At 62.0% G+C, this 56,736-nt stretch carries 50 protein-coding genes and 1 pseudogene (2 of these 51 cut by a window edge); 18 read left to right on the forward strand and 33 right to left on the reverse strand.

What is annotated here, in order from left to right:
- The 8 genes from HDC30_RS01490 to HDC30_RS01525 all read right to left on the reverse strand — a co-directional run.
- Positions 1 to 609, reverse strand: partial view of a microcin C ABC transporter permease YejB gene (locus tag HDC30_RS01490; RefSeq protein ID WP_027613698.1) — the 5' portion only. 456 nt of this gene lie to the left of the window's left edge; only the first 609 of its 1,065 coding nucleotides appear in the window; the start codon lies at positions 607 to 609; its stop codon lies beyond the left edge, outside the window.
- A complete protein-coding gene (locus tag HDC30_RS01495) occupies positions 596 to 2,446 on the reverse strand; it encodes an extracellular solute-binding protein (protein WP_183780186.1) in 1,851 nt (616 codons plus the stop codon). The genes HDC30_RS01490 and HDC30_RS01495 overlap by 14 nt, the downstream gene beginning before the upstream one ends.
- 225 nt (positions 2,447 to 2,671) lie before the next feature.
- Positions 2,672 to 5,314, reverse strand: coding sequence for a TonB-dependent receptor (locus HDC30_RS01500; protein WP_183780189.1), 2,643 nt, complete (start codon positions 5,312 to 5,314; stop codon positions 2,672 to 2,674).
- Positions 5,315 to 5,430: 116 nt separating this feature from the next.
- Positions 5,431 to 5,934, reverse strand: a complete 504-nt coding sequence (locus tag HDC30_RS01505; RefSeq protein WP_027613695.1) for an RES family NAD+ phosphorylase — start codon at positions 5,932 to 5,934, stop codon at positions 5,431 to 5,433.
- A complete protein-coding gene (locus tag HDC30_RS01510; protein ID WP_183780192.1) occupies positions 5,931 to 6,407 on the reverse strand; it encodes an MbcA/ParS/Xre antitoxin family protein in 477 nt (158 codons plus the stop codon). Before HDC30_RS01510 ends, HDC30_RS01505 begins: the two co-directional genes overlap by 4 nt.
- 269 nt (positions 6,408 to 6,676) lie before the next feature.
- The gene (locus HDC30_RS01515) at positions 6,677 to 9,598 is read right to left on the reverse strand and encodes a TonB-dependent receptor (RefSeq protein WP_183780195.1); all 2,922 of its coding nucleotides are present in this window, start codon (positions 9,596 to 9,598) and stop codon (positions 6,677 to 6,679) included.
- A 90-nt stretch (positions 9,599 to 9,688) separates the two neighbouring features.
- Entirely contained in the window at positions 9,689 to 10,636 is a 948-nt protein-coding gene (locus HDC30_RS01520) for a FecR domain-containing protein (protein ID WP_183780198.1), read from the reverse strand.
- Positions 10,633 to 11,142: a sigma-70 family RNA polymerase sigma factor gene (locus HDC30_RS01525; protein WP_027613691.1), complete on the reverse strand. Its 510-nt coding sequence runs from the start codon at positions 11,140 to 11,142 to the stop codon at positions 10,633 to 10,635. Before HDC30_RS01525 ends, HDC30_RS01520 begins: the two co-directional genes overlap by 4 nt.
- Positions 11,143 to 11,437: 295 nt before the next feature.
- Here HDC30_RS01525 and HDC30_RS01530 point away from each other — a divergent pair, with 295 nt between their 5' ends.
- The 4 genes from HDC30_RS01530 to HDC30_RS01545 all read left to right on the forward strand — a co-directional run bounded on the left by HDC30_RS01530 (position 11,438) and on the right by HDC30_RS01545 (position 16,785).
- On the forward strand, positions 11,438 to 13,156 hold the full coding sequence (locus HDC30_RS01530) for a hydrogenase maturation protein (protein WP_183780201.1): 1,719 nt from the start codon (positions 11,438 to 11,440) through the stop codon (positions 13,154 to 13,156).
- Positions 13,157 to 13,596: 440 nt separating this feature from the next.
- A complete protein-coding gene (locus HDC30_RS01535; protein ID WP_183780204.1) occupies positions 13,597 to 14,460 on the forward strand; it encodes a LysR family transcriptional regulator in 864 nt (287 codons plus the stop codon).
- A gap of 112 nt (positions 14,461 to 14,572) precedes the next feature.
- Entirely contained in the window at positions 14,573 to 15,718 is a 1,146-nt protein-coding gene (locus tag HDC30_RS01540; RefSeq protein ID WP_097087258.1) for an SRPBCC family protein, read from the forward strand.
- The gene (locus HDC30_RS01545) at positions 15,715 to 16,785 is read left to right on the forward strand and encodes an SMP-30/gluconolactonase/LRE family protein (protein WP_183780207.1); all 1,071 of its coding nucleotides are present in this window, start codon (positions 15,715 to 15,717) and stop codon (positions 16,783 to 16,785) included. Before HDC30_RS01540 ends, HDC30_RS01545 begins: the two co-directional genes overlap by 4 nt.
- Positions 16,786 to 17,043: 258 nt before the next feature.
- Here the strand turns inward: HDC30_RS01545 and HDC30_RS01550 are convergent, their stop codons facing one another.
- Together HDC30_RS01550 and HDC30_RS01555 are read right to left on the reverse strand one after the other, a co-directional pair.
- Positions 17,044 to 17,208 (reverse strand): hypothetical protein, encoded by a 165-nt coding sequence (locus HDC30_RS01550; protein ID WP_166495921.1) that lies wholly within the window; start codon positions 17,206 to 17,208, stop codon positions 17,044 to 17,046.
- Positions 17,209 to 17,316: 108 nt separating this feature from the next.
- Positions 17,317 to 17,559, reverse strand: coding sequence for a DUF465 domain-containing protein (locus HDC30_RS01555; protein WP_183780210.1), 243 nt, complete (start codon positions 17,557 to 17,559; stop codon positions 17,317 to 17,319).
- Between the two features lie 204 nt (positions 17,560 to 17,763).
- Between HDC30_RS01555 and HDC30_RS01560 the strand changes: the two genes are divergently transcribed.
- Entirely contained in the window at positions 17,764 to 18,285 is a 522-nt protein-coding gene (locus HDC30_RS01560; protein WP_097087254.1) for a DUF4142 domain-containing protein, read from the forward strand.
- A 62-nt stretch (positions 18,286 to 18,347) separates the two neighbouring features.
- Here the strand turns inward: HDC30_RS01560 and HDC30_RS01565 are convergent, their stop codons facing one another.
- A complete protein-coding gene (locus HDC30_RS01565; RefSeq protein ID WP_134786542.1) occupies positions 18,348 to 18,617 on the reverse strand; it encodes a hypothetical protein in 270 nt (89 codons plus the stop codon).
- 250 nt (positions 18,618 to 18,867) lie between these two features.
- Between HDC30_RS01565 and HDC30_RS01570 the strand changes: the two genes are divergently transcribed.
- Genes HDC30_RS01570 through HDC30_RS01595 form a run of 6 tightly spaced genes read left to right on the forward strand, consistent with a single transcriptional unit; the run spans position 18,868 to position 24,295 of the window.
- A complete protein-coding gene (locus HDC30_RS01570) occupies positions 18,868 to 19,719 on the forward strand; it encodes an STAS domain-containing protein (protein ID WP_096796830.1) in 852 nt (283 codons plus the stop codon).
- Between the two features lie 4 nt (positions 19,720 to 19,723).
- Positions 19,724 to 20,086, forward strand: a complete 363-nt coding sequence (locus HDC30_RS01575; RefSeq protein WP_007912539.1) for an STAS domain-containing protein — start codon at positions 19,724 to 19,726, stop codon at positions 20,084 to 20,086.
- Positions 20,083 to 20,487, forward strand: coding sequence for an anti-sigma regulatory factor (locus HDC30_RS01580; RefSeq protein WP_003225570.1), 405 nt, complete (start codon positions 20,083 to 20,085; stop codon positions 20,485 to 20,487). Before HDC30_RS01575 ends, HDC30_RS01580 begins: the two co-directional genes overlap by 4 nt.
- Positions 20,484 to 21,494, forward strand: a complete 1,011-nt coding sequence (locus HDC30_RS01585; RefSeq protein WP_027613680.1) for an ATP-binding protein — start codon at positions 20,484 to 20,486, stop codon at positions 21,492 to 21,494. Before HDC30_RS01580 ends, HDC30_RS01585 begins: the two co-directional genes overlap by 4 nt.
- The gene (locus HDC30_RS01590) at positions 21,487 to 22,362 is read left to right on the forward strand and encodes a sensor histidine kinase KdpD (RefSeq protein WP_183780213.1); all 876 of its coding nucleotides are present in this window, start codon (positions 21,487 to 21,489) and stop codon (positions 22,360 to 22,362) included. Before HDC30_RS01585 ends, HDC30_RS01590 begins: the two co-directional genes overlap by 8 nt.
- A complete protein-coding gene (locus HDC30_RS01595; RefSeq protein ID WP_183780216.1) occupies positions 22,352 to 24,295 on the forward strand; it encodes a response regulator in 1,944 nt (647 codons plus the stop codon). The genes HDC30_RS01590 and HDC30_RS01595 overlap by 11 nt, the downstream gene beginning before the upstream one ends.
- A 196-nt stretch (positions 24,296 to 24,491) precedes the next feature.
- Here the strand turns inward: HDC30_RS01595 and HDC30_RS01600 are convergent, their stop codons facing one another.
- The 3 genes from HDC30_RS01600 to HDC30_RS01610 form a co-directional block, all read right to left on the reverse strand.
- A complete protein-coding gene (locus HDC30_RS01600; RefSeq protein WP_183780218.1) occupies positions 24,492 to 27,125 on the reverse strand; it encodes an excinuclease ABC subunit UvrA in 2,634 nt (877 codons plus the stop codon).
- Between the two features lie 169 nt (positions 27,126 to 27,294).
- Positions 27,295 to 29,406, reverse strand: coding sequence for a PAS domain-containing sensor histidine kinase (locus HDC30_RS01605; protein WP_183780237.1), 2,112 nt, complete (start codon positions 29,404 to 29,406; stop codon positions 27,295 to 27,297).
- A gap of 133 nt (positions 29,407 to 29,539) precedes the next feature.
- On the reverse strand, positions 29,540 to 30,229 hold the full coding sequence (locus HDC30_RS01610; protein WP_027613675.1) for a GntR family transcriptional regulator: 690 nt from the start codon (positions 30,227 to 30,229) through the stop codon (positions 29,540 to 29,542).
- 91 nt (positions 30,230 to 30,320) lie between these two features.
- Between HDC30_RS01610 and HDC30_RS01615 the strand changes: the two are divergent.
- Positions 30,321 to 30,428 (forward strand): annotated as a pseudogene (locus tag HDC30_RS01615) (flavin reductase family protein); the annotation flags it as partial.
- A gap of 166 nt (positions 30,429 to 30,594) precedes the next feature.
- Here HDC30_RS01615 and HDC30_RS01620 read toward each other — a convergent pair.
- From HDC30_RS01620 to HDC30_RS01655, 8 genes are all read right to left on the reverse strand, one after another.
- Positions 30,595 to 31,254 (reverse strand): DUF799 domain-containing protein, encoded by a 660-nt coding sequence (locus tag HDC30_RS01620; RefSeq protein WP_183780240.1) that lies wholly within the window; start codon positions 31,252 to 31,254, stop codon positions 30,595 to 30,597.
- Complete coding sequence (locus tag HDC30_RS01625) at positions 31,251 to 31,619, reverse strand: DUF4810 domain-containing protein (protein WP_007969675.1); 369 nt, start codon at positions 31,617 to 31,619, stop codon at positions 31,251 to 31,253. Before HDC30_RS01625 ends, HDC30_RS01620 begins: the two co-directional genes overlap by 4 nt.
- A gap of 28 nt (positions 31,620 to 31,647) precedes the next feature.
- Positions 31,648 to 32,334: a CsgG/HfaB family protein gene (locus tag HDC30_RS01630; RefSeq protein ID WP_177439976.1), complete on the reverse strand. Its 687-nt coding sequence runs from the start codon at positions 32,332 to 32,334 to the stop codon at positions 31,648 to 31,650.
- A 287-nt stretch (positions 32,335 to 32,621) separates the two neighbouring features.
- Positions 32,622 to 35,720, reverse strand: coding sequence for an error-prone DNA polymerase (locus tag HDC30_RS01635; RefSeq protein ID WP_311658530.1), 3,099 nt, complete (start codon positions 35,718 to 35,720; stop codon positions 32,622 to 32,624).
- On the reverse strand, positions 35,696 to 37,111 hold the full coding sequence (locus tag HDC30_RS01640; protein ID WP_183780246.1) for a DNA polymerase Y family protein: 1,416 nt from the start codon (positions 37,109 to 37,111) through the stop codon (positions 35,696 to 35,698). Before HDC30_RS01640 ends, HDC30_RS01635 begins: the two co-directional genes overlap by 25 nt.
- Before the next feature lie 7 nt (positions 37,112 to 37,118).
- The gene (gene imuA / locus HDC30_RS01645; RefSeq protein WP_007968686.1) at positions 37,119 to 37,736 is read right to left on the reverse strand and encodes a translesion DNA synthesis-associated protein ImuA; all 618 of its coding nucleotides are present in this window, start codon (positions 37,734 to 37,736) and stop codon (positions 37,119 to 37,121) included.
- On the reverse strand, positions 37,736 to 38,353 hold the full coding sequence (gene lexA, locus HDC30_RS01650) for a transcriptional repressor LexA (protein WP_183780249.1): 618 nt from the start codon (positions 38,351 to 38,353) through the stop codon (positions 37,736 to 37,738). Before lexA ends, imuA begins: the two co-directional genes overlap by 1 nt.
- Positions 38,354 to 38,461: 108 nt before the next feature.
- Entirely contained in the window at positions 38,462 to 39,379 is a 918-nt protein-coding gene (locus HDC30_RS01655) for a LysR family transcriptional regulator (RefSeq protein ID WP_183780253.1), read from the reverse strand.
- Positions 39,380 to 39,482: 103 nt separating this feature from the next.
- On the opposite strand from HDC30_RS01655, the gene HDC30_RS01660 reads away from it, so the two are divergent.
- The 3 genes from HDC30_RS01660 to HDC30_RS01670 all read left to right on the forward strand — a co-directional run bounded on the left by HDC30_RS01660 (position 39,483) and on the right by HDC30_RS01670 (position 44,044).
- Positions 39,483 to 41,225 (forward strand): amidohydrolase, encoded by a 1,743-nt coding sequence (locus HDC30_RS01660; protein WP_183780256.1) that lies wholly within the window; start codon positions 39,483 to 39,485, stop codon positions 41,223 to 41,225.
- Positions 41,226 to 41,413: 188 nt separating this feature from the next.
- On the forward strand, positions 41,414 to 42,151 hold the full coding sequence (locus HDC30_RS01665; protein ID WP_183780259.1) for a TorF family putative porin: 738 nt from the start codon (positions 41,414 to 41,416) through the stop codon (positions 42,149 to 42,151).
- A gap of 234 nt (positions 42,152 to 42,385) precedes the next feature.
- Positions 42,386 to 44,044 (forward strand): phosphoethanolamine transferase, encoded by a 1,659-nt coding sequence (locus HDC30_RS01670; protein WP_183780262.1) that lies wholly within the window; start codon positions 42,386 to 42,388, stop codon positions 44,042 to 44,044.
- A 131-nt stretch (positions 44,045 to 44,175) separates the two neighbouring features.
- Here HDC30_RS01670 and HDC30_RS01675 read toward each other — a convergent pair whose 3' ends face one another.
- The 11 genes from HDC30_RS01675 to HDC30_RS01725 all read right to left on the reverse strand — a co-directional run bounded on the left by HDC30_RS01675 (position 44,176) and on the right by HDC30_RS01725 (position 54,974).
- Complete coding sequence (locus HDC30_RS01675; RefSeq protein ID WP_183780265.1) at positions 44,176 to 44,454, reverse strand: DUF971 domain-containing protein; 279 nt, start codon at positions 44,452 to 44,454, stop codon at positions 44,176 to 44,178.
- Positions 44,451 to 45,413 (reverse strand): HEAT repeat domain-containing protein, encoded by a 963-nt coding sequence (locus tag HDC30_RS01680; RefSeq protein WP_096796818.1) that lies wholly within the window; start codon positions 45,411 to 45,413, stop codon positions 44,451 to 44,453. The genes HDC30_RS01675 and HDC30_RS01680 overlap by 4 nt, the downstream gene beginning before the upstream one ends.
- The gene (locus HDC30_RS01685) at positions 45,410 to 46,258 is read right to left on the reverse strand and encodes an ABC transporter ATP-binding protein (protein ID WP_183780268.1); all 849 of its coding nucleotides are present in this window, start codon (positions 46,256 to 46,258) and stop codon (positions 45,410 to 45,412) included. Before HDC30_RS01685 ends, HDC30_RS01680 begins: the two co-directional genes overlap by 4 nt.
- Positions 46,258 to 47,040, reverse strand: a complete 783-nt coding sequence (locus HDC30_RS01690; RefSeq protein WP_115989635.1) for an ABC transporter permease — start codon at positions 47,038 to 47,040, stop codon at positions 46,258 to 46,260. The genes HDC30_RS01685 and HDC30_RS01690 overlap by 1 nt, the downstream gene beginning before the upstream one ends.
- Positions 47,041 to 47,177: 137 nt before the next feature.
- The gene (locus HDC30_RS01695) at positions 47,178 to 48,602 is read right to left on the reverse strand and encodes an ABC transporter substrate-binding protein (RefSeq protein ID WP_183780271.1); all 1,425 of its coding nucleotides are present in this window, start codon (positions 48,600 to 48,602) and stop codon (positions 47,178 to 47,180) included.
- 209 nt (positions 48,603 to 48,811) lie between these two features.
- Positions 48,812 to 49,057 carry a ferredoxin family protein gene (locus tag HDC30_RS01700; protein WP_003225615.1) on the reverse strand — a complete coding sequence of 82 codons (246 nt, stop codon included), beginning with the start codon at positions 49,055 to 49,057 and terminating at the stop codon, positions 48,812 to 48,814.
- A gap of 26 nt (positions 49,058 to 49,083) precedes the next feature.
- Complete coding sequence (locus HDC30_RS01705; protein ID WP_183780274.1) at positions 49,084 to 50,814, reverse strand: fumarate reductase/succinate dehydrogenase flavoprotein subunit; 1,731 nt, start codon at positions 50,812 to 50,814, stop codon at positions 49,084 to 49,086.
- A gap of 1 nt (position 50,815) precedes the next feature.
- Positions 50,816 to 51,562 (reverse strand): GntR family transcriptional regulator, encoded by a 747-nt coding sequence (locus HDC30_RS01710; protein WP_183780277.1) that lies wholly within the window; start codon positions 51,560 to 51,562, stop codon positions 50,816 to 50,818.
- 263 nt (positions 51,563 to 51,825) lie between these two features.
- Positions 51,826 to 52,794: a Gfo/Idh/MocA family protein gene (locus HDC30_RS01715; RefSeq protein ID WP_183780280.1), complete on the reverse strand. Its 969-nt coding sequence runs from the start codon at positions 52,792 to 52,794 to the stop codon at positions 51,826 to 51,828.
- A 25-nt stretch (positions 52,795 to 52,819) separates the two neighbouring features.
- Entirely contained in the window at positions 52,820 to 53,707 is an 888-nt protein-coding gene (locus HDC30_RS01720) for a Dyp-type peroxidase (RefSeq protein WP_183780283.1), read from the reverse strand.
- A gap of 229 nt (positions 53,708 to 53,936) precedes the next feature.
- Positions 53,937 to 54,974: an AraC family transcriptional regulator gene (locus HDC30_RS01725; protein WP_027613655.1), complete on the reverse strand. Its 1,038-nt coding sequence runs from the start codon at positions 54,972 to 54,974 to the stop codon at positions 53,937 to 53,939.
- A gap of 210 nt (positions 54,975 to 55,184) precedes the next feature.
- Here HDC30_RS01725 and HDC30_RS01730 point away from each other — a divergent pair, with 210 nt between their 5' ends.
- From HDC30_RS01730 to HDC30_RS01740, 3 genes are all read left to right on the forward strand, one after another.
- Positions 55,185 to 56,132, forward strand: a complete 948-nt coding sequence (locus HDC30_RS01730; RefSeq protein WP_183780286.1) for a transporter — start codon at positions 55,185 to 55,187, stop codon at positions 56,130 to 56,132.
- 253 nt (positions 56,133 to 56,385) lie between these two features.
- Positions 56,386 to 56,580, forward strand: coding sequence for a stability determinant (locus tag HDC30_RS01735; RefSeq protein WP_095136765.1), 195 nt, complete (start codon positions 56,386 to 56,388; stop codon positions 56,578 to 56,580).
- A protein-coding gene (locus HDC30_RS01740; RefSeq protein ID WP_183781301.1) for a type II toxin-antitoxin system RelE/ParE family toxin crosses the window boundary here: on the forward strand, positions 56,513 to 56,736 show its 5' portion. The gene runs 118 nt beyond the window's last position; 224 of the gene's 342 nt are visible here — the first part of the coding sequence; the start codon lies at positions 56,513 to 56,515; its stop codon lies beyond the right edge, outside the window. Before HDC30_RS01735 ends, HDC30_RS01740 begins: the two co-directional genes overlap by 68 nt.

Here is a 56,736-nt window from a genome sequence, read left to right on the forward strand (position 1 = left end):
CAGCTCGGCGAAGTTGTCGGAGACCAGTCCGCGCACCGGAAACCAGTCCAACGCGGAGCCGCCGGCAAACACGATGATCAACAACAGCGCAAACAGAAACCCCGGCATCGCATAGCCGATGATGATCGCCACGCTGCTCCAGACATCGAACGCCGAACCGTTGTGCACGGCCTTGCGGATGCCCAGCGGAATCGACACCAGGTAAGTGATCAACGTGGCCCACAAGCCCAGTGACAAGGTCACTGGCAGCTTCTGCCAGATCAGTTCGGTGACGCTGGCGCCACGGAAAAAGCTCTGGCCGAAATCCAGTTGCGCGTAGCTTTTGAGCATCAGCCACAGGCGCTCACCGGCCGGTTTATCGAAGCCGTACTGACGCTCGATGTCGGCCACCAGTTTCGGGTCGAGCCCCCGGGTGGCGCGGGATTCGCCACCGATGGTTTCAACATGACCACCGCCCACCGCCGCGCCGACACCAATGCCCTGCAACCGGGCAATCGCCTGTTCCACCGGGCCACCCGGCGCGGCCTGCACGATGACGAAGTTGACCAGCAGAATGGCGAGCAACGTCGGCACGATCAGCAGCAGACGCCGCAGGCTATAACCCAACATGGGCGTACTCCTTTTGCTGTTGCTGCATCTGCGTGGCGGTCAGCGCGGTCGGGCTGATTTCCCACCAGGTATCGAGTCCGGCGTCATACAACGGCGCCGTCGCCGGACGACCAAAACGGTTCCACCACACCGTGGAGATCCCCGGCGGGTAATAATTGGGAATCCAGTAATACCCCCACTGCAACACCCGATCCAGGGCATGGGCATGGCGCAGCAGGCTTTCGCGGTTGTCGGCCTGCACCAGCCCTTCGAGCAAGGCATCGACCGCAGGATCACGCAGCACCATGTAGTTGTTCGAGCCGGGATCGTCGGCGCCGTCTGAGCCGAAGTAATTGAACATCTCGCGCCCCGGCGCCTGACTCACCGGGTAGCCGACCACGATCATGTCGTAGTCGCGATTGCGCACGCGGTTGGTGTATTGCGCGGTGTCGACCTGGCGAATATCGAAGCCGATGCCGATCTGCGCCAGGTTGCGCTTGAACGGCAGCAGCAGTCGTTCAAAGCCCTTCTGGCCATTGAGAAAAGTGAACTGCAGCGCCTCGCCTTTGGCATTCACCAACTGATCGCCACGGAGTTTCCAGCCGGCGGCTTCCAGCAGCTTCAAGGCCTGCAACTGCTCGGCGCGGATGTTGCCGCTGCCGTCGGTTTTCGGCGCTTCGAAGACCTCGGTGAACACCTCGTCGGGGATCTTGCCGCGCCATGGTTCGAGAATTTTCAGTTCCTCGGCGTCCGGCAACTCGGTGGCGGCCAATGCGCTGTGCGAAAAATAACTGCGCTGTCGCAGGTACATGCTGCGCATCATTTGCCGATTGCTCCATTCGAAATCCCAGAGCATGGCGATCGCCTGCCGCACCCGACGATCCTGAAACATCGGTTTTTGCAGGTTGAACACGAAACCCTGCGAACCTTGCGCAGCACCCGGCGCCAGATGTTCGCGAAGCAATTTGCCTTGCTCCAGCGCCGCCCCGGCATAGCCGATGGTGTAACTGGTCGCGGAAAACTCGCGGTTGTAATCGAAGCCACCGGCCTTGAGCACTTGCCGGGAAACATCGGTGTCGGCGAAGAACTCCACGCTCAAGTGATCGAAGTTATAGAGGCCGCGAGTGATCGGCAGGTCCTTGGCCCACCAGTCGGCAACGCGCTGAAATTTCACGCTGCGCCCGGCATCCACCGCGCTGATCCGGTACGGGCCGCTGCCCGGCGGGATCTCGAAACCGGCGCCCTCGGCGAAGTTGCGCGTACGCCACCAATGTTCGGGCAGCACCGGCAGCGTCGCCAGATCCAGCGGCAAGGTACGGCTGTCGTTGTTCTTGAAGTTGAAGCGCACTTGCGTTGGCGACTCCACCACGACGTCGGCGACGTCACGAAACTGCTGGCGATATTTGAGGCTGCCCTGAGTGGTGAACAGTTCGAAGGTGTAACGCACGTCTTCGGCAGTGATTGGCGTGCCGTCGTCGAACCGGGCCTTGGGATTGAGGTAGAAGCGCAACCAGCGACGATCCGCATCCAGTTCCATCTGCTGCGCCACCAGGCCGTAGACGCTATAGGGTTCATCCTTGCTGCGATAGGCCAGCGGCGCGTAGAGCCAGCCGTCGATGTCGGCGACGCCGGTGCCTTTGTCGATGTACGGAATCAGGTGATCGAACGGACCGCTTTCCAGTGAGGAGCGGCGCAGTGTCCCGCCCTTGGGGGCGTTGGGGTTGGCGTAGGCCAGGTGTTGAAAGTCCGGGGCGTATTTGGGGGTTTCGCCGTAGACCGTTAACGCGGGTTGCGGGGCGGCCCAACTGAATGGGCTTGAGAGCGCAAAAGCGCTGAGCAGAATGAGCCTGGATAGCATTGGCAGATCCTTTTTTGCACGGTGCTGTTTATGGCCTCATCGCTGGCAAGCCAGCTCCCACATGTTTTGCGGTGTTCACAAATCCCTGTGGGAGCTGGCTTGCCAGCGATGAGGCCCGAACAATCACCAAACATCCTGCCTACCTGTGATGTGCAACAGGCCGGCGATTTTTATAGGGCAGGCTTAGATCAATAAGTGACTAAAACCCGCCGCCTCTGGGCATTCTCAGAACTTGTAATTGACCCGCGTGTACAACGTCCGCCCGAACGGGTCGCCGTATTTCGGGTCGTAGCCGCTCTGGAAGGTGTAGGTCTGGTTGCTGAACGGTGGCTCGCGGTCGAACAGGTTCTTCGCGCCGAGGGTCACGCTGAGGGTTTTGCGCCAGGTGTAGGTGCCGGCCAGATCCCAGACGTTGTACGAGCCGACGTAATCGTGGGTCTCGCGGTCGGAGTCGTGGTAACCGCTGGTGTAGCGGTTGGTCAGGGCGATACCGTAGGGGCCGTAATTCCAGCTGCCGGTCAGGCTGTGGCGCCAGCGGGCCACGGCGCCGGCCGAGGAAAAGTCGCCCCCACGGAAATCGCCGAGCTTGTCGATGTAGTCGCCCTTGAGCTGCTGTTGGTACTCGTAACGGCTGACATAGGTGCCTTGCAGGCCGATGCCGAAATTGCCGTACGGGGTGCTCGGCAAGCGGTAGTCGAAACTGACATCGATACCATTGGTCTTGATCTTGCCGAGGTTGGCCAGCCCGGTGACGATGTGATCAATGGAGCCGTCCGGCTTGCGCACCAGGCGCTCGGGGTACAGCTCCGGGTTCTCGAACACCGCCGATTCCGGGAATTCGGCGATCTGGTTGGCGATGTTGATCCACCAGAAATCCAGCCCGGTGCTCAGACGCTCGAATGGTTGATAGACGAAACCGAGGGTGACGTTGCGCGCGGTTTCCGGACTGAGGTCCGTATTGCCACCGGTGCGGCTGTAAAACTGCTGGGCGCAGTCGCGGTTGGCGATGCCGCCGTTACTCGGGTTGCCACCGGCACACAGTCGCGGGTCGTTGTAGTTGGCGACGGTGAACGTGGTGAAGTTCGGGTTGTACAGCTCATACAACGACGGTGCGCGAAAACCTTCACTGTAGGCGCCGCGCACCACCAGTTGCTTGAACGGCTGGAAGCGGAACGAGTACTTCGGGTTGGTGGTGCTGCCGAAGTCGCTGTACTTGTCGTGGCGCACGGCGGCGGACAATTCCAGGCTGTCGAGCACCGGCACGTTGACCTCGGCGTATTGCGCCGAGACGCTGCGATCCCCGGTGACGCTGGCATTCGGGTCGACACCTAGGCTCTGCACATCGGCGGCGAACTGGGCGAAGTCCTGATGGAAATCTTCCTTGCGGTATTCGCCACCCAGCGCCAGTGCCGAAGGGCCGGCGCCGAACCAGTCACCGATCTCGCGGCTGACACGCCCGTCAATCGCCTTCACGCGGCCGACCGCCGTGCCGTAATCGCCGTCTACGGAATTGGCGGCCAGCAGTGCCTGCCCGGCAGCAGTCTGCGCACCGAACGGGTTGATGATGCCATTGGCAATGCCGGCGCTGACGGCGCGGTCGTTGACGTAGCCGGCCTCGATGCTATTGACCACTTTGTTCTGGTTGTACGACGCACCGACGTTGTAGTCCCAACCCACCACGCTGCCGTCAAAGCTCAACAGCAAACGCTGGCCGGTGTTGTCGTCTTCGTGCTGGCGCGCGCCAACGGCGGTTTCGCGCCAGTTCACATCCACCGGTTGCGTCGGGTCGAGGGCGAAACCGTTGGGGCCGGGAGTAATGCCGTTACCGGGATAGAACGTCGTGCCGGGATTGACCTGATTGCCCATCAGCGTACCGGGGCCGATCTGCGTGCGGTTTTCGTTACGTGCCCAGAAGTATTCGAGGCTGACGTTGTGATCATCCGCGAGCTTGCCGGTGGCTTTGGCGAAAGCCGAGGTCTTCTCGGTTTCCGGCACCAGATCGAGGTAGTTCCACAGGCTCTGGCGGCAGATGCCATTGCGCGCCAGCAACCCCGGTGCATTGCAAGCGGAACTGGCCAGTGGATTGGTGGCGTTGCTGCCCTGACTCCAGTTGGCCGGCGATGCGGTGCCGGAGGTGTAATCGAGGCCGCGTCCCGGCTGATAGTTGTAGGTGTAACCACGGTCTTCGGCAGCCAGTCGTTGCTGCTTGTCATGACTGACCACGCCGAACACGTTGAAACGGTCATCCTGCAAATCGCCGAAGCCCCAACTGCCGCTGAAGTTACGACTTTCCCCACCGCCGGCATGGGTCGGCGTGTCGTAGTTGGTGCTCAGTTGGCCTTCGGTGAGGCTGGTCTTGGTGATGAAGTTGATCACCCCGCCGATCGCATCGGTGCCGTATAACGCCGAAGCGCCGTCACGCAGGACTTCGACGCGATCAATGGCGGCGAACGGAATGGTGTTCAGGTCAACCCCGGAGCCATTGATCGCATTGGTCGCGTTGTTACTCAGCCGCCGGCCATTGAGCAGTACCAGCGTCTTGTTCGGGCCGATGCCGCGCAAATCGGCATACGACGCCCCGCCGCTGCTCGAACCCACCGAACGACCGGAGCCGACCGAGGACTGGTTGGCGGAAATCCGGCTGACCAGCTCTTCAGTGGTGCTCACCCCCTGCTCGCGCAATTCTTCAACTCGCAGAATGGTGACGGGTACTGCAGTTTCCGCATCGACCCGGCGAATCGCCGTGCCGGTAACTTCGACCCGTTGCAACTGGGTTGTCGGCTCTTCGGCAGCGACCGCCGGCAAGGTATTGATCGCCAGCAGCAAGGCCAGGCTCAAACGGGATCTAACGGGTGAAAAATGGATCATGAACAGCCATCCCTGCGTTTTGGTTTATGCAGGGATGTGCAATGGACAGCAGGGTTTTATAGAGCCCGATTTAGACCGTTGGGTGATGAGGTTATGCAAAAAATGGCAGGTGTGGATCAAGCCAGCTCCATCTCCCTCAGCAATCTTGTATCCAGCCCAAACCGTTCTTGGGAAACCATCCTGAACTGTCCCTCCGCCAATTCGCAACTCACCAGCAGATTCCACGAGTGCCGGGTTGCCGCCGAAGGGATAAGTACAAACGGATGCTCTGCCAACAACGCATCGGCGAACAGTTGTTGATTGGGGGAAGGCTTGGCGGGGCTCAACCAATAAGGATTCGGCACATCCTCCGGCTGGACGATTTTCACTTTTGCTTCGCTGACGACCTCAAAACACGTGAGCACATAAGGTTCACTGTCCAGCGCATCAAAGCTGTGATTGGCTGCCACCTCCAGAATGGCCGACGACGGATCGACTGATGCATAAACGACTCGCCGCCCAGGTATGTTCCATCGGCCACCATTGAGATTCGAACCCATCCCGCTGTCCCACGTCCCGCCATAAACCTCGGGGTCCAGCCGCCAGGCATACCAGTGCTCGTCCCAGGGCAAGGGATTCATGTGTAAACCCCGTATATCAGTTGCCCCAGATACTGCTCCACCATCTGAAACCCCAGTGAATGCCGAATAAACTCCACCGGTACGCGACCGTTCAGGTAGGTGCTGGGCTTGCGCAGCCACTCCTCGGCCCGTGACTGCCTCCCGAAGGCGCGAGTGGCCTTTTCCAGCACCAAGGCATATTGGTAGGCGACGACACTCTGCTGCGGGTCAAGCCGTACCGTTTTACCTTCCTTCAGTAGTCGGCGTACGGTGCCGACCGACTTGCCGGTGATGCGTTTGACCATGTCGCCTTGCAGATAAAGCTCAGAGGTTGAAAGCATGTTGACGACATCGTTCAGCTCAAAACCTTCGTCGGTCAGGTCAACGATCAGAAAGGCATCGTCACCTATGTTCCGGCCATTCACGAGCAAGTCGACAGGTCTGCCCTCGGCCCTCTTCACCCCCGTCAGCCGGGGTACCTTGACGCTGGGCATCGTGACCTCCTCCATGGGGCATCTGGCACGATCGGTGCGCCAGTGAAGGCGATGGGAATAAGCAGGCGTTTCGTATTCGAGGTGGGGAGTTCGCATAATCCATCCGTTATCAGAGGCCTGAGCGTCCAAGCCGTTTACGACTTCAATGTCATGTCCGATGCTATAGATCGCGCTTCCGACGACCAACCTGAGAATGTCGTCGGAAATATCCCCGTTTCTGCGAAATCCAGACCTGTTTCCGTAGGACATTACCCACGAATACCGCGTGCTCAACTGCCGAAGTGATAACTCACATCCAGCCACCACTGCCGCCCGTACGAGTCATAGTTGCCGGTCGGGTAATACGGCCAGCCGGCGGAGTCATCGTGCTTGATCTGGTTGAGCACGTTGTTCACGGTCAGCCCGACGCTGGCGCGGTCATTGAGTTTGTATCGCGCACTGGCGTTGAACACCGTCCACGGCGACAGGCGCCCGTCACCCGCGCCGTTGGTCACGGAGCCGTAACGAATGCCCATCAGCGTCGCCGTGGCCTTCTGGTAATCCCAGGTCAGGCTGGCGTTGACCTTGCTGCGCCAGTCGTAGTTGGTGCGCGAGGTGCGCCAGTCCTGAGTCGGTGCTTCGTCCGACTCCTTGTAGTAATGCGATAGCACCAGGGTGTAGCCCAGCGCCGAACTGAACGCCCCGTACTGACCGGCGCCCCAGCGGATGTTGCTCTTGAAGTCCAGACCGCTGACCCGCTCGCTGGCGGCGTTAATCGCATTGACCCGCACTCGTTGCAACTGATTCGGATCGATGGCGGCATTCCCCGGATTGCGGTCGATGCGCGCCAGGGTCGACTGGCAGTTGGCCGAGTTGATGTCCTGGGTGCCGTTGCGGCATTCGTTCTCTTGCTGCAACAGGCGATTTTCGTCGACGGTGGTCAGCAGGTCGTCGATCTCGACCCGCCAGAAATCGGTGGAGAAATCGAAATTGCGCGACGGCGACCAGACAAACCCATAGGTCCAGGATTTGCCGCGCTCGGACTCAAGATCCGGGGTGCCGCTCTGGGTGTAGTCGACCCGCCCGCGATCACACGCACCCTGCACGCCCTGGCTGCAACCGTAGTAGTCGATCTGCGCCGGGTAGTAACCGTTGCTGTCGGACTGGTAGATGTAGTTCAGGTCCGGCGCGCGGAAACTGGTGCCGTAACTGCCGCGCAGCAAAAGACTGGTGATCGGGCGCCATTCGAGGCCGAGGTTATAGGTTTTCTGCTGCTCGCTGCGGCCGCTGAATTTGTATTGGTCCCAACGCCCGGCGGCGGTGGCCAGCACGGTGTCGGTGACCGGAATACTGAACTCGCCGCCCGCCGCGTAGCGCTTGCGCGAACCGCCGGAGCTTTGCGCCGGGCTCACGCCATAAAAGGTGCCGTTATTCAGAGCGTCATCCGGGTCGACGCGATATTCCTGCTTGCCCGCTTCCAGCACGCCGGCGAATCCGACCGGGCCGGCCGGCAGGTCAAACAAGTCGCCATTGATCGAGGCGTTGTAGCTGGTGGAAACCGACTTGCTGCGCTGGGTCAGGTTGCTGCGAAACTGCTCCCACTCTTGTGGCGTCAGCGGGCGATCGAGGCGCGAGGCGTCCGGGGCGAACACCGGATAACCGCCACTCACGCCCAATTGCGGGCCGAGGTAGAAATCCTGAATCGATGACAGCGGCGTGTAGCGCGTGGTTCGGACGCTGCGGTACTCCGAGCGGTTGGCCGCCAGATCATAGCTCCAGCCGGTGTCGGCGATCTTGTCCGAGAGGCCGAGGGTGCCGGTCCATGAAGTGTCGGTCCACTTGCTGTTGTTGCTGGTGCGACCACCGATTTCCTCTTCACCATAACGGCGATACCAGCGCTCGAGATTGCCGCTGTTCTGGTTGATGAAGTCCGGCGAAGTAAAAGTTGGGCCACGGGTGTTGTTCTGGATGTGATCGAGGCCATACATCAAGTCGGCAAACACCTGACCGCTGTCGCTGAAGTGCCAGGTGCCGCGGGTGTAGCCGTCGTAGTTTTCCTTTTGCGTCTGGATCGTCCAGTAATCGTTGTACATCTGATCGGTGCGGCAACGACCCGCGTTGTTCAGCAGCTTGTTATCGAAAGTGCCTTGATAGGCGCCGCAACCGGGGCCGAGGTAGCGGTTGTTGCTCAGGTCGCGACGGTAACCGACATCCGCCAGCGGGCCGCTCTGCATGAAGCCGCGATCGTCGGCCCAGATCGGATCGCGGTTGGTCAGCTCCAGGCCGAACAAGCCGTCGAAGTCACCCCAACTGCCACCGCCGCTGATTTGCAGGCGCTGATTGTCGCCACCGCCGCGCTCGCTGGTGCCGCCCTTGAGATTGACGTCGATGCCATTGATCTGCTTCTTGAGGATGATGTTGACCACCCCGGCAATTGCGTCCGAACCGTAGATCGCCGAGGCGCCGCTGCTGAGAATTTCGATACGTTCGATGACTGCCGAGGGAATGTTCGCCAGGTTGGTGAAGTTGACCTTGCCATCGTATGGCGTCGGGTAATCGGCGACGCGCCGGCCGTTGATCAGCACCAGCGTGTGATTGGGGCCGAGGCCACGCAGGTTGATTGCGCTGGCTGCTGGCTGCCAGGTGTTGCCGTAGTCCTCGCCCTGGGTCATGCCGGTGTTTTGCGTCTGCGTTGCCAAGGCGTCGTAGACGTTCTTGTAGCCGCGCGCTTCCATTTCTTCATGGGTGATGACGTTGACCGGGGTCGCGCCATCACTCTGCGCACGGGCGATTCGCGAGCCGGTGACGGTGACTTTTTCCATGCGGTAATCGGCGCTGGTGGCTGGGGCCACAGCGCTGACTTTGGCCGCCACCGGCGTACTCGCCGCGCCTTCACGCACGCTCAGGCCCTGGGCACTTTGCTCGACGTGCAAGCCGCTGCCGCGCAATGCCTTCTCGACGGCCTGACGCCCGCCCAACGCACCGCGTACCGCACTGCTGCGCTTGCCTTGCACCAGATTCTGGCTGAAGGAAATCGGTACGCCGGTCTGGCGTGAGATGTCCAGCAAGACCTCATCCAACGGGCCGCTGGCGATGTCGAAGGTGTAGACCTGGGCCGCAGAATCCTGCGCATACACCGCGATCGGCCCCAGCCCCATCGCCAGTGCGGCGGCGAGGGTCAGGCGCGGTAATTGTTGTTTGAATGAAATCATCAAGGGCTTCCCTGTTGAAGGCGTCTGCAGGGAATGAGCAGCGGGCCGGCGCTTTTTATAGGGCGGCGATTAGGCCAAGAAGTTATGACGCTATAACCGCGCGCCGATGCTGACCCAATAGGGGTTGTGCCAAGTGACGCGGATCGGCAGCGAGCGCTCCAGCAGTTGCAGGGTGCGGTCGCTATCGTCCAGCGGATAGAGGCCGCTCAGGCGCAGATCGGCCACCTCGGGACTCAGGTGCAGAATGCCCCGGCGATAGCGGCGCAGGTTGTCGATCACTTCGCTCAGCGGTTGGTCGCGCACTTCCAGTCGACCTTGCACCCAGGCGCTTTCCTGACCGGTGCTGCGCTCCAGAGCCAGAATGTCCTGAGCGTTGAACAGCAGGCTCTCCCCCGCCTCCACCACCTGCCGCGCACCGCCGGCGGTGATCACTTCGACCTGCGAGTGCAGCATCACCAGTCGGGTGAAATCATCGTTTTGTTGCACGAGGAATTTCGTCCCCAACGCACGCATCCGACCGTGCTCGGTCTCGACCACGAATGGCCGCGCGGGATCCTTGACGACATCCACCAACAACTCGCCCGTACGCAATGCCAACAAGCGCTGAATCGCATCGAATTGCGTCACTACGCGCGTCCGCGCATTCAGGCTCAGCGCACTGCCATCCTCCAGGGTGAAATCGCGCCGCTCGCCGGTGCCGGTCGCCAACTCCTCCGATTCCGGCAGCCAGCCATAGCGGCGCCCGAGCAACCCGGCCAGCACCGCGATGCCGAGTACACTCAAGCTGCCACTGACAAAGCGTCGCCGACTCGATGGCGCATTCAGGCTGTGCAGCAGACTGTTGCGTGGCAGCCCGCGCAAGGTCGGGTTGCGCAGCAGGTTCAGGCCACCGCCCATTTGTTCGATGATCCGCTGATGGCGCGGATCAGCCGCGCGCCACGCTTCGAACGCCGCACGCTCGCCAGCGCTGGCCTCGCCGGACTGCAACAGCGCCATCCACTGCGCCGCCTCATCGATCACCGCTTCGTCCGGCCTCATGCCTGCATCGCCTGATAGCAACGCTTGAAGGCCTCGACCATGTACTGCTGCACCCGGCTGGTGGAAACCCCCAGCCGTTCGCCGATTTCGCTGTAGGTCAAACCGTCGAGCTGATGGTAGAGAAACGCGGCTTTGGCCTTGGCCGACAAGCCATTGAGCAAGCGATCGACTGCCAGCAATGCCTCGATCACCAACGCGCGTTCTTCCGGTGATGGATGCACCGGTTCCGGCGCCAGCGCCAGGCTTTCCAGATAAGCGCGCTCCAGATCCTGGCGGCGCCAGCCTTCATAGACCAGCCGCCGGGCGATGGTGGTCAGCAGCGCCCGCGGCTCGCGAATGGCGCTCGGGTCCGGCAGGGCCAGCACCCGTAAAAAAGTTTCCGAGGCGATGTCCTGTGCGCTGTGCGGGCAACCCAGCGTGCGGCCAACGGCAGCGCACAGCCAGCGATAGTCCTTTTGGAACATGTGCCCAATCATCCGGTAATGCGGGTTCTGAACATCACCCATGCCTTGCTCCCTGAAACGGGTCCCACCCGCTGCGAAAAACCATCGTTCTGCCGGGATCGTCCGGCTCTTGATCAGGCGCGACTGTGCAATAGCGTTGCGGACATTTGAAGTAATTAAAAATCAGGATAAGCAAACCTTTGAGAATAAGGCGCTCCGTCGCCGCAGAAATATTGACTGACACAACGTTGACCCTGATCAGTTGCCAGCGCGCAGCCACTCTCTAATCTGCGCGCTTCATCGAACGCCAAGGACGGCTCACCGGGAGCCCGCGGCTATCCCTTCAAGGAAGAAAACCATGCGATCACTGAAGATTATTCTGCTGTCATCGGCCTTCAACGGCCTGACTCAACGCGCCTGGCTGGAACTGCGTCAGGCCGGGCACTCGCCCAGCGTCGTGGTGTTTACCGACGAGGCGTCGGTGTGCGAACAGATCGAACACAGCGGCGCCGATCTGGTGATCTGCCCGTTCCTCAAGGATCGCGTACCGCAGGCGCTGTGGAGCAATGCGCGGCGCCCGGTGGTGATCATCCACCCAGGCATCGTCGGCGATCGTGGCGCCAGCGCGCTGGACTGGGCGATCACCAATGAACTGACGCGCTGGGGCGTGACCGCCCTGCAAGCGGTAGAAGAAATGGACGCCGGCCCGGTCTGGGCCACCTGCGAATTCAATCTGCCGTCGGGCTTGCGCAAGTCCGAGCTGTACAACGGGCGGGTCAGCGATGCGGCGATTCGCTGCATTCGCGAAGTGGTCGACAAGTTCATCGACGGCGTGCAACCCGTCGCGCTGGACTACACCGATCCCAAAGTCCGTGGCCGCCTGCAACCGAACATGAAGCAGGCCGATCGCACCTTCAGCTGGCACGACTGCTCGCGGTTCATCAAACGCTGCATCGACGCCGCTGACGGCCAGCCCGGGGTCTTGGCAAGCCTGGCCGGCGGGCAGTATTACGTGTACGACGCGCACCTCGATCAGCGCACTGGCATTCCCGGCAAAATCCTCGCGGTGCATGACGACGCGGTGCTGGTGGCGACCGGCGATCACAGCCTGTGGATCGGCTCGCTGCGGCGCAAGCCGCTACCCGGCGAGGAGACCTTCAAGCAACCGGCGCGGCATGTGCTGGCCGGGCAACTGAAGGGTGTGCCGACCCTCGACTGGTCGATCGCCAGCGAGCCGTTCAACGACGAGGCGTATCAGCCGATCCGCTACCGCGAATCCGGGCATGTCGGGGAGCTGACGTTCGAGTTCTACAACGGTGCGATGAGCACCGAACAGTGCCAGCGCATGGTCGAGGCGCTACGCTGGGCCAAGTCTCGGGACACTCGGGTGCTGTTGATCAAGGGCGGACGCGGCAGCTTTTCCAACGGTGTGCACCTGAACGTGATCCAGGCGGCGCAGGACCCGGGCGCTGAAGCCTGGGCGAATATTCAGGCAATCGACGATGTCTGCGCCGAACTGCTCAGCGCGCGGCAACTGGTGGTCAGCGGCGTGACCGGCAATGCCGGGGCTGGCGGCGTGATGCTCGCACTGGCTGCTGACATCGTGTTTGCCCGCGCGGACATCGTGCTCAATCCGCATTACAAGAGCATGGGCCTGTATGGCTCGGAATACTGGACCTACAGCCTGCCGCGCGCCGTCGGCCCGGCGATGGCCGAGCAACTGACCCAGGCCTGCCTGCCGGTCAGTGCCACGCAGGCGCTGCAGCTGGGCATGGTCCAGGAAATCGGCCCGCGCTGCCCGGATGAGTTTTCCTTGTGGTTGCTGCAACGGGCCAACGCGGCACTGACCGACCCGACCTACGCTGCCGTGCGCGAGCGCAAGTTGCGGGTTGATCAGGTGCTGATCCAGCAATGTCGGGAAAGCGAACTGCAAGAGATGCAGGAAGACATGCTCTACAACCGCAATCAGTTTGCCGAGAAGTGCAGCCACTTCGTCTACAAGCGCAAGGCCTGCGGCACGCCGGCGCGATTGGTCGAGGAATGGGCGCGGGTGCGCAAGGTTGAGTTGGCGGGTTGAGCTTCACCGCCACTACGGCCTCATCGCTGGCAAGCCAGACTCCCACAGGTTACTGCGGCGCTCACAGAACTTGTGAACGACATAAAACCTGTGGGAGCTGGCTTGCCAGCGATGGCGGTGGGTCAGGCATTGCTGTTTTAACAGGTAGACCGCCATCGCGAGCAGGCTCACTCCTACAGGGTTCTGTGTCGTTCGCGAAATCGATGGCCGCCGCCCAATCCTGTGGGAGCTGGCTTGCCAGCGATGGCGGTGGGTCAGGCAATGCTGGTTTGGCAGCCAGACACCATTCGCGAGCAGGCTCGCTCCCACAGGATTTCGGGTCGTTCGCGAAATCGATGGGCCAGCGCAGGACCCTGTAGGAGTGAGCCTGCTCGCGATGAACGATGACGCGGTGGCGAGCCGGCACTTACAATGCCCGCACCTCAGACACCGGCCCGCCCATGGACATCGACCTCGCCCGCACCTTTCTGGAAATCGTCCGTCACGGCAGCCTCGCGGCGGCGGCGCAGAAGCTGTTCGTCACGCAGACGGCGATCACCGCCCGGGTGCAGAAACTCGAAAGTCAGCTGGGCAGTACGCTGTTCGTGCGCAACCGCGCCGGGGCGAAACTGACTGCCAACGGCGAGGCCTTCGTGGTCTACGCCAATCAACTGGTGCAGACCTGGGAAGCCGCACGGCGCGACCTGCCGCTGCTGGACGGCTACCACAACGTGCTGCACATAGGCGGCGAAGTCAGCCTGTGCAACCCGTTGATGCTCAGCTGGGCCGCCGAACTGCGCGAAAAGATCCCCGGCCACGCCCTGCGCATGGAAATCCGCGACGGCGAAAACCTGCTGCGCCAACTCGAACTCGGCGTGCTCGATGCCGCGCTGGTCTATCAGCCGGAATACTGGCCCGGCCTGCAAGTCGAGCAGGTGCTGGAAGAAAAACTGATTCTGGTGCGTGCGCCGAACCGCCCGGATCCCTACGTCTACATCGACTGGGGGCCGGATTTTCGTCGCCAGCACGACGCCGCCCTGCCGGACAAGGCCAAAGCCGCGCTGAGTTTCAACCTCGGCCCGTTGGCCCTGCAATACATCCTCGAACATGGCGGCAGTGGCTACTTCCGTACCCGTGTGGTGCGCAGCTATCTGGAAACCGGCGCCCTGGAAGCGGTCATCAAAGCCCCGGAATTCGGCTATCCAACCTATCTGGTGTATGCCCGCGAGCGCGACTCGGCGACGCTGCAACAGGCGTTCGATCTGCTGCGCCAGGTAATCGCCACCGATGACGACTGGTCGCAACGCTGGAACCCGCTGAGCTGAGTCGGCCGCTTTACACCGGAGCATGGCGCAACTGACCTCAAGGTGCGGCCTGCACAAACGGCCGGATCGGCTAATCTGCCGGGTATAACAACAATACCCACAGGTGAACGCAGTGAGGCAGACCACCGAGGCATTTCGCAGCCGCTATCGTGCGGCCATTCATCCGTTGTACAACCCGTGGCTGCACGGCGCCTTCGTGCTTCTGTTCGGCGTGCTGGCGATCGGCGCTTTCTGGAGCAGCGCGCATCAGGTGCAGCCGCTGGAATGGCTGAGCGTGCCGCTGACCCTGCTGCTGTTCAACTTTGGCGTGTACATGGTTCATCGCCATCTCGGTCACCACAAAAAGACCTTCGCCAAGCTGTTCTATGCGCGGCATGCCGGCGACCATCACAGCTTTTTCACCCCCGGCCACATGACGTATGACGGCGCCCGCGACTGGCGGGTGATTCTGTTTCCAGCCTGGCTGATCGTCGTGCATACACTGGTTTTTACCCTGCCGCTGTGGTGGCTGCTCGCGCAGTTCAACGCCAATGTTGCCGGACTGTTCGGCGGCTGCATGGTCCTGGGTTATCTGGCCTACGAGGTGTTTCACGCCTGCGAGCATCTACCGCCGAATAATCCGCTGACCCGCCTGCCGTGGATCCGCCAGATGCGGCATCTGCACGAACTGCATCACCGCCGCGAGTGCATGCAGGAGCGTAATTTCAATATCGTTTTTCCGCTGATGGATTACCTGTTCGGCACCCTGTACTGGGAACCGCCACCCGCCCCGTTGCGCTATTCGAGATCGCCCATGACCCGCATGCAGCACCAGATCGATATCGCCGGCGAACCGATCGCCGTGCTCCGCTACGCCGCCAGCGTCAACCACTGGCCCGAGTGGCACCCGTCGTCGCTGAAAATCGACGGCCCGCAAGGCCCGCTGCATGCCGGCGCGCGTTTCGAAGAAGACATTCATGCCGGCGGGCGCGCCGGCCATTTGCGCTGGGAGGTCACCGAGTATCTGCCCGGTCGCCGCTGGTGCGCCAAGGCGCGGGGCGATCATGGCTTGTCGCTGTTGCTGACCTACGAGTGCGCGGCGCAAGGCGACGGCACGCGGTTCGTGCGCACTCTGGATTACCGGTTCGATGGCCTTGGCATGCGCCTGGCCAATCTGCTGCTACTCAAGCGCCGCATCGAACGTGAATCGGCGACCTCGATGCAGGCCCTGCGCGACATGGCGCTCAGGCACCTGACGCTGACGGGGCACCTTTCATGAAGCGCCTGCTGTTATTGCTGGTGATCCTCGTCATCGCGTTTCTGCTGCTGATGCCGACCAAGGTGCAGCCGGTGGCGTGGAAACCGCCAGCGGCGCCGTCACTGAACGAAGGGGTGTACGCGGAAAACCAGCGGCTCAAGGCCGTCGAACAGGTTGGCCCGAGCGACATCGACGGCCCCGAAGCACTGCTGCTGGAGGGCGATTACCTGATCACTGGCTTGCATGACGGGCGCCTGATCCGCACCAGCCTCGATGGCAAAACGCGCAAAGTGCTGAGTGACACTGGCGGCCGGCCGCTGGGCTTGGCGCGGCATCCCAATGGTTTGCTGGTGATTGCCGACGGGGTCAAGGGTCTGCTGTCGCTCGACGCCCAGGGTCAGTTGATTCCTCTGACCACCGAGGCCAATGGCCTGCCTTTCGGTTTTACCGACGACGTGGCGATCGACAAGTCCGGGCACTACGCCTATTTCAGCGATGCCAGCAGCCGCTGGGGCTACGGCCATGACGGTGAGGCGATCATTGAACATAGCGGTGACGGGCGCCTGCTGCGCTATGACTTTCAGACCGGCAAGACCAGCGTGCTGCTGGACAAACTGCAGTTTGCCAACGGCGTGACTCTCGGCCCGGATGACGCTTATGTGCTGGTCAACGAAACCGGCGCCTATCGCATCAGTCGTTACTGGCTGACGGGGCCCAAGGCCGGCACCCATGATCTGTTCATCGACAACCTGCCCGGCCTGCCGGACAACCTCGCGTTCAATGGCAGCAACCGCTTCTGGGTCGCGCTGTACGCACCGCGCAGTGCCTTGCTCGACGGCACCGCCGGGCATCCGCGGGTGCGCAAGATGATCGTGCGCGCGCTGACGGTGCTGCCAAAACCGGTGGAGAAACGCGGGTTCGTCCTGGGGCTGAATCTTGAGGGCAAGGTAATCGCCAATCTGCAGGACGCCAGCAGCGGCAATTACTCTCCGATCACCACAGCGCGCGAGTATGGGGACTGGTTGTATCTGGGGTCGCTGAAGGCTAGGCACATGGCGCGGTTGCCGTTGGCGGATGCATTGAAATAAGTCTGGGCCAATGTGGGAGCGAGCCTGCTCGCGAAGGCGGTGTGTCAGGCAACGATGATGTTGAATGTGCAGGCCTCTTCGCGAGCAGGCTCGCTCCCATAGGGGAACCGCATTCCAATGTGGGAGCGAGCCTGCTCGCGAAAGCGGTGTGTCAGGCAACGATAATGTTGAATGGGCTGGCCTCTTCGCGAGCAGGCTCGCTCCCACAGGGGAACCGCATTCCAATGTGGGAGCGGGCTTGCTCGCGAAGTCGGACTGTCAGTTACCGGATCTGTCGAACTTGTCCGGATCTTCGTCTTCAGGAAGATCTTCGTCCGGCTCTTCGGGAAAAGTGGTGGTGTGTGCCGGGCTGTTGGGCTCAGGGTGAGTGGGAACCGGGTCGAAACCGCCCTGCTCTTCACTGGGGAATCTGGGTGTGTTCATGTGGCACCTCGCAAAGAGTCGCTGAGTGAAGACTCTGTACATTCGAGGTGCCGGTCAGGGGCTGCGTTCAGTCATTTCACCATTTTGAAGCGGTGAAGCGACTGACGGTCAGGATCGAGCCTGCAACTGCGCGACGATCTTGTCTTTGACCTGCAAGCGTTTCTCTTTGAGTTTCTTCAGGGTGTCATCGCTGGGTGCATCCGAGGTCGCCGTCTCGGCCTTGACTACTTCGGCGTCCGCCTCGGAGTACTGGTTTATCAGTGAATCCAGTCGCGAATCCTCGGTGCGTTTTTGCTGGACCTCTTCCTTCGTTAGCTTCAAATCCTGATACAGGTCATGAGTCACCGGCATGGAACACCTCCGTCAGTTGATCGGCAACCAACGCGACCGATTGCGCTGGCAGTTATCAGAATGGCCTTGGTCGGGCCGTTCTGTCGACCACCTGTCAGACCAGCGGTTGCCGTTCGTCGCCCTGTCGGAAACGCGATCAAACCTTTTTCCGCTGTGCTCCCTCCATTGCATAACGTCAACAAAAACCTGTGTGGAGATACATCAATGGACGGATTCAACCTGCGTCATCTCGTTCTGGCTGTCGCGCTGAGCAGCGGCATGGGCAGTGCCTTCGCCGCCACTTCCAATGACTTCGTCGACAACGCCGCCGCGGGTGGCATCGCGGAGATCGAGACCAGTCGCCTCGCCCTGGAAAAAAGTCAGTCGGCCGACATCAAGGCGTTCGCCAACATGATGATCACCGACCACAGCAAGGCCAACGATGAACTGGCGAGCATTGCCAAGGCCAATGACATCGAAGTCCCGGACACCACGACTCTGGTCAAGCAGGCCAAGGAAAAGATCCTCGACATGCGCGATGAGTCCTTCGACGCGGCCTACGCCAACAACCAGGTCAAGGCCCACGAAGAAACCATCGAACTGTTCAAGAAAGAAGCCAACACCGTGACCGACGACAAAGTCAAAGGTGCCCCGGAACTGAAGGCCTTTGCGCAGAAAATGCTCCCGGCATTGGAAAAACACCTGACCGCGGCCAAAGAGCTGCAAGCCAAGCACCCGAGCAAGTAACCCGGGCGCTGTACAGCAAAAGGCCGCATTGATAAATGCGGCCTTTTGTCGTTTCAGCGCGATCAACCGCCGTCAGTATCGATGTCGGCATCGGTTTCTTCACCGGGCTTCGGACGATCGGGCTCAGGTTCGAAACCGGGGCTGAATTCGTTGTCGTTGTCGGTGTGTTTGTTCTTCTGGTCCACCACCGGATCGGCGCTCTGCGCCTGCTCGGTGCCACCCGAGGGTTGCGTTGGCGGGTTCTGCCCCGGCACTTGCGGATCGATGGCCGGGTCGTTGCGATTGATCGGTTCGGCGTCCGGTTTCTGCTGCTGTTGCGATTGCTCGTTCATAGCCACCTCGTTTTTCAATGCTGGCGCGACTCAGACCCGTCGGCCTCGTATATTCGAAGCCGCTACGGTGCCAACGTTCAAAACATCGCTGGTTTGAAGGGCGCCGACTAGAGTTACCGGGGCATTCCTTGCGCCGGATCAAAAATATCCTTGCGCACCTGAACAACTATTTTGAACGGCAAAGGTCACTGACTTCGCACCGGTCACTTTTTACAGAACCGGCCCCAATACGCTACGGAGCAACAGGCACATGGCAGCACTGCAGAACAGCACATTCGATGCGATGAAAAACAAACAACCCCAACTGCTGAGCGAATGGATCAACGGCCTGGAAGCCAGCGGCGCCACCCGCAATCTCAAGGACCATGACCTGCAACAACAGACCAGCGAATTCCTGCAACTGGTGATCAATGGCTTGCAGGATGACAACGGCACCAACATCAATGCGCCGGGTTGGGAAGCCACCCGCCAGTTCCTCGAAAAGCTCTCCCACAGCCGTGCCCAACTCGGTCAGGATTCGCAACAGACTGCCAGTTTCATCTTCGCCCTGAAGGGCCCGCTGTTTGCCCTGCTGCAAGCGCACTATAAAGAACAGCCAGCGCTGCTCGCCGAACAACTCTGGGAAATCTCCGAACTGTTCGACGCCTTCGGCATGCACACCATCCGTACCTTCCAGAAGTCCCGTGAAGCGGTGATCAAACGCCAACAGGAAGAACTGCTGGAGCTCTCCACGCCGGTGGTCAAACTGTGGGACGGCGTTCTGGCGCTGCCGATGATCGGCACTCTCGATTCGCAACGCACTCAGGTGGTGATGGAGTCCTTGCTGCAACGCATCGTCGACACCGGTTCGGAAATCGCCATCATCGACATCACCGGCGTACCAACCGTCGACACGCTGGTTGCGCAGCACTTGCTGAAAACCGTAACCGCGATTCGCCTGATGGGCGCCGACTGCATCATCAGCGGCGTGCGTCCGCAAATCGCCCAGACCATCGTCCACCTGGGCCTCGACCTGCAAGGCGTGGTGACCAAGGCCAATCTGGCCGACGCACTGAAGCTCGCCCTCTCCCGCCTGGGCATCAGCCTCGGCAAAGCGGTCTGAGCCGATGGAACGTATCCCGATTCTCCAAATGGGCAAGTTCCTGCTGGTGACCATTCAGGTCGACATGCATGATCAACTCGCCCTCACGTTGCAGGACGACTTGTCCGAGCGCATCAGCAAGACCTCGGCGCGTGGTGTGCTGATCGACATCTCGGCGCTGGACATGGTCGACTCGTTCATTGGCCGGATGATCAGCACGATCTCCGGGCTGTCGAAAATCATGGACGCCGAAACCATGCTGGTCGGCATGCAGCCGGCCGTGGCGATCACCCTGGTCGAACTCGGCCTGACCCTGCCCGGCGTCAGCACCGCACTGAATGTCGAGCGCGGGATGAAACTGCTGCAGGAACGAGTAGACCGGCAATGACCGTACGCAGCAGCGGTACTCAACCCATCCATATCGAGCAGGATGTCGTGCTCGCACGCCAGACCGCCCGCAAACTCGCCACCGAATGCGGGATGCGCCTGATCGACCTGACCAAAATGGTCACGGCGGTCAGCGAACTGGCGCGCAACACCATGGTGTACGGTGGCGGCGGCGACATGGACTGGCAGATTCTCGATGAAGATCACAAGGTCGGTCTGCGCTTGACGTTCCGTGACGAAGGCCCCGGTATTGCCGATATCAAACTGGCGATGACCGACGGCTGGACCTCCGGCAGCGGCATGGGCCTGGGCCTGACCGGGGCAAAACGGCTGGTCGAGGAGTTCGAACTGGACACCGAGCCGGGCAAGGGCACGCGAATAACGATCACCCGATGGACATGAATATCGCTGGGTCGCTGACCCAGGTACTGCTGATCGAAGACAGCAGCCAGATCGGCCATGCCCGGCGCACCGCGCAACGGCTCGCCGAGCAACACGGTTTTGATGCAACCGATGCCGGGCGGGTGGCGCTGGTCGCCACCGAACTGGCCAGCAACGTGCTCAAGCACGCCAGCCGCGGCGAGCTTCATCTGCGGTTGTTGCCGCGCCCCGGCGGATTCGGCATCGAGATGCTCGCGGTCGATCGCGCACAGGGCTTTGACCTCGACGCGTGCCTGACCGACGGTTTTTCCACCGGCGGCACCCAAGGCATCGGACTGGGCGCCGTGGCGCGGCAGACCGAGGTCTTCGACGTGCACGCCGACGCCCGTGGCGCGGTGCTGCTGGCGCGTCTTTATCCGCGCAACGACCGCCAACCGGACTTGCGCTACGGCGTCAGCCAGCACTCGTTGCACAACGACCCGGCGTGCGGCGATACCTGGCACCTGGCGTACAACGGCGCGAATGTCAGTGCGCTGGTGATCGACGGCCTCGGCCACGGTGAGGATGCCGAACGCGCGGCCAAGGCCGGCGAGCGGGTGTTCGCCGAGACTCCGTTCGCCAGTCCGGTGCTGCTGATGGAGGATATGCACCGCGACATGATCGGCAGCCGTGGCGGCGCCGCCGCGTTCGCCCAGTACAATGCCGCCCGCGACGGCCTGACGTTTACTGGCGTGGGCAACATCGGCGCCAGCCTGATTACCGCCGACAAGTCGCGCGGGCTGGCCTCGCACCCGGGCATCGTCGGCGGCCAATACCGGAAAGCCCAGCCCTTTGACTATGCTCACGTGAACGGACATCTATTGATCATGTACAGCGACGGCTTGCAGTCCCGTTGGAATCTTCAAGACTACCCCGGTCTGGTGCACCGTCATCCCGCCGTGATAGCCAGCGTCCTGCACCGCGACTTCTGTCGCGGGCGCGACGATGTAACCGTGCTGGTCGTTGCCCTGGAGGCCGCCCATGGCTGAGTCGCCAACCCTGAATGCCGCCGAACAGGCTGCGCTGATCGCCCAATTGCAGAGCGAGACCGCGGCCCTGCGCGAGGAACTCGACGAGACCAACCAGGGCGTGCTGGCGCTCTACGCCGAACTCGACACCCAGGCGGAAGAACTGAGGCAGGCTTCGGACCTGAAAAGCCGCTTTCTGTCGTACATGAGCCATGAGTTCCGCACCCCGCTCGGCTCGATCCTCAGCATCAACAGCCTGCTCGCCGACGAACTCGACGGCCCGCTCAGCCCCGAGCAGCACAAGCAGGTGGCGTTCGTCAGCAGCGCCGCCCGCGAACTCAGCGACATGGTCGATGACTTGCTCGATCTGGCGAAGATCGAAGCCGGGCGGATCACTATTTCCCCGGCATGGTTCGACATGTTCGACCTGTTCTCCGCCCTGCGCGGGATGTTCCGGCCGATCGTCGATGCGTCGGCGGTGGACCTGATCTTCGAAGAGCCAGTCGGCCTGCCACGCCTGTACACCGACGACAAAAAACTCGGGCAGATTCTGCGCAACTTCATTTCCAACTCGCTGAAATTCACCACCCGCGGTGAAGTGCGGGTTTCGGCGCGCCTGGAAGGCTCGGACAAAGTACGTTTTGCCGTCAGCGACACCGGGATCGGTATCGCGCCGGAGCTGCACGGTGCATTGTTCGAGGACTTCTCGCAGGTCGACTCGCCGCTGCAGAAACGTCTGCGCGGCACCGGCCTCGGCTTGTCCCTGTGCAAGCGCTTCGCTGCCCTGCTCGGCGGCGAGGTCGGGATGGACAGCACACCGGGGGTCGGCTCGACCTTTTTCGTGATCATTCCGCTGGCGCTCGCCTTGGAGAACGTCGATGAAACGTGACATCCGTCTATTGATCGTCGACGACAACGCCGCCACCCGCTACGCCTTGCGCCGGCGCCTGGAGCGCCATGACTACGAGGTGCTGGAGGCCGGCACCGGCAGCGAGGGCCTGGCGCTGATCGCGAGCGAGCCACTCGATGCGCTGATCCTCGACGTCAACCTGCCGGACATGAGCGGCTTCGACATCGTGCGCATCTTGCGTGCTGATGCACGCACCGCGTTGCTGCCAGTGATCCACGTGTCTGCCGCGTCGATCCAGACCGGGGACATCATCACCGGTCTCGATGCCGGGGCGGATGCCTACCTGATTCATCCGGTAGACCCGGACGTATTGCTGGCGACCCTGCGCACTCTGCTGCGGGTACGTGATACCGAAAACGCGCTGCGCGAGAGCGAGGCCCGCTTCCGCGAGATTTTCGTCAATGTCTCGGCGCCGATTGCCGTGCTTGATGCCAACCTGAAAGTGCATGAGTGCAACCACGCCTTCACGCAGATGATTCAGGACAACCGCAACCCGGAAACGCTCAGCGAGTGCTTTGACCAAGACCAGGGCGCGATCCTCAACGAGTTGCGCCTGCGGCTGGTTGATGGTGAGCGCTGGAAAGGCACGTTGAACATGCGCGTACAGGGCGAGGTCCGCGAAACCGAATGGCAGATTTCCCCGTACCGCACACCGCAGCTGAGCCTGGTATTCGTCGAAGACGTCACTGAGCATCGCCACCGCGAGCGCTCGCACCTGGCACAGCTGGACGACACCACCACACAACTGGCCAAGGAAGTTGCCGAGCGGGTGCGCGCCGAATCGCAGTTGCTGCAAGTGCAGAAAATGGACGCACTGGGCAAGCTCACCGGAGGCATCGCCCACGACTTCAACAATCTGCTGACCGGGATCATCACCAGCCTCGAACTGATCCAGAAACGCATGGCCGATGCGCGTCCGGACAAGGTGCAGTTCTACGCCGAAGCCGCACTGAATTCGGCGATGAGTGCGGCGTCCCTCACTCATCGTCTGCTGGCCTTCGCCCGCCAACAGCCACTGGATACCCGGCCGGTGGACATCAATGAGCAGGTGCGCTCGCTGGAAGAATTGCTGATGCGCACCATCGGCGAACGCATCACCCTCAAGCTTGAACTGACCAACAAACCGGCGATTGCCCTGGTCGACCCGGTACAGCTGGAAAGCGCGGTGCTGAATCTGGTCATCAACGCCCGGGATGCGCTGCCCCGAGGCGGCAATATCTGGGTCAACACCTATGCCGCGTATTCCCACGGCGACCCGAACATGGCCGATGGTGCGTATGTCGCGCTGTCGGTGCGCGATGACGGCACCGGTATCGAGCACAGTGTGATCGACAAGGTGTTCGATCCGTTCTTCACCACCAAACCGCTGGGCCAGGGTACGGGTCTGGGTTTGTCGACGATTTACGGTTTCGCCCGCCAGTCCGGTGGCGATGCACATATCCGCAGCGTGGCACGGCGGGGCACCGAAGTGACCATCATGCTGCCGGCGACGAACGACCCGACCGGCGCCGACATCCCGGCGCCGAAGGTGGATCCGCAGGGTGCCGGCGAGCATGTCCTGATTGTCGAAGACATGCCGGCAGTGCGCATGTTCGTCACCGAAGTGCTGGAAGACGCAGGTTATCGCTGCACGCAGGCGGCGGATATCGAAACCGCGCTGGAGCGCTTGCAGAATGACCCGACGATCGACCTGCTGCTGAGCGACGTCGGCCTGCCGCGCATGAGCGGCCGGGAACTGGCGGACGTGGCGCGGGGCTGGCGTGAAAGCCTGCCGATTCTGTTCATGACCGGTTATGCCGAGACCGCGATCAATCGCCAGGTGTTCCTCGGCAGCGGCATGGAGATGCTGGTCAAGCCGTTCCAGATCAGCGAACTGCTGGACAAGGTCCGCCGCACGCTTGATGGTGCCTGACATACCGCCACCAGGTTGCTCGGTTGAGAACACAGACCCTGTAGGAGTGAGCCTGCTCGCGATGGCGTCAGGTCAGTCAATTCATTTCTGGCTGACACTCCGCTATCGCGAGCAGGCTCACTCCTACAAGGGATTACGGTGTGTCATCTTCCGAGTACACCGCAGCCCCCTGTGGGGGCCAGTGGGATCGCCGTGGTTATCGGCTCAAGGCCCGGGCCAGAAACGGTGCGGTTCGGCTCTTCTTGCTCGCGGCAACTTTCTGCGGCGTGCCGGCGGCGACGATTTTGCCGCCCTGATCCCCGGCCCCCGGGCCGATGTCGATCACCCAGTCACTCTGTGCGACTACGCGCATTTCATGCTCGACCACGATCACCGTGTGCCCGGCCGTGACCAGCGTATCCAGTTGTTCCAGCAGCCGATCAACGTCTCGCGGATGCAGTCCGGTGGTCGGTTCATCCAGCACATACAGGGTCGCGCCGCGCTGATTGCGCTGCAATTCTGTCGCCAGTTTGATCCGTTGTGCTTCACCACCGGACAACTCCGTGGCCGGTTGCCCAAGCCGCAGATAACCGAGGCCGATGTCACGCAGCACCTCCAATGAACGGCGAATCCCCGGCTGCTCGCTGAACACTTCTACCGCCTCTTCCACGGTCAGTTGCAGCACCTGCGCAATGCTCAAGCCTTGCCACTGAATCGCCAGGGTCTGCGGGTTGTAGCGCGCGCCATGACAGGTCGGGCACGGCGCATACACGCTCGGCATGAACAGCAACTCGACGCTGACAAAACCTTCACCCTCGCAGGTCGGGCAACGCCCCTTGGCGACGTTGAAGGAAAACTGCCCGGCGTCATACCCCGCCGCCCGTGCCTCGGGCGTGGCGGCGAACAGTTTGCGCACGTTGTCGAACAGCCCGGTGTAGGTCGCCAGATTCGAACGTGGCGTGCGGCCGATGGGTTTCTGATCGACCTGCACCAGGCGCTTGATCGACTCCAACCCCGCAGTCACCTGACCAGTGCTGGCCTGCGGCGCATCGTCTTCGAGGCTGAGCTCTTCCGGCTCGTCCTCAACCAGCGGCCGCCCGAGTTGCGCGCCGACCAGTTCGAGCAACGCCTGACTGACCAGACTCGACTTGCCCGAACCGGAAACCCCGGTGACCGAGGTGAAGCAGCCCAAGGGAAATTCAGCGCTGAGGTTGTGCAGGTTATTGCGGCTGATGCCATCGAGTTTCAGCCAACCGCTCGGCTTGCGCGCGGTGCGGGTCTGCCGCTGGCTCTCGGCAAACAGGTAGGCGCGGGTCTGCGACTCGTCGATCTCGGCCAGCCCGGCCGGAGGGCCGCTGTACAACACCCGCCCACCCTTCTCTCCCGCCGCCGGGCCGACATCGATCAGCCAGTCGGCGCGGCGCATGGTTTCCAGATCGTGCTCGACCACAAACAGCGTATTGCCATCGGTCTTCAAGCGCTGCAAGGCTTCGAACAGCGCCTCGCCATCGGCCGGATGCAGACCGGCGGACGGCTCGTCGAGCACATAGATCACGCCGAACAGTTGCGAGCCCAATTGCGTCGCCAGGCGCAGGCGCTGCAACTCGCCGGACGACAGTGTCGGCGTACTGCGCTCCAGCGCCAGATAACCGAGGCCCAGATCGGTCAGGGTGCTGACCCGCTCCAGCAAGTCCTCGGCAATCCGCTGCGCTGCCAGGCGTTTTTCCAGCGACAGGTTCGGCGTGTGGCGCACGTCCGGCGCACTGGCGTGGCCGCTGGCACCGTGGGCCACGCGCTGCTGGCGCGCCTCGCGGGTTTGCGCATGGCTGAGGGTTTCGCCGCTTTCTTCGGCCTGCTGCAGATAGGTCGCCGCAGCCACGGGTTTCAATACTTCGGCCACTTGCAGCAGTGGCATCTGCGACAGCTCACCGATGTCGTAACCGGCAAAGGTCACCGACAACGCTTCACGCTTGAGGCGCTTGCCGTCGCATAACGGACACGGGCTGCCAAGCATGAACTGCGAAACGCGCTTCTTCATCAGCGCACTTTGCGAGTGGGTAAAGGTGTGCAGGATGTAACGGCGGGCGCCGGTGAAGGTGCCCTGATAACTCGGTTCCATCTTGCGCTTGAGGGCGACCCGGGTTTCCTCCGGGGTCAGCCCGGCGTACACCGGCACGGTCGGGGTTTCTTCGGTGAACAGAATCCAGTCACGCTGCTTTTTCGGCAGTTTCTTCCAGGGAATATCGACGTCGATGCCCATGGTCACGAGGATGTCGCGCAGGTTCTGCCCCTGCCACGCCAGCGGCCAGGACGCCACGGCGCGTTGGCGGATGGTCAGGTTCGGATCGGGCACCATCAGCGCCTCGGTCACCTCGTAGACCCGGCCCAGACCGTGGCACTCCGGGCACGCGCCTTGCGGGGTGTTCGGCGAGAAATCCTCGGCGTAGAGCATCGGTTGCCCCGGCGGGTAACTGCCGGCGCGGGAATAGAGCATGCGGATCAGGCTCGACAAGGTGGTCACGCTGCCGACCGACGAACGCGTGCTCGGCGTACCACGCTGCTGTTGCAGGGCCACGGCGGGCGGCAGGCCTTCGATGGAGTCGACATCCGGCACCCCGACCTGATCGATCAGTCGCCGCGCATACGGCGCCACAGATTCGAAATAACGCCGCTGGGCTTCGGCGTACAAGGTCGAAAAGGCCAACGACGACTTGCCCGAACCGGAGACGCCGGTGAACACCACCAGCGCGTCGCGAGGGATATCGACGTCGACATTCTTCAGATTGTGTTCGCGGGCGCCACGCACCCGGACCATGCCGGCGGGTGCTTTGGAATTACGCTTGGAAGTCATTGGCTGTCCCTGCAGAAAAAATTTAGGGGCGAAGTTGAACCCTGTGGTGAGGGGATTTATCCCCGATCGGCGGCGTAACCGGCGCAGTCACTGCAAATGCCATATAGCTGGAAAAATGCTGGGGAGTGCTGCGCACTCCATCGGGGATGAATCCCCTCGCCACAGGGAATCAGGCACTCAGCACCGAGCGAATCATCTGCAACAACGCCTCCGGGCCATACGGTTTGCCGAGCAAGTGCGTGTCCGGGCTCAACTGGTGGTTGCGTGAAATGATGTCGCGGGTGTGGCCGGAGGTGAACAGCACCGCCACCGGTGGTGTCTGCACCTTGGCCCACGCCGCCAGATCGGAGCTTTTGATCAGCCCCGGCATCACCACGTCGGTGAAAATCAGATCCACTTGCGCGCCGTCCAGCAGCAACTGCATTGCCACGTCGCCATTGCTCGCAGTCAGTACGCGGTAGCCTTCCTCGCGCAGCAACTCCACGGCCGAAGCACGCACTGCGTCGTTATCCTCGACCACCAGAATGGTCTCGTGGCCGCCGCCCTGCTGCGGGTCGACGCTCGGCGTCTCATCGAGAACCGGACGCAGGCTGCGCGGAAAGTACAGTTGCACCCGCGTGCCTTCGCCCACGGTGCTGTCGATCTCGACGTGGCCGCCACTCTGTTTGACGAAGCCGAACACCATGCTCAGACCAAGCCCGGTGCCCTGGCCGTCGGCCTTGGTGGTGAAGAATGGCTCGAACACCTGCTCGAGCATTTGTGGCGCAATGCCGACGCCGGTATCGCTGACCACCACCCGCACGAAATCGCCGGCAACGATGCCTTTGCCCGCGCAAAAAGTACTGTCCAGCCGAGTATTGATGGCGCTGAGGACAATCGTGCCCTCGCCTTTCATCGCGTCCCGGGCGTTGATCGCCAGATTGAGAATGGCGTTTTCCAGTTGATTGCGGTCGACGTTGATGTGCCACGGGTCCAGCGGCACTTGCACATCGATCTGAATGGTTTCGCCCAACGCACGCTGCAGCAATTCTCCGACGCCGTCGAAGATCTGCCGCGGATCGCACACCGCGGGTGACAACGGCTGGCGCCGGGCAAAGGCGAGCAGTTGCGACGACAGCTTGGCGCCGCGCTCGACCGCTGCCAGCGAGGCGCTGACCCGGCGTTGCACGTTGGCATTGTCCGGCTCATGCCGCGCCAGCAAATGCAGGTTGCCGGCAATTACCTGCAGCAGGTTGTTGAAGTCGTGGGCCACGCCGCCGGTCAGTCCGCCGATGGCTTCAAGCTTCTGCGACTGGCGCAATTGCTCTTCCGCCGCCAGTCGAGCATCCACTTCACTGGCCACCCGCTGCTCCAGGTTGCGCGTGAATTTGAGCAGGGATTCTTCGGCAATCTTGCGTTCATGGATGTCGATCAACACCCCGGGAAAACGAAACGGCGCACCGTGTTCGTCGAACTCGCAGGCGCCACTGGCGAGCACCCACAGGTAGCTGCCGTCCGCACGCCGCACGCGGTATTCGGCGTTGTACGGCTCACCGGTCTGCAGCGAATGACTGACCCGATCATGCACCCACGCCAGGTCGTCCGGGTGGATCCGCGACTCATTGACGGATTGCGGCAGGTTGCTCAAGTCCTGATCCGGCGGATAGCAAAAGGTCCGGGCGAAACGCTCGTCGGCCGACAGCACATTGTTCTTCACGTCCCAGACGAACGAGCCGAGCAAGGCCCCGGCATTCAGCGCCAGACGCACCCGTTCGTTGTCGGCCCGATAGGCATCTTCAGCGGCCTGACGCAGGCGCTCGGAGCGCACCAGCTCGGTGGTCTCGACCACCATCGCCATCACCCCGGCCGGCACACCGTCATCGTTGGCCACCGGGCTGTAATACAGATCCATCCAGACATCTTCGGGTACGCCATCGCGCAACAGCACCAGCTCCTTGTTGCGGTAGGACAAGGTGCCGCCCGCCAGACAGGTGTCGACCACATGCCGGTTGAACTCGGCGACTTCCGGCCAGCCCAGCTCCACCGGCACCCCCAACAGATAGGGGTGGCGGCCACCGGCAAACTGCGAGTAGGCGTCGTTGTAGATCATGTAGCCGGCATGGCCCCAGAGCATGACCATCGGCAAGGGCGAGGCCAGCATCAATTGCACAGTGCTGCACAAGCTGGCAGGCCAGGTGTCGAGCGGGCCGAGTTCGGTGAGGCGCCAGTCGAACGCGCAAATGCGTTCGGCCATCTCGCCTTTCCAGCCGTCACAACCGTGGCTATCGGATAAAAACTGCATCGATTGACTCGGTGTCCTGTGGTGTTTGCCCGATACATCGCGACGGCAGAACGCCGCGACGCCCGTCTGTTTCGAGCCTCATCGGCCGTAATGGTTTCATTAGAGGTATAGCCGATTTCAGACCAGGCCCGGATCAGACCCCGATCAGGTGCTTGAGGGGATGGTAGCCAGTTTTCATCTTCGCCGCGACGTCGAGAATCGCCTTCTCGATGCCGTTCAAATGCGTGCAGGTCAGTTCGATGGCGGCGCTCTGATCGCCCGCCTCGATGTATTCGATCAGGCGCAGATGTTCGTTGTCACGGCAGGCTTCATGGCTGTCATCATCCAGTGCAGCGACATACAGCGAGGCGCGGGAAATCAGCTTCTGGAACCAGTCGAGCAGCACCGGGTTGTTGAGGCTGCGCGCCAGTTTGAGGTGGAACTCGCCGAGCAGGTAAATCAGTTGCTCGTGATCGCCTGCCGCGTGGGCTGCGTCCTCCAGTAGCAGGTGCTCGCGCAAGACCTGCATGGCGGCGGTGTCCTTGCGCCGACAGAGTTCGGTGACCATGCCGATTTCGATCAGCCGCCGGGTTTCGAACAGCGAGCGGATCTCTTCGTTGCTCGGCAGCGACACCGATGCACCTTTATTCGGCTCGGTGGTGACCAGCCCCTCGGCTTCCAGTTGCTTGAGCGCGGCGCGTACCGACGTGCGGCTGACATTGAACAGTTCGGCCAGGGACGCTTCGCCCAGCTTCATCCCCGGACGCAGCGAACGCTTGCTGATCGCCTGGTAAACCCCTTGGTAGACGCGGTCGACCGTGGTTTCCAGTTTCTTCTCGGTCATTCGAACACTCCTTTAGCCTCGGGCAAACACGGTGTTGCAGCGTTATTCGCCGTTTGCGCAGATAAGTGTGGCGCAGGATATCGCCTTCGGCGTCGAGATGCAGGGTCTGGATACGATTGGTCGGCGGGATGATTTCGATTTGCCGACCCGCTCATTGCAAGCGTGGACGGAAGCAGCGGGCGGTGGCGAGCGGTTTTGGCGGTCGCCAAATAAATCGGCTGCGAAACGCCTTCCCCTTGTGGGAGCGGGCTTGCTCGCGAATGCGCCGGGTCAGTAAAACATTTGGCGACTGACCCACCGCATTCGTCGGAACGCCGCCCGGAGCAAGCCCGCTCCCACAGAGGATTTCAGGCGTGCCGGTAATTTCAGTCCGTGCCGTATTTCGGCGAGCGCGGGCCGTACAACAGGCCGGCGTGCTGACCGGCCGACAACAGGCGATTGCTCGCCACGCCGGCAATCGGATACCCGGCGTCGGTCGAACTGTTGATCACCTGCTTCACCGCGGCGGTGATCAGCATGCCGACCAGGCCGCCACCACTGTTATTGCCGCCCTCTTCGCTCGACGCCCGTGCCGAACCGGTCCACAGCGTGGTGCCGGATTTCAGATCGACCAGCTTGGCGGTGGCGGTTACCGCGGTTTCGCTGCTGATCACCATGTAGCGCGTACCGTACTCGGTCACAGTGATGTACAGCGCAGCGTCGGCGCCGAAGATTTCCTTGAGCTTGTTGGCCGGTGCCTGATGGATGTCATCCGGGGTGGTCAGGCCGTTCTGGCGGAAGGTTTCATCCACCAGAGTGATCGGCAGCACGTAGTAACCGGCTTCGGCCAACGGGAACGTCACCTGCGACAGCAAGCTGTAGGAAGCCTTGACGTCCGGCGAGGTGTTCAGCGGCGGCAGCACCAGAATGGTCTTCGGCCGTGCCTGTTTGTACGCCGAGTAATCCACGGTTTTCGGCGCGACGCAGCCACCGAGCACGGTCAGGGCCAAACCGGCGGCCAGCTGTTTCAGGGTGCGCGAGATCATTGGGCGTCTCCGGTCTTGGCGTTTTTAAGCAGAAAATCCATGTATGGGCCGGACTCGGGGAACAGCGCTTTCTCGGTGCGGAACTGCTGCACCATCTGATCGTCCTTGCCCATGCTCAGGTACAGCAGGCCCAGGTGCGCGTGGTAGCCCGGCGGCACCGCCTTGCCGGTGGAGCGGATCTTCTGCAGGTCGCGCTCCAGCACTTCGGCCTGGGCTTCTTTAGGCTCTTCGCCTTTGAAGTATTCGTAAACCTGCGGTTGGTAGTCTTCCCACTGGTACAGGGTTTTCGGGCTGCTGCAACCGGCCAGCAAGGCGCTGGCGGCCAGCGTCAGGGCCAGCAGCGACCGCGACAAAGTCAGATTCATGGGTGTTGCTCCTTGCAATGAATAACGATCAGTTGCCCGGTTTCCAGGCGCCGGCGTTCATGCCATCAACCAGACGATTGATCGCCTCGCGCATGGCCAGATCAAGGACTTTGCCGTTGAGGGTGGAGTCGTACGCGGCGGTGCCGCCGAAGCCGATGATTTCGCGGTTGGACAAGGCGTATTCGCCGGCGCCCTGAGTCGAATACACCACTTCGGAGGTGCTGATGTTGACGATGTTCAGGTTGACCTTGGCGTAGGCGACCTGGGTCTTGCCACGGCCGAGAATGCCGAACAGCTGGTGGTCACCGGTTTCCTTGCGGCCGAACTCGGTGACGTCACCGGTGACCACGTAATCGGCACCCTTGAGGCGCTGGGCCTGGCCCTTGATCGCCGCTTCCTGCTGGATCTCGCCCATGTTGTCGCGATCCAGTACCGAGAAACGGTTGGTCTGCTGCAAGTGAGTGATCAGGATGGTCTTGGCCTGGCCGCCGAGACGGTCAACACCATCGGAGAAGATCCCGCGCATGTAGCTGGAGCGGTTATCGAACTTGCCCACCGCCATCGGCACGCGAGCACCGGTCCAGACTTGCGTGGCGCTCTCGACCTTGGCCACCGGCAGTGCGCGGGAGCTTTCGGTGGCGCACCCGGCAAGGGAGCTGGCGAGGGTGCCGAGCACGGCAATCGCAACGCCTGAGACCAACATCCGGGAGATCATTCTCACTGTGCATTCCTTCTGAAAAAAAACGGTGTGTCCCGGCACGGCTACGCGGTGGGGAGCGGAAAAGGGGCGGCATTATGACAAAGTGCCACCATTGGTGACAGAGATTTTTGACGCCAATCAATTGGCTTGCTTGGACACACACAAATCCCCCCTGTGGGAGCGGGCTTGCTCCGGGCGGCGTTCCGACGAAAGCGGTGTGTCAGCCACTTATTTGCCAACTGACACACCGTCTTCGCGAGCAAGCCCGCTCCCACAGGGGGGGATATGTGGTGTTCTGGGGTTTAGTGAAAGTCGCGGCTCTGCACGCGGATGCCATCGAGCAACGAAGTCAGATCGCTCAATCGCCCGGCGATCAAATGCCGCACTTCGCCCTCCCGCTCCCAGCGGCCATCGACCTTGAGCAATTGCGAACCGACCAGCACCTGACGCTGGCGCTCGGCCAGATCGCGCCAGACCACCACGTTGACGTTGCCGAACTCGTCTTCGAGGGTGACGAAGGTCACGCCGCTGGCAGTGCCCGGTCGCTGCCGCCCGGTGACCAGCCCGGCGATGCTCACCGGCCGACCATGCTCGACGTCCAGCAACTCCTGAGAGCTGCGGCAACGCCGGGCCTTGAGTTCGCCACGCAGCAGCGCCAGCGGATGCGGCCCCAGCGTGGTGCCGATAGTCGCGTAATCGGCCTGCAGATCTTCGCCGACACTCGGTTTGGGTAGCAGCACATCGGGTTCTTCCTGACTTGGCAAACCGGCAAACAGGCCCAGCTGTTTCTGCACCCCGGCCACTTCCCAACGCGCACGGTGCCGATGCCCGGCCATGCCACGCAACGCGCCGGAGTCTGCCAATAATGCCTGGGCGCGACTGTCGAGCGCGGCCCGTTCGCCCAGATCGGCGACATCGGCAAACGCCCCCCGCGCCCGCGCCGCTTCGATGCGCCGGGCGTCGTCCTCGCGAAAGCCCTTGATCATCCGCAGGCCCATGCGAATCGCCGGCTGCGCGCCGCTGATCGGTTCCAGGCTGCAATCCCAGTCGCTGGCGCGCACGTCCACCGGACGGATCTGCAACTGATGCCGACGGGCGTCCTGAAGGATCTGATCCGGGCTGTAAAAACCCATCGGCCAACTGTTGATCAACGCGCAGGCGAACGCCGCCGGTTCGTGGCACTTGAGCCAGCAACTGGCGTAGGTCAGCAAGGCGAAACTGGCAGCGTGGGATTCGGGAAAGCCGTAACTGCCGAAGCCTTTGATCTGCTCGAAAATCTGCGCGGCGAACTCCTCGGTGTAGCCGTTTTTCTTCATGCCGGCGGCGAGGCGTTCCTTGTGCGGCTCCAAGCCTCCATGGCGTTTCCACGCGGCCATCGAGCGACGCAACTGATCGGCCTCGCCGGGGCTGTAGTCGGCCGCAACGATAGCGATCTGCATCACCTGTTCCTGAAACAGCGGCACGCCGAGGGTGCGTTTGAGCACCACTTCAAGTTCCGGCGAGGGATAGGTTTCCGGTTCTTCCTTGTTACGCCGGCGCAGGTACGGATGGACCATCCCGCCCTGAATCGGCCCCGGGCGGACGATCGCCACCTCGATCACCAGATCGTAGAACTTCGCCGGTTTCAGCCGCGGCAGCATCGACATCTGCGCCCGCGATTCGATCTGGAACACGCCGATGGTGTCGGCACGGCTGATCATTTCGTAGGTCGGTTTGTCTTCAGCAGGAATCGTCGCCAGGCTCAGATCCAGATGCCGATGACGGCGCAGCAAGTCGAAGCAGCGACGGATCGCACTGAGCATGCCGAGGGCGAGGATATCGACCTTGAGCAGCCCGACCGCATCGAGGTCGTCCTTGTCCCACTGAATGATCGTGCGCTCGGCCATGGCGGCATTTTCCACCGGTACCAGGGTGTCCAGCGGTTGCTCGGAAATCACGAAACCGCCGGGGTGCTGCGACAAGTGCCGAGGGAAGCCGATCAGTTGCCCGGTCAGGCTCAGCACCCGACGCAGCACCGGGCTGTCGGGGTCGAAGCCGCCTTCGAGCAAGCGCGCCAGCGGCGGTGTTTCGTCGCTCCAGTGGCCGCAGCAATCGGCCAGTGCATTGATCTGATCCGGCGGTAGCCCAAGTGCCTTGGCTACGTCGCGCACCGCCCCGGCAGCGTGGTAAGTGCTGACCACCGCCGTCAGCGCCGCCCGCTGCCGGCCATAACGGCGGAACACGTATTGCAGGACTTCTTCGCGACGCTCGTGTTCGAAATCGACATCGATGTCCGGCGGCTCGTTGCGTTCTTTCGACATGAAACGCTCGAACAGCAGCGTGGTGCGATCCGGGTCGATCTCGGTGATGCCCAAGGCAAAACACACCGCCGAGTTGGCCGCCGAACCACGGCCCTGACAGAGAATCTGCTGATCGCGGGCAAAGCGCACCACGTCGTGCACTGTGAGGAAGTAGCTTTCGTAGCCGAGTTCGGCGATCAACTTCAGTTCCTTGTTGATCTGCCTCAGCACCTTGAAGGGCGCGCCTTTTTTCCAGCGCCAGGCGATGCCCTCTTTAGTCAACTGGCGCAGCCAGGAACTGCCGGTGTGCCCCTGCGGCACCAGCTCCTTCGGATACTGATAGCGCAACTCGCTCAGCTCGAAAGTGCAGCGCCGCGCCAGTTGCACCGAGGCGTCGAGCAGCGCCGGCGGATACAACTCGCGCAACACCTCGAGGCTACGCAGATGCCGCTCGCCGTTGGGGTGCAGGCGCAATCCGGCCTCGGCCACCGGGACGTGATGGCGGATCGCGGTCATGGTGTCCTGCAGGGCGCGCCGGCCACGGGCGTGCATGTGCACATCGCCGCTGGCCACGGCGGCAATCTGCAACTGCCCGGCCAGACTCAGCAGTGCCGCCAGCCGCCGCTGATCGTCCTGCCCGCGATGTAGCTGCACCGCCAGATACAGGCGCTCGCCGAAAGTCTGCTTCAGCCAACGGCCCTCCTCCACGTCATCGATGCTGTCCGGCACCCACACGGTGAACAACCCCGGCAACGGCTCGTTGAAGTCCTCGCGCAGCACCTGGTACTGGCCCTTCTGCGTACGCCGCCGGGCCTGAGTGATCAAGCCGCACAAGGCCTGATAGCCCGCCAGGTTCTCCACCAACAGCAGCAGTTTCGGGCCGTTATCGATGCGGATTTCGCTGCCGATGATCAGCGGCAGCTCCACCGATTTCGCCGCTTGCCAGGCCCGGACGATCCCGGCCAGGGTGCACTCGTCGGTGATCGCCAGCGCCTGATAACCGTGTTTTTTCGCCCGCTGAAACAGCTCAAGGGCACTGGAGGCACCGCGCTGGAAACTGAAATTCGACAGGCAGTGCAGCTCGGCATAGTCGTGGTTCATGCAAACCAGCCCTGCAGCCACAACGGACCGCCCTCGCCCACGGCCCGATAGGCCCAGCCCTGCTGACCGGCGCGGTTCTGGATCAGGTAGTAATCGCGGCGCACATCATCACCGTCCCACCAGCCGGACTCGATGCGCTCCGGGCCCATGAGAATCCGCGCCGAACCTTCCGGCACACTCTGCGGTTCGCCGAGCAGCCAGCCCGGACGCTGCACACTCGGCAAACCGCTGCAACGCTGCTTGTCGACGCCGTGCTGCCACGCACATTCCGGTCGGTGGTCGGCCTGAAAGCGCAGGCCCTGCACCGCGTCATCGCCGAGCCGTGCACGCAGACGTTCGCGCAATTGCTCCCAAGGCAAGGTCTGTTGCGGACGGTCATCGAACAGTTCCTGAAACTGCGGGACGAAACTCGGCAGGTCTTCTGCGCGCAGGCGAAAGCCGCGCACCGGGGCCTCGACCTGGACTTGTTCCAGTCGCCCACGGGCCAGTTCGAAGAGCATCGCCGGATCGCGCTCGGCGCTGAGCAGGCCGACCTTGATCAACGTGTCCGGCAGCCCGGCGTGCTCCAGATGCAGGTCGAAACGCTGCACGCCGCTGTCACGTCCGCAGAGGAATGCCGACAGGTCAGCGGTCAAGCGGCGTAACGGAAACAGCAGCGCCTGATGGGATTGCACGTCGAAATTGAGTTCGATGCGCACATCGAAGCGGTCCGGCGGCAGATAGAACGCCAAGGCCAGCGGACGCGCGCCGAACAGGGTGTCGAGATGCTTGAGCATCGACGCTTCGAAACGCCGGGCCAGGGCCTGACGCGGCAGGCTCTGCAGTTGGTTCAGGTTGCGCAGCCCCATGCGCGTCAGCGCCGTGGCGACCTGCGGATCCAGTCCGACACGGTCGACGGGCAACTGCCCAAGGTGATGCTGCAGGGCTTCGCCGTCCGGTACTACGAGACCGTCGTAGGCGTTGGCCAGCACCCGCGCCGCCACCGGATTCGGTGCGGCGACGATGCGATGGCGGAAGCCCAGCTCGGTCAGTTCCTTGCGTAGCCGCGCTTCGAACTGCGCCCAGGAGCCGAACAGGCCCAGGCTCGACTCGATCTCGAACACCACGGTACGCGGATAATGCACGCTGACCTGCGCGCTGAAACGATAGGCCCACGCGGCGAGAAACTGCTGCCAGTGCTCGACCTCGGCGAGGTCGTAATCGGCGGTGGCAAAGCCTTTGCTTAGGGCCTGCGCGGCGGTCATCGACTGGCCGGCGCGCAAGCCGAGCTGGCGCGCCGCTGCATTCACCGCTTGCAGCACCCGGCGCTGGGCCGGGCCACTGAGCAGCACCAACGGCCCATCGGGATCGGCACGCTGACGCAGCACGGCGTCGAGGGCCAATTGCGGGAACAGAATACACACCCAGCGCATGACGACCTCAGTGCCCCACGGCAAAGGCAATCGGCGCCGTGCGCGCCAGTCCGCCACGGCACTTGAGCACGCGCAACTGGGCCGGTCTGGCGTCGATGGCAATACGCAACGCGGCCGGCGACGGGTTGATCGCCTCGCTCAGCGGGCGCCAGGCAAACGCCAGGGTCTGGCCGGTTTCTGCCGCTACCTGCAAACGCCGCAACGCACGGTCATCGGCCTTGTGCGGCCAGCACAGCACCGCGCCGCAACTGCCGGAACGCAGGCATTGTTCCGCCGCCCACAAGGCATCGCGTTCGCTGGCCTGGATTACCGACAATTGACGCAGATCGACCCCGGCGTTCGCCCACGCCTGCGGGTACGGCACGAACGGTGGCGCCACCAGCACGATGCGCTCGCCCGCCGCCGACAGCCGCGCCAGCGTCGGCCACACCAGTTGCAACTCGCCAACCCCGGGCCCGGCCAGGAGGATTTCGCTCAGCGCCGCTTCCGGCCAGCCACCGCTGGGCAGTGCCGCATCCAGCGCGGCATGCCCGGTGGGTTGCGGGCTGGCAGCCGGCGGCGCAGGCCGGCCCTTCCAGACCTGGCCGCCATTGAACAGCGTATCGAGTGCAACGACGGCGCCCATCAGCCTTGCCTCACCAGACCGCAGAACACCCCTTCGATGGCCAGGTCCTGATCATCGCGCACGACAATCGGCTGGTACGCCGGGTTGCGCGGCAGCAGGCGCACTGTAGTGCCGACACGTTCGAAGCGTTTGATCGTGACTTCACCGTCGAGGCGCGCCACCACGATCTGGCCGTTGAGCGCCTCGGGATTGCGCTTCACTCCCACCAGATCACCGTCGAGAATGCCGTCCTCGATCATCGAGTCGCCTTGCACCCGCAGCATGTAGTCAGGAGTGCGGGAGAACAGCGCCGGGTCGAGCATCAAGCGGTTATGGATGTCGGCATCGGCACCGATTGGAGCACCGGCAGCCACCCGGCCGAGCACCGGAATGTCGAGCAGCTCCGGGCGCGGCGCTTGCCCGAGCAGGCGAATGCCCCGGGCCTGATGCGGATTGACCTCGATAAACCCGGCTTCGGTGAGCGCCAGCACATGCTTGCGCGCCACGCTGCGCGAGGCAAAACCAAAAGCCTCGCTGATTTCAGCGAGGCTTGGGGGCTGACCGTGTTCGGCGATGCGTTCGCGGATAAAGGTCAGGATGGCGGTACGGCGAGGAGTCAGGTTTGTCATGGAGTACATTTGTACTCCTGTGGGATTTTACTGACAAGCACCGCCAGTCGGCCTGCGCTGGCGATCCACAAAAATCACAAGATCGCAGCCTTCGGCAGCTCCTACAGGGAACGGGTGTCAGTTCAATCCGCGCTCGGCCAGAAATGCCGAGATGTAATCGATGAACGCCACCACTTTAGCCGTGGCCCGTCGATGGCTGGGGTACACCGCGAGAATGTGCGGGCCGAAGGTGTCGGGGTCGATTTCATAGTCAGCCATGACCCGCACCAGACGCCCATCGGCAATGTACGGCGCGGCGCTCCACAGCGGCGTGTGCAGCAAACCGCGTCCGGCCAACGCGCTGGCCAGTAGCAGATCATAGTTGTCGCTGCGCAAACGCGGCGCCGTCGGTTGCGCCAGGCTCAGCCGCTGGCCGTCGCGCTCGGCCCACCAGAACTCGCGGCTGAGCAACGGGTGCTGATACAGCAGCCATTCATGCTGTTCGAGGGTTTGTGGGGTGACCGGAAAACCCTTGCGCGCCAGATAGTCCGGGCTTCCGCACAACGCCAGCCGATTGCTGCCGACCACCCGGGCGATCAGCCCCGGCAAGTCGTCATGGCCCTCGCGCAAGGCCAGGTCATAGCCGCTTTCCAGCAGATTGACGAACGCGTCGCACAGGTCCACTTGCAGGCTGATCTGCGGGTATTGCTGCAAAAAGCCGTCGCACACCTGATCGAGAAACGCCCGCCCGTACGCCAGCGGTGCGGTGATTTTCAGGCTGCCGCGCAAACCGTGCTGCAACTGCTCGATTTCCTCGCTGGCCTCCTCCAGTCGCTGCAACACCAGCCGCGCGGTTTCCAGATAAACCCGGCCGATTTCGGTGAGCAGAATCCGCCGCGTGCTGCGTTCGAACAGCCGCGCGCCGAGTTCCGACTCCAGATGATTGACCGCTTTGGTCAGCGCCGATGGGGTCTTGCCCAGTTGCTCCGCCGCGCGGCTGAAACTGCCGAGTTGCGCGGTGACCACGAACATTTTCAGTGCACCCAGCTTGTCCATGCTTTTTCCATTCAGGCAAAAACGTTTTTCGTGAGGGAGGCGTTCTGTCGGCCAGTGTCAGCCACTAATCTGGCCATCAGACGCAATAACAAGGAAATCTTCAATGAAAAGATTCATCCCGAGTCTGCTGGTGAGCGCGATAAGTTTTGCCTCGATGGAAGCCATGGCCGCCACCGATCTGGTGCTGGTCAACGGCAAGATTTTCACCGCCGACCGTTCGCAACCGAAGGTGCAGGCTCTGGCCGTGGAAAACGGCAAGGTGCTGAAAGTCGGCAGCGATGCGCAGATCAAGGCGCTGATCGAACCCGCCACGCAGGTGATCGACCTCGGCGGCAAGACGCTGATGCCAGGCTTGATCGACAGCCATTCCCACGCGATTTTCGGTGGCTTGGAAATGGTCTCGGCCAACATGGAAGACGAAGTCGTCGCCCTCGACGAACTGGAAAAACGCCTGCGCGCCTGGCGTGACGACGACAAGGCCAGGCATGGCGATGTGCTGAGCATTGCCGGTATGAGCTCGGCGTACTGGGCGCAGGCCGAAGCGCTGGGCAAGACCTTCAACCACGGTGAATGGGCTGACGTGCCGGTGGTGTTCACCGGCAGCGATCACCACACCGCGTGGGCCAACAACGTGATGCTCAAGCGCGCCGGCATCGACGCGGCGTTGCTCAAGACCCTGCCCGTTGCGGAACAAGACACCATCGGCGCACTGGCCAGCGGCGAGCCCAACGGCTTTCTAGTCGATGCCGGTTGGGACCGGGTCGCCGCGAAAATGCCGGTGCCGAGCCCGGCCGATATGCTCACCGCGGCCAAATCCGCGGTGCGCTTCAACAACAGCCTCGGCATCACCGCGTGGATGGACCCCGCCGCCAACGCCGCACCGGGCGAGGCCGTGTTCGCGCTCAAACCCACCGAGAAAACCGTCGGCGTGCTGCCAGCCTACAAAGCCCTGTCGGAAAGCGGCGACATGAGCGTGCACGTTGCAGCGTTGCTGGTCGCCAACCCGAAAAGCCTGCCCGCCGACCTCGATACGCTGGATAAGGTGCGCCAGCAATTTCAGGGCATCCCCAACCTGACCCTGCCCGGGGTCAAGATCTTCGCCGACGGCGTGATCGAGTACCCGGCGCAGAGCGCGGCGATGATCGACCCGTACAGCAACTCGCACAAACAGGGCGAACTGCTGATCGATCCAAAACATTTCGGCGAGCTGGTCAGCGCCATCGACCAGCGCGGCTGGCTGGTGCACATCCACGCCATTGGCGACCGTGCGGTGCGTGAATCACTCAATGGCATCGAACGTGCGCGCAAGGATCGGCAGAGCGGCATCACTCACTCGATCACGCACCTGCAGATGGTCAATCCGAAAGAGTTCGCCCGCTTCAAGCCGCTGAACGTGATCGCCTCGATGCAATTGCTGTGGGCCAGTGCCGATGACTACACCACCGACATGATCAAGCCCTACGTCAGCGCCCTCGCCTTCCGTTATCAATACCCGGCGCACTCGCTGCTGAAACAGGGCGCGACGATTGCCGGTGCCAGCGACTGGCCGGTGTCGTCGCCCAACCCGTTCAACGCCATGGCCCAGGCCATCACCCGCGTCGGCCCGCTGGGCGTGCTGAATGCCGACGAGCGTCTGGATCGCGAAACCATGTTCTACGCCTATACCCTCAACGCGGCGCGAACCATAGGCCTGGACCAGCAGATCGGCTCACTGACGCCGGGCAAACAGGCTGATTTCATCGTGGTCGACCGCGACGTGTTCAGCGTCGACGAAAAAGCCCTGCATGACACCCAGGTGCTGCAAACCTGGTTTGGTGGGCGTCAGGTCTACACCGCCACAAAATAACAACACTGTTCCCCCCTGTGGGAGCGAGCCTGCTCGCGAAGGCGGCGTATCAGTCGCCATCGATGCTGAATGAACCACCGCTTTCGCGAGCAGGCTCGCTCCCACAGGGGCTGTGAGGGTGGCCGAGATTGCATTCCCTCCACGGTTTTCGTACTGCCCAAAAATAATCACAACATCGGGACTTCTCCATGAAAGCCTTGCCCCTGTTCGCCCTCGGTTTTTCCAGTTTGCTGCCCTTGAGCAGCTACGCGATCCCCCTGAACGACGATTTCGCCGTGCTGGTCGACCTGACCCTGGCCAGCGACTACCGCACCCGCGGCATCTCGCAAACCCAAAATGACCCGGCCGTGCAGGCCGGTCTGACCCTTGCCCACAGCAGCGGTTTGTACGCGGGAGCCTGGAGCTCCAACGTCGATTTTGGCGGTGGCCTGAAAACCCGGCAGGAAGTCGATTACTACGCCGGCTGGCTGTGGCAGGCCACCGAGGATGTCAGCCTCGATCTGGGTTACCTCAAGTACGCCTACCCCAGGGAAAGCCAGTTCAACCAGAGCGAGGTCTACGGGATTCTCGGCGTCTACGGGGTGAAACTCGCGGCGTATTACTCCAGCGATGCGCCGGGGATCGACAGCAAGCAAAGCTCGCTCTACACCTATGTCGGTTACGAAACCGGGCTGCCGTTCGATTCCGGGCTGAAGCTGCGTTACGGCAACATGGATTTCAAGGACCCGCACCTGTACTCGACGTCCGGGCGTGGCGAGGACAGTTATCGGGAATGGGAGGTCAAGCTGACCCACAACCTGGCGGGAGTGGTGTTGGGCCTGAGCTATATCGATACCGATCTGTCGCAGAGCCAGTGCCTGAGTAACTGGGGGTTCAAGGATGTGTGCACGACGACGCTGGTCGCGAGCGTGAGCAAATCCTTCTGAAACTCATGACTCCCCTGTGGAATCGGGCTTGCTCCGGACGGCGTTCCGACGAAGGCGGTGTGTCAGGCGCCATGAATGTTGAATGGACGACCGCCTTCGCGAGCAAGCCCGCTCCCACAGTTTTAGATTTGCGCCCGAGTTTTGTTACAGGATGTTTACGAATTTTTTACTATTGTTCTTCTACAGTTACGCGCGTTTCCGCGCGTGTTCTATTCGAGTAGAGGAATGTCTGTAATGGCTTTGGGCAAAGGACTGCGTTTACCGTCCATCACTTCCACCCGGCTGGTGTTGCTGTTTTCCCTGGCACTGGTGGCGCTGTACAACCTGGCGACCTGGAAGGCGCTGGGTACGCTGATCACACTGCAAGGCGCGCACAAACTGGCGTTTTTTGCTTCGTTCGGGCTGTTCCTGTGGGCGGCGATCACCCTGCTGCTGACCCTGGTTTCGTTTCGCTGGACGCTGAAACCGGCGCTGACTGTGGTGGCCCTGCTCTCGGCCTGCGCTGCGTATTTCATGAACGAATACGGGATCACCATCGACACGGTGATGATCCAGAACGTCTTCGAAACCAACCCGGGCGAAGCCGCTGCGCTGTTCAACGGCAAGCTGCTGGCTTACGTGTTGCTGCTCGGCGTGCTGCCGGCGGCGTTGATCTGGCGCTGGCCGGTGCGTTATCGGCCGTTCTTTCGCGGCGCGCTCAACAAGCTGCTGGTGATCGCCGCGTGCGTGCTGGTGATCGGCGCCTCAGTGGGTGCGTTCTATTCGACCTACGCGCCGATCTTCCGCGAAGAAGACAAGCTCACCCACTTCATCAACCCGACCAATTACATCTACGCCATCAGCAAATACACCAAGCAGCGCCTGGGCATCAAAAAGCACTTTGTGGTGCAGGCCATCGGTGAAGACGCGGTGATGAGCGCGAAAGCCGCCAGCCGCGAGAAGAAGTCGCTGATGGTGTTTGTGGTCGGCGAAACCGCCCGCGCCGATCACTTTTCGCTGAACGGCTATGCGCGCGAGACCAATCCCGAGCTGAGCAAACTGGACATCCTCAACTTCACCCAGGTGCACTCCTGCGGCACGTCCACGGCAGTGTCGGTGCCGTGCATGTTCTCGATGTTCCCGCGTGAGGACTACAGCGACAAGAAAGGCAAAACCTACGAAGGCCTGCTGGATATCCTGCAACGCGCCGGCGTGCAAGTGCTGTGGCTGGACAACAACAGCGACTGCAAAGGCACCTGCCTGCGCGTGCCGCACCGCGACATCGCGAAGAACCAGCCGGGGCCGTTCTGCGACGGCAACAACTGCCTCGATGAGGCGCTGCTGGCCGACCTGCAAAGCTACATCGACAGCCTCAAGGGCCACGCGATCATCGTGTTGCACGCCGACGGCAGCCATGGCCCGGAATACTACGAGCGTTATCCGCAAGCTTTGGAACGCTTCAAGCCGATCTGCCACACCAACCAGTTGGGCAGTTGCAGCCGCGATGAACTGGTGAACGTGTACGACAACACGATCCTCTACACCGACCACTTCCTCGCCAAGGTCATCGAGTTGCTCAAGCGCAATCAGGACACGCTGGATACCTCGATGCTGTACGTCTCCGACCACGGCGAATCGCTGGGTGAAAACGGCCTGTACCTGCACGCCGCGCCCTATGCATTGGCGCCGGAAGCGCAGACGCATGTGCCGATGGTGATGTGGTTTGGCAACAACACGCTGGCGCAACTGGGGATTGATCGCGATTGCCTGCAAGGCAAGACCGGGCAGCCGGACCTGAGCCATGACAACCTGTTTCATTCGGTGCTGGGGTTGTTCGAGGTGAAGACCGCGCTGTATCAGCCGGGGCTGGATGTGTTTCATGGTTGCCGGCCATCCATGACGGCCGGGCATTAACCCAAATTCCGAAACCCCTAAAATCCCTGTGGGAGCTGGCTTGCCAGCGATGGCGGTGTGTCAGTCACATAGATGCCTGGTGTGCCGGCCTCATCGCTGGCAAGCCAGCTCCCACAGGGAAAGCAGTGTTCTCAAGAACTGAGCTGTGCCAGGTAATCCCAAGGGTAGATCCCGCGTTGATGGCCGTCGCTGAACACCAGTTGCACGCCGTAGCCCTGCGGGTTGATCTCAATCAGGCGAACACGCTCATCCACCAGCGGAGTCACACCTTTCAGGCGAAACGCGCGGCACTGCGAGCACGGGCACTGGCGGCGCAGTTCGGCGTGATTGAACAGCGATTCGCGGCCGTCCGGCCAGCTCAGGCGCAGCGTCCGCTGGCTCTGCGAATTGCCGACTGACAGCGGGTTCATTGCAACTGACTCAAGGCAATCCGCACCGCTTTGCGCACTTCCGGATCACCGTCATCCTGCGCCGCCTGCAACGCCACCACCGCGCCGCGATCATGCAACTCACCGAGGGCCAGCGCAGCTTCCTTGCGCAGGTTGCTGATGCGATGGCCGAGGGTCTCGATCAAGGCGTCCAGCGCCGGTGCAAAACGCAAGCGACCGAGGCTGCGGGTAGCACGCAGACGCACTTGCCAGTAGTCATCGCCGAGGGCTGCGATCAACGCCGGACCAGCGTCGCTGTGGCCGACCTTGCCCAGCGTCGTGGCCGCCTCTTCACGCACTTGCCAGGCATCGTCCTGCAGCGCTTGACGCAGGGCTGGCAGCACCTCGGCGCCGGATGCCAGACCGAGGGCACCGGTGGCGGCGCGGCGCACTTCGGTGTCCGGGTCGGCGCTGGCCAGACGCGCCAGAGCCGGCAGTGCGTCGAGCTGCTTGAGCCAGCCGAGCACGCCCACGGCTTCGCGACGCACATTGGCATCGGCATCACTCAACGCGGTGATAGCAGCCGGCGCGGCATCGGCGAAACGCAGTTCGCGCAATGCCCGAAACGCGGCGATGCGCACACTGACTTGCGCATGACCGGTCCACGGCAGAATCACCCGGCCTGCCGCCTCACTCTTGAGCAGGCTCAGACTTTGCGCGGCGGCTGCCTGCACTGCCGCGGATGGATCGGTCAGCGCCTGGCACAGCGCAGCCACCACCGGTTCGTCTTCCCACGCTTCCAGCAGCCGCGCAGCTTCGGCGCGGACTTCTTCGGCGGGATCTTCGCTCAGTCTTTCGACCAGCCACAGCAGGCCGTCCGGTTCTTCCAGATCCGCCAAATCAATCAGGGCAATGCGCCGCACACCGGCATCGTCAGCGGTCAGACGCGGTTGCAGGGCGAGGATGTCATCGTTATCGGTCACAGCAAAAAATGAGGTCATAGGGCAAATCGCGGCAAGGGGTTTTCGGGAGGCAGGCCGAGCGGATTGAGGCGCGGCAGCGGGCGGGGGTTGTCGTGGCGCAGCAGGTCGAGGCAATGGCGCTTGAGGCGGGAGAATTCGGCACTGGTTACCAGCTCAGTGGTGCGCGGACGCGGGAAGTCCAGGTGCAGGTCTTCGATGATTCGCCCCGGACGTGCGCTCATCACCAGCAAGCGGTCGGCGAGGAACAGCGCCTCGTCGATGTCGTGGGTGACGAACACCACGGTGGTGCGAATCCGCGTCCAGATGTCCAGCAGCAGTTCCTGCATGTTCAGGCGGGTCAAAGCATCCAGCGCGCCGAACGGTTCGTCCATCAGCAGCAGCCGTGGACGGTTGACCAGCACCCGGGCGATTTCCACCCGTTGCTGCATGCCGCCGGATAGCTGATCGGGCCAGCGCTCGGCGAAGCCGTCGAGGCCCACCAGTTTGAGCATTTCATCGGCCTCACGCTGGCGCTCGGCTTTGCCGATGCCGCGCATCTTCAGGCCGAAAGCCACGTTATCGCGCACCGTGCGCCACGGAAACAGCGTGTGATGCTGGAACACCATGCCGCGTTGTGGCGACGGCCCGGACACCTCGCCGCCATCGACTTTGAGGCTGCCGGTATGGGCGTTCAAGTGTCCGGCCAGTGCGCCGAGCAAGGTCGACTTGCCGCAACCGGACGGGCCGAGAATGCACACGAACTGGCCCGGTTCGATCTGGCAATCCAGCCCCTGCACGGCTTCGAAAGCGTGTTGGCCTTCGCCGAGAACGATCGACAATTGACGAATATCGATCCGCCCTTCCGGGGTTTGCATTGCGCTCATCAGGCTTTTCCTCGTGGTCGATGCCAGGGCGTGAACAGCCCGCCCAGGCGCTTGATCAGCAGACTGCTGCCCATGCCCAGCACACCGATCAGCAGCATGCCGACGACGATGTCGGCGTAGTTCTGAATGGTGTAGGACTCCCAGGTGTAGTAACCGATGCCGAACTGGCCGGAGATCATTTCCGCCGTGACCAGACAGAACCACGAGGTGCCCATGCCGATGGCGAGGCCAGTGATGATGCTCGGGGCGGCACCCGGCAAAATCACTTCAAGCAAAATCGCCCGGCGCCCTGCCCCGAGGCTTTTCGCCGAGGCGATCAGCCGTGGATCAACGCCTTCGACGCCGTGCACGGTGTTGAGCAGGATCGGGAACAGCGCACCGGTGAAGGTGATGAAGACCATCGACAGCTCCGACGACGGGAACATCAGGATCGCCAACGGAATCCACGCCACCGCTGGGATCGGCCGCAGCACTTCCAGCGGTGGCAGCAACAGGTCTTCGGCCCATTTCGAGCGGCCGATGGCCAGGCCCAGGGCAATGCCGATGATCAATGCCGCGAGGTAGCCGGCGAACACCCGGCCGAGGCTCGCGCTCAGGTGCTGCAGCAGCTTGCCGGAGTCGCCCAGGCCCAACGCCGCTTCGATCACCGCCAACGGGGTTGGCACGTTGGCGAAGGTGACCAGGCCGAGGTTCCAGTGGTGGCTCGCGGCGAGTTGCCAGAACAGCAGGCAGAGCAGCAAAGAAGCAGCCCTTGGAACCCAGCGTAAATAAGATCGGTACACAATTTTTCCTCTCAACCGAGATCCCCTGTAGGAGTGAGCCTGCTCGCGATTGCGGTGTGTTCGTTGTTGATGTGTTGTCTGACACAACGCTATCGCGAGCAGGCTCACTCCTACAGTTGACCGAGGTGTTCTTCGGGTTAGCGGGCAGCTACGGCCTGGGTCGTGGCGTCGATAAAGTCGAAGACCTTGCCACCCTGCGCCGCCGCGAACTGCTGGGCCTGGCCTTTGAGCAGAAACGCGCTCAAGCGGCCCTTGGCGTCGCTGGCAAACCACGCCTGATCAGCGAGCAACTTGATCCCGCTGTCACTGGCCTGCGCATACACCGCGCGGATGTTTTTGCCTTCCTGCTTCAACGCGGCCAGCGCAGTGAACGCCGATTCCGCCGAGGCGTACTGGCGCACCTTGTCTTCGCCGCGCACCCAGATTTCGGCGACGTGGCTGAAGTCGGTGATGGCTTTGCCGGTCGCGGCATCCAGCGCTTTCAACGGTGTTTGCGCGTAGTTGGCGAGTTGCGCGGTGTAGTCCAGATTCGAGGCCTTGAAGGCGGCGCGGATGTATTGATCGTCGATGAAGGTGTTGAGGTCGAGGCCGCGATCGGCCTTCTTCAGCAGCTTCAGGGTGTCGATCGCAGTGCCCACCGCCTGACGGTATTCCGGCTTCCAGCTCAGGTCGCGGGTCTGCACGCCGAGCGGGCCGTGGAACAGGTAGTTGACCTCGGCATCGACGCCGGTGACTTTGGCGATCAGCTCGCTGTACTTCTCAGGCTCAGCAGCCAGCAACTGGTTGGCCTCGATGCTCGCCCGCAGGTAGGCGACGACGATTTCCGGGTACTGTTTCGCGTAGGCCTGATCCACCAGTGCACCGTGGAAAGTCGGCGCGTTGGCCTGGGCGCCGTCGTAAATCTTGCGGGCGAAACCACGGCTGGGGAACAGTTCGGCGAACGGCACGAAATCGGCATGAGCGTCGATCTTGCCGGCCTGCAATGCAGAGCCTGCGACTTCCGGCGGCTGAGCGATGATGTTCACGTCTTTGAGCGGATCCCAGCCCTGCTCCGCCACCGCGCGCAGCAACATGCCGTGGGCGGTCGAAGCGAATGGCACCGAGATGGTCTTGCCCTTGAGTTCACTCAGCGCCTGCACCCCGGACGCGCTCGGCACCACGATGCCGTTGCCGCTGCCCTTGATGCTGCCCGACAGCACGCTGATGAACAGGCTGTGCTTGCCGGCGGTTTCGAACGCGACACCGTTGAACGCGCCGGGGAAATCGGCCATGGCGCCGAAATCGAGTTTGCCGGCGACCATCTCGTTGGTCAGCGGCGCGCCGCTGGTGAAGTTTTTCCACTGCACGTCGTATTTCGCGTCTTTGTAGGCGCCGTCGTGCGGCAGGTATTTGTCGAGCAGACCGAGTTCACGAATCAACAGCCCGCCGGCGGCGCAGTTGATCGTGGTGTCCTGGGTGCCGATGGCGATGCGGATGGTTTCGGCCGAGGCCGACAGGGTGAATAAAGCCAGTACCAGACCGGCGATTGCTGCACGCAACATGAGTGTTTCCCCTCGAATCATTTATTGGATGTTCGTCTCCTCCGCGATCAGGGCGCGGTGGGAAACGAGGGGTTTTGGGTGAATCCAGCGTCCGGGTGTTTCCGGGTAGCTTCAGGGTGTCGTAGATCTTTGTAGGAGTGAGCCTGCTCGCGATAGCGGTGCATAAGATGGCGACGTGTTGTCTGACACACCGCTATCGCGAGCAGGCTCACTCCTACAGGGGAAAGCGTTTAACGCAGGAGATAGGGGATGTCGACTTTGACGGCGCCAGTCGGGCAGTCCTTTTCACACGGCATGCAGTACCAGCATTCATCGAACGCCATGTAGGCCTTCTGTGTGGCCGGATTGATCGCCAGCAGGTCCATCGGGCAGACGTCGACGCACACGGTGCAGCCCTTCTCGGCGATGCATTTGTCCTCGTCCACGGTGACCGGGGCGTTGGAGCGGAAAAAGATTTCCTGGGCTTGATAGGCCATGGTTCGGACTCTCTTTTTGTGGTGTATCAAGCGGCAAATGCGCCGACCCGCAAGCGGTCATAGGCCTGCATCTCTTCGGCATCGAGCGGGATGATGTACGGCTCGACGGGTTTCTTGAAACTGGTCATCTGACCGTCTTCGCCCTTCTTCAAATGACAGTGGCAGAACCAATCACTGTCGTTACGCTGCGGGTGATCGACGCGATAGTGGTACAGGCCCCAGCGACTTTCAGCGCGGAACAGCGAGGCACGGGCGGCCATTTCGGCGCAATCGCGGATCACACTGGTTTCCATGGCGCGCATCAGTTCGTGAGCGTTGTTGGCTTTCATCTGCTCAAGGTCGCGCTCGATGTCGCTGAAGCGCTGCAAGCCGATCTGCATTTTCTTGGTCACCTTCGGCGGTTGCAGGTAGTCGTTGACGAAGCGCCGCAGCTTGTACTCGACCTGCGCCGGCGGCAGACCCTGTTCACGATCCAGTGGCGCGTAGACCCGCGCTTTCTCTGCTTCGATCTGCGCGGCATCCAGCGTCGAGAACTCGCGCCCGGCGACGAAGTCCGCCGCGTTGTGCCCGGCGAACCAGCCGTAGGTGAATGCACCGAGCATGTAGTTGTGCGGCACGGCGGCCATGTCCCCTGCCGAGTACAAGCCTTTCACCGAAGTCTCGGCCCGCTCGTTGACCCACACCCCGGACGCCGAATGGCCGCTGCAAAAGCCGATCTCAGAGATGTGCATCTCGACCATTTGCGTGCGGTAATCAATGCCACGATTGGCGTGGAACTGACCACGACTCGGGCGCTCGTTGCTGTGCAGGATTTCCTCGATGTTCTGAATGGTTTCCTCGGCCAGGTGATCGAGTTTGAGAAATACCGGGCCGTTGCCGCTTTCCAGTTCCTGGTGAAACTCCCACATCATCTGCCCGCTCCAGTAGTCGCACTCGATGAAGCGTTCGCCCTTGTTGTTGGCGGTGTAGCCGCCGAGCGGGCCGGTCACATAGGCGCACGCCGGGCCGTTGTAGTCCTTGATCAACGGGTTGATCTGGAAGCATTCGAGGTTCGCCAGCTCGGCCCCGGCGTGATAGGCCATGGCGTAGCCGTCGCCGGCATTGGTCGGGTTTTCATAGGTGCCCATCAGGTAACCCGAGGACGGCAGACCGAGGCGACCGGCCGCGCCGCACGCAAGAATCACCGCTTTGGCCTTGATCACATGGAAATCGGCGCTGCGGCAATCGAAGCCCATCACCCCGTTGACCGCGCCCTCCTCGTCGGTGAGCAAACGGGTGCAGACCAGACGATTGGTGATACTTACCCGCGCGCGTTTCAACTGGCGATACAGGACTTTCTTGATGTCGTGCCCTTCCGGCATCGGCAGCACGTAGGCGCCCATGTGGTGGACTTTTTTCACCGCGTAATCGCCGGTCTCGTCCTTCTCGAACTTCACGCCCCAGCGATCCAGTTGCTCGATGGTCTCGAAGCTATGAGTGGCATAGGCGTACACCGCCGCCTGATTGACGATGCCGTCGTTGGCGATGGTGATTTCCTTGGTGTACTGCTCCGGCGTCGAGTGGCCGGGGATGATCGCGTTGTTCAGGCCGTCCATGCCCATGCTGATCGCGCCGCTGCGTTTGACGTTGGCCTTGTCCACCAGCAGCACGCGCAGGTCGCGGTTCTTCTCTTTGGCTTTGATCGCCGCCATCGGCCCGGCGGTGCCGCCGCCGATCACGACGATGTCGTATTCCTGTTCCAAGGTCTTGCGGGTCATGTCACGCCCCTTTTTGCCGGTCGATCCGCAGGCGGTACTGGAACGCATCGCCACGGTAGTAAAGGTGTTCGAAGTCCAGCGGCTGGCCGTTGGCGTCGTGGGTCAGACGCTGGATGCGCATGATCGGCGAGCCGGCCTCGACGTTCAGCGCCTGGGTCAAATCGCTATCGGCCAGCACCGCGTCGATCGCCAGATCAGCGTGGCCGAGGGCGATGCCGCAGTCGTTTTCCAGAATCAGGAAGATGTCGCGAGTCACCAGATCAGCCTTCTCCAGCCGTTCGCCAATCGCTTTGGGCAGGTAGGTGATTTCCAGCGAGATCGGCTCGCGGTTGATCAGGCGTACGCGTTTGATTTGAGCCACGGTCTCGCCTTCGGCGACTTGCAGGCGCTCGGCGACACGTTTGTCGGCGGGGATGAATTTGAAACTGCGCAGGCGGTTGATCACCTCGTAGCCGCGCCCGGTCATGGACTCGGCGAGGCCTTGCAGGCTGCTGACGTTCTGAAAGGTTTTCGGCTTGGCGACGAAGGTGCCCTTGCCGTGGATCTTGAAGATCAGCCCTTCCTTCTGCAGATCGCCCAGTGCCTGACGCACGGTGATGCGGCTGACTTTGAACAGCGTGCCGAGCTCACTTTCGGACGGCATCTGGCTGTCTTGCGGGTATTCGCCGTCAAGAATGCGTGCGCGCAGGACATCGCGCAGTTGGGTGTGCAACGGGACGCTACTGAGGGACAGGACGTTATCGGTCATCAGGGATCACTTGTTATAACGAGTTATGACGTGATCTTAGAGACGTTATGACAAGCTTGAGAAATATTGTTTGGGCATAACCTTAGACACAGGTTGACCGGGACTTTTGTGGCGAGGGGATTTATCCCCGATGGGTTGCGAAGCAACCCTGAACCCGGCTTATGCAATCTACCTGACGGATCGAGGCGCATGGTTTTACGACTGCTGCGCAGCCGATCGGGGATAAATCCCCTCACCACAAGGGTTTGTTTACAGAGGAAAATTCAGGGACGTTTGAGGATCTGGTCCATCACCCAATCGGTTTTGAGGGCTTGTTCGGCGACGGCCGGATGCTGCGAATCGCCACGAATATGCGCATTCATGCCCAGCACGTGATGCCACTGAATGTGTTCGTGATGGGGGATCTCCAGGCTTATCTGCTCATCGGCGAACAGCTGCACCGGATGCTCGTCAAACACGGAGAACGCGATCCGACCCTGTCTGCCGATGATCTCCACCCGGTCCTCGCGCCGATCTGCCACAAAGCTCCAGCAACCCATGCCCAGCGCGCCCGAGGCAAACCGCCAACTGGCGCTGACCGCATCTTCCGCCGCATACAACCCGGCTTGTCGGGCGGTGAAACCGGCGACTTCAGCGATGTCGCCGAGCAGGTACTGAAACAGGTCAAAACCATGGCTGGCCAGATCGGCAAAGTAGCCGCCACCGGCCACGCTCGGGTCGGTTCGCCAGTTGGCGCTGCCGTGCAGATCCGCCGCCGAGGGGGCTTTGGTCAGCGTCCAGCTCAGGTGCCGCACCTCGCCGATGCGGCCCTGCGCCAGCCATTGCCGAACCTGGGCAAAGCGCGGCAACGAACGGCGGTAGTACGACACGAACAAGTGCAGACCGGCGTCGGCAAACGCCTGCTGCATTTCGCGGCTTTGTCCGGCGTTGAGCGCCATCGGTTTCTCGACACAACAATGCTTGCCGGCTGCAGCGACTTTCAGGCTGTAGGCGTGGTGGCTGTCGGGTGGCGTGGCGATGTACACCGCGTCCACCTCGGGGTCGTTGATCAGCGCATCGACATCGGTATAAACCCGGGCGATACCGTGGCGCGCGGCGTAATCACTCACCGCTTCGAGTCGGCGGCCCATCACCGCCACCAGCGCCGAGCCGGGCGCCTTGTAGAAGGCCGGCCCGCTCTTGCGTTCAGTGACGCTGCCGCAACCGATCATGCCCCAACGCACCACGTCCATGCTCAACTCCCTGTGTTTGAAACACTCAGCCGATGCGCAACGCGCGCAGATCGAGGTGGCCGTCCTTCAGCGGCGGGCACCAGTAGTAGCCGCCGGTGATCGGTCGGCTGATGCGGTACAGACCGTCGGTGATGCCGTCTTCCAGACCGCTCATGCGCCGCAGTTGGGCCTCGAAGGCGTCCAGCGAAAAACCGAAGGCGAGGAACATCAGGCCGGCGCGATCACCGTCGATCCACGGCATCGAACGGCGCACGACGAACGCTTCGGGGGCGAAGCTTTCCTGGGCGGTGCGTTTGACGTGGGCGGAGACTGGCGCGTCGTCGATCTCTTCGTTGTCGCTCAAGCGACGGCCCATGATGTTGTCCTTGTCTTCGGCGGACAGCTTATGGAAGCCTTTGAGGTCGTGCTGCCACTGCTGGATCGCGGCGAAGCTGCCACCGACCAGACCATCAGCGCCCTCGCCCAGCAACGCGGCGGCGATCGCGGCGTCATCGTGCGGGTTTTCGGTGCCGTCTTCGTAGCCCGTCAGGTCATGGCCGTCCTTGTGGCGGAAGGCTTCCTGCATGTCTACCAGGCGCAGCGCCGGGGCCAGCGCGGCTTCGAAGGCGTTGCAGCGGTTGAGCAACTCACCACGGTCGACCCCGTGCAGCCAGACCCACAGCGCGTGCTGGGTCGACGGGTTTTCCACGCCGACGCCGCTCATGGCCGGAAAGCTGCGCAGACCGTCGATCTGCACGTTCAGGGCTTTGGTCAGGGATTCACCGAAACCGATCACCGCCGACTTGCCGTCCACCAGATTCATCAGGTTGTCGATCGCCTGCGGCAGTGCTTCAACCGACGCAAGGGCAAAAAACAGGTGACGTGCTTGCGCAGGAACAGGGGTGGCGAGAATGCCCGGCTGGTAGTAACTCATGTGAACTCCTTGGGAAAGTGCGCGGGAGTTTACCTGTGGCCGGAGGGTTTGTGGGGTTGAGACGCCAATATCGGAGGTCACAGAGTCCTGTGGTGAGGGGATTCATCCCCGATGGGCAGCGAAGCGGCCCCAACCCTGCAATCTCGGACTACTGAAATACCGAGCTTTCTGAATTCGCGACGGCTGCGCCGCCGATCGGGGATAAATCCCCTCGCCACAGTGTTCGTGTTCACGCAGGAGATGTGTCATGCCGCCACGCACTCGGGCTCATCCCGGTCCAGCGCTTGAACGCCCGGCGAAAGCTGCGCACATCGCTGTAGCCGACTTCTTCGGTAATCCGCTCGATCGGCATGTCCGGATTGGCCAGCAGACTCATCGTGCGCGCCTGACGCACCTGTTCCAGCAGCGCTTCGAAGGTCAGCGCGTGCTCGGTCAAACGGCGGCGCAGGGTGCGGCTGCTCATGTTCAGGTCGCCGGCGATTTTTTCGATATGGCTGCCTCTGCTCAAGTCCCGGGCAATCGCCCGCTCCACTGCTTGAATCAGATCGAGTTTCTGATGTACCTGCGCCGCTTCCAGCTCCAGCAACGCAACCGCCTGACGCAGCGCCAGCGAATGGTGATTGGGCAGGTTGACGTCCAGCCACCGGGCATCGATCAGCATGCGATTGTGCAGACAGCCGAAGCGCACATCGGGCCCGAGCAAGCGGTGGTATTCGCTCAGATAATCCGGTGCAGCGTGCACAAACTCCACGGCGATCGCCTTGAACTCATGGCCCGCCAAGGCCCGGCCGTACACCAGCAGGCTGGCGAAAAACTCTTCGACCGCGAACACCTGCACATCGGCAAACGGTAAGCGACATTCGGCATCGAGGTGCACCTGATCGCCGATCACATCGACGCTGGACACCACGATTCCGCCGGAGGTGTGCTGGTGGCGGATGCCGAGGGCAAAGGCATCGCGCAAGGTCTTGCATAGCGACAGTACGTGGCCGAGCAGCCCCAGCGTACCCAACACATTCTGCGCGCCGACCCACAGCCCCAGGCCCTGATTTGGCAGTACTTTGAGCGCACGCTGGATCATCGCCACGGCCTGGCGGTAGGAAATCCGCTGCGCCGGATCCTGCAGATCTTCGAGGGTGAAACCCAGGCCACGGCACAGGCTTTCGGGGTCGACGCCTTTGTTGTGCACGACTTCGGCGAGGGTTTGCAGGAGGAACGGCGAAACCAGCGCCAATTCAAAAGTGGGGTCTTGGACTTTTACGTTCATGGGGGCTGACATTCCGGATCACGCTTGATTGTTATTTTTGTAACCGGTTATGTCGAAGGAAGTTAGCACAGGGTTGGCCGACTGTCCGCAGAAGTCCCCCTAACTGTCCGCCAATACCCTGCCCCGTCGGGCGCCAAGCGCTTATTTCTATGGTGCCGGACGTTCTGCGTACCGGCGCCACGTCCCACCACAATAATAATGAGGACAGCCATGAGCCCGAACCGCGCCACTTTCCCCTTGCGTCTGGCACTGACTTTGCTCGGATGCACCGCGTCCCTGTCGGCCCTGGCCACCGAAGCCGGCGTCGACAACATCGGCCCCGGCACCGACGGATTCTTCATGCTGCCGCTGGAAGTCGACAGCCTTCCGCAGAACATGGTCGCGTTCAACCTCTACTACAACCATTACAAGTCGACCAAGCTCAACATCAGTTCGTTGGGCGGCAAGGTGCCGAATGTCGAAATCGAATCCACGGCGGTGATCCCGCGTATTGATTACCTGAGCCCGGTGCGCGTGTTCGGCGGACGTCTGGCCGGCTACATCGCCCAGCCCTGGCTGAAGCAGGAAGTCTCGGTATTCGGCCTCAGCGATACCCGCGAAGGCATGGGCGACACCACCGTTGCGCCGATCATCCTGTGGGACATGGGCAAGAACCTGACCCTGGGTGCTGCCGTGGAGATCACCGTGCCCACCGGCGAATACAGCGTCGATCGGCTGGCCAACACCAGCAACAATTTCTACACCTACAAGCCGCTGTTCTCCTTCACCTGGCTGCCGACCGACAAGACCGAAGTGTCGATGAAGACCACCTACAGCTTCAATGAGAAAAACAAGGACACTGACTACAAGTCCGGGCAGATCTTCCACTTCGATTACTCGGCCAGCTACAAGATCACCGACGATGTGATGCTCGGCCTTAACGGCTATTACCTCAAGCAGACCACCGACGACAAACAGTACGGCCACACCGTGCAATTCGCCGGGCAGGATGTGGATGACGGCGTGCGCGGCCAGGTATTCGCGATCGGCCCGGCGTTGCATTTCACCTTTCTCAAATACGCCAGCGCGGAGATTCGCTGGGCCAAGGAGTTTGACGTGGAGAACCGGCCAGAGGGGGAAATGTTGTGGGCGAAGGTGAGTATTCCGTATGCGTTCTGAGTGCATTTGTAGGAAGGTGCGCGCGGATTTGTAGGCTGGAAACCTGAAAAACAGAGTGGAGGAATAGGCCTACAACGGCGGTCGAGATTGCCGGACAACGGAGGGAAACGTCCGGCAGATTCCAAAAGGGCGCTTGCAGATACTGGGCTTCGTCATCCCATGGTTCTTCGAGAGCTCATGGGGTACATCGTCTGCCAGTGACGACAATGGGCCATTCCCCCTTAAACTGCTGAGATTGATCACGGAGATCACTATGAGCTTATTACTTTCCCCGTTTTACTCTGACTTCGAATCCGAAGAAGAGGCAGAGAGCTACGATCGCTGGTTTCGTGCCAAGGTACAGGAGGCACTTGATGACCCCAGCCCTGGCATTCCCCATGATGAAGCTATGGCAATGCTTGACCAGATGCTGGAAGAGATGCGCAGGAAGCGCCGCGCTGCTGCTTGAATGGAGCGATCAAGCTCTGAACGATCTGGCTGACATTATCGATCACGTTGAACAGTACAACTCCAACGCTTCAGTGGCTCTACAGCACAAGGTTGGTGCAGCAACGCAAAGGCTTTCATCAATCCCCTATGGTTACCGGGCCGGTCGAGTGCCAGG

The sequence above is a fragment of the Pseudomonas sp. JAI115 genome (genome assembly GCF_014200835.1).
GTDB lineage: Bacteria > Pseudomonadota > Gammaproteobacteria > Pseudomonadales > Pseudomonadaceae > Aquipseudomonas > Aquipseudomonas putida_A.

Excerpts from the sequence above, each read along its gene's own strand:
- HDC30_RS01495 (WP_183780186.1), bottom strand. The coding sequence starts at position 2,446 with ATGCTATCCAGGCTCATTCTGCTCAGCGCTTTTGCGCTCTCAAGCCCA.
- HDC30_RS01500 (WP_183780189.1), bottom strand. The coding sequence starts at position 5,314 with ATGATCCATTTTTCACCCGTTAGATCCCGTTTGAGCCTGGCCTTGCTG.
- HDC30_RS01505 (WP_027613695.1), bottom strand. The coding sequence starts at position 5,934 with ATGAATCCCTTGCCCTGGGACGAGCACTGGTATGCCTGGCGGCTGGAC.
- HDC30_RS01510 (WP_183780192.1), bottom strand. The coding sequence starts at position 6,407 with ATGCCCAGCGTCAAGGTACCCCGGCTGACGGGGGTGAAGAGGGCCGAG.
- HDC30_RS01515 (WP_183780195.1), bottom strand. The coding sequence starts at position 9,598 with ATGATTTCATTCAAACAACAATTACCGCGCCTGACCCTCGCCGCCGCA.
- HDC30_RS01520 (WP_183780198.1), bottom strand. The coding sequence starts at position 10,636 with ATGAGGCCGGACGAAGCGGTGATCGATGAGGCGGCGCAGTGGATGGCG.
- HDC30_RS01525 (WP_027613691.1), bottom strand. The coding sequence starts at position 11,142 with ATGGGTGATGTTCAGAACCCGCATTACCGGATGATTGGGCACATGTTC.
- HDC30_RS01530 (WP_183780201.1), top strand. The coding sequence starts at position 11,438 with ATGCGATCACTGAAGATTATTCTGCTGTCATCGGCCTTCAACGGCCTG.
- HDC30_RS01535 (WP_183780204.1), top strand. The coding sequence starts at position 13,597 with ATGGACATCGACCTCGCCCGCACCTTTCTGGAAATCGTCCGTCACGGC.
- HDC30_RS01545 (WP_183780207.1), top strand. The coding sequence starts at position 15,715 with ATGAAGCGCCTGCTGTTATTGCTGGTGATCCTCGTCATCGCGTTTCTG.
- HDC30_RS01550 (WP_166495921.1), bottom strand. The coding sequence starts at position 17,208 with ATGAACACACCCAGATTCCCCAGTGAAGAGCAGGGCGGTTTCGACCCG.
- HDC30_RS01555 (WP_183780210.1), bottom strand. The coding sequence starts at position 17,559 with ATGCCGGTGACTCATGACCTGTATCAGGATTTGAAGCTAACGAAGGAA.
- HDC30_RS01560 (WP_097087254.1), top strand. The coding sequence starts at position 17,764 with ATGGACGGATTCAACCTGCGTCATCTCGTTCTGGCTGTCGCGCTGAGC.
- HDC30_RS01565 (WP_134786542.1), bottom strand. The coding sequence starts at position 18,617 with ATGAACGAGCAATCGCAACAGCAGCAGAAACCGGACGCCGAACCGATC.
- HDC30_RS01570 (WP_096796830.1), top strand. The coding sequence starts at position 18,868 with ATGGCAGCACTGCAGAACAGCACATTCGATGCGATGAAAAACAAACAA.
- HDC30_RS01575 (WP_007912539.1), top strand. The coding sequence starts at position 19,724 with ATGGAACGTATCCCGATTCTCCAAATGGGCAAGTTCCTGCTGGTGACC.
- HDC30_RS01580 (WP_003225570.1), top strand. The coding sequence starts at position 20,083 with ATGACCGTACGCAGCAGCGGTACTCAACCCATCCATATCGAGCAGGAT.
- HDC30_RS01585 (WP_027613680.1), top strand. The coding sequence starts at position 20,484 with ATGAATATCGCTGGGTCGCTGACCCAGGTACTGCTGATCGAAGACAGC.
- HDC30_RS01590 (WP_183780213.1), top strand. The coding sequence starts at position 21,487 with ATGGCTGAGTCGCCAACCCTGAATGCCGCCGAACAGGCTGCGCTGATC.
- HDC30_RS01595 (WP_183780216.1), top strand. The coding sequence starts at position 22,352 with ATGAAACGTGACATCCGTCTATTGATCGTCGACGACAACGCCGCCACC.
- HDC30_RS01600 (WP_183780218.1), bottom strand. The coding sequence starts at position 27,125 with ATGACTTCCAAGCGTAATTCCAAAGCACCCGCCGGCATGGTCCGGGTG.
- HDC30_RS01605 (WP_183780237.1), bottom strand. The coding sequence starts at position 29,406 with ATGCAGTTTTTATCCGATAGCCACGGTTGTGACGGCTGGAAAGGCGAG.
- HDC30_RS01610 (WP_027613675.1), bottom strand. The coding sequence starts at position 30,229 with ATGACCGAGAAGAAACTGGAAACCACGGTCGACCGCGTCTACCAAGGG.
- HDC30_RS01620 (WP_183780240.1), bottom strand. The coding sequence starts at position 31,254 with ATGATCTCGCGCACCCTGAAACAGCTGGCCGCCGGTTTGGCCCTGACC.
- HDC30_RS01625 (WP_007969675.1), bottom strand. The coding sequence starts at position 31,619 with ATGAATCTGACTTTGTCGCGGTCGCTGCTGGCCCTGACGCTGGCCGCC.
- HDC30_RS01630 (WP_177439976.1), bottom strand. The coding sequence starts at position 32,334 with ATGATCTCCCGGATGTTGGTCTCAGGCGTTGCGATTGCCGTGCTCGGC.
- HDC30_RS01640 (WP_183780246.1), bottom strand. The coding sequence starts at position 37,111 with ATGCGCTGGGTGTGTATTCTGTTCCCGCAATTGGCCCTCGACGCCGTG.
- imuA (WP_007968686.1), bottom strand. The coding sequence starts at position 37,736 with ATGGGCGCCGTCGTTGCACTCGATACGCTGTTCAATGGCGGCCAGGTC.
- lexA (WP_183780249.1), bottom strand. The coding sequence starts at position 38,353 with ATGTACTCCATGACAAACCTGACTCCTCGCCGTACCGCCATCCTGACC.
- HDC30_RS01655 (WP_183780253.1), bottom strand. The coding sequence starts at position 39,379 with ATGGACAAGCTGGGTGCACTGAAAATGTTCGTGGTCACCGCGCAACTC.
- HDC30_RS01660 (WP_183780256.1), top strand. The coding sequence starts at position 39,483 with ATGAAAAGATTCATCCCGAGTCTGCTGGTGAGCGCGATAAGTTTTGCC.
- HDC30_RS01665 (WP_183780259.1), top strand. The coding sequence starts at position 41,414 with ATGAAAGCCTTGCCCCTGTTCGCCCTCGGTTTTTCCAGTTTGCTGCCC.
- HDC30_RS01670 (WP_183780262.1), top strand. The coding sequence starts at position 42,386 with ATGGCTTTGGGCAAAGGACTGCGTTTACCGTCCATCACTTCCACCCGG.
- HDC30_RS01675 (WP_183780265.1), bottom strand. The coding sequence starts at position 44,454 with ATGAACCCGCTGTCAGTCGGCAATTCGCAGAGCCAGCGGACGCTGCGC.
- HDC30_RS01680 (WP_096796818.1), bottom strand. The coding sequence starts at position 45,413 with ATGACCTCATTTTTTGCTGTGACCGATAACGATGACATCCTCGCCCTG.
- HDC30_RS01685 (WP_183780268.1), bottom strand. The coding sequence starts at position 46,258 with ATGAGCGCAATGCAAACCCCGGAAGGGCGGATCGATATTCGTCAATTG.
- HDC30_RS01695 (WP_183780271.1), bottom strand. The coding sequence starts at position 48,602 with ATGATTCGAGGGGAAACACTCATGTTGCGTGCAGCAATCGCCGGTCTG.
- HDC30_RS01700 (WP_003225615.1), bottom strand. The coding sequence starts at position 49,057 with ATGGCCTATCAAGCCCAGGAAATCTTTTTCCGCTCCAACGCCCCGGTC.
- HDC30_RS01705 (WP_183780274.1), bottom strand. The coding sequence starts at position 50,814 with ATGACCCGCAAGACCTTGGAACAGGAATACGACATCGTCGTGATCGGC.
- HDC30_RS01710 (WP_183780277.1), bottom strand. The coding sequence starts at position 51,562 with ATGACCGATAACGTCCTGTCCCTCAGTAGCGTCCCGTTGCACACCCAA.
- HDC30_RS01715 (WP_183780280.1), bottom strand. The coding sequence starts at position 52,794 with ATGGACGTGGTGCGTTGGGGCATGATCGGTTGCGGCAGCGTCACTGAA.
- HDC30_RS01720 (WP_183780283.1), bottom strand. The coding sequence starts at position 53,707 with ATGAGTTACTACCAGCCGGGCATTCTCGCCACCCCTGTTCCTGCGCAA.
- HDC30_RS01725 (WP_027613655.1), bottom strand. The coding sequence starts at position 54,974 with ATGAACGTAAAAGTCCAAGACCCCACTTTTGAATTGGCGCTGGTTTCG.
- HDC30_RS01730 (WP_183780286.1), top strand. The coding sequence starts at position 55,185 with ATGAGCCCGAACCGCGCCACTTTCCCCTTGCGTCTGGCACTGACTTTG.
- HDC30_RS01735 (WP_095136765.1), top strand. The coding sequence starts at position 56,386 with ATGAGCTTATTACTTTCCCCGTTTTACTCTGACTTCGAATCCGAAGAA.